The organism is Streptomyces spiramyceticus, assembly GCF_028807635.1.
Classification (GTDB): domain Bacteria; phylum Actinomycetota; class Actinomycetes; order Streptomycetales; family Streptomycetaceae; genus Streptomyces; species Streptomyces spiramyceticus.
Window position 1 is genome coordinate 1,746,241 of sequence record NZ_JARBAX010000001.1, and the last position, 57,256, is coordinate 1,803,496.

Here is a 57,256-nt window from a genome sequence, read left to right on the forward strand (position 1 = left end):
TGGCGAGGTCCATCTGCTCGCGCGGCTCCTGCGGGAAGTCCCGCCCGGCCTCGTCGGAGACGATCTTCTTGAACTTGCGGACCAGCTTCTTGAGGTCGGCCGCCTCCAGGTCGGTGTCGACCGTGACCTTCTTGGCGTGCTTGGCCTGCTCCAGCGCCTCTTCGAAGAGCTCACCGTCGACGCCCAGCACGGTCTTGCCGAACATCTGGATGAGGCGGCGGTACGAGTCCCACGCGAAGCGTTCGTCGCCGCCGGCCTGCTTGGCGAGGCCGGTGACCGACTTGTCGGAGAGCCCGATGTTCAGGACGGTGTCCATCATGCCGGGCATGGAGAACTTGGCGCCCGAGCGGACGGAGACGAGCAGCGGGTTGTCGGCCTGGCCGAGCTTCTTGCCCATCTTCTGCTCAAGAGCGTCGAGGTGCGCGCTGACCTCGGCGCGCAGCGCCTCCGGCGCCTCGCCGCTCTCGAGGTAGACCTTGCACGCCTCGGTGGTGATCGTGAAGCCCGGGGGGACGGGCAGCCCGAGGTTGGTCATCTCGGCGAGGTTGGCGCCCTTGCCGCCCAGCAGGTCCTTGAGGTCCCTGTTGCCCTCGGTGAAGTCATAAACGAACTTCTGACCCTGGGGCTCGGTGGCTACCTGGGGTTCTTTGTTTTCCGACACGGGTCTCGACTCCTCGAGGACGCGGTGGCTGCCCTGACGGCGAGGAACATACCCAGATCGAAGGTGCCTGGGTACGTCCACCTGACTGTCATGCGGCCTTAACCACTCGTCCGCCAGCAGATCTAAAGTGATCAACTTGCTGGGGCCGACATGGGCATTCGTTCGAGAGTTGTACACATAAACACACTCAGCATCCATCATCGCCCATATGGTCACCACACAGTGACGAAAGCTTTGATCGATCAAAACAAAAAAGGTGGCACCCAGTGCCACCTTTTGAGAGATGCAATCGGGCCCGCACCGCTCATCTGAGCAAACTTAGCATCAGGCGTGGCGAGGATCACGTCTCGAATGAGCGCGGAATCTCAGCCTCCGGACGTGTCCAGCTCCGCATCCGCACTCACGCCCGAGCAGTCGTACGGATCCTTCAGCCAGCCATCAGGCAGGACAACTCGCCCATTACTGGACGAACGCCCACGCGGCCCGTCCGCGCCGACCGGCCACGCCTGGTCCAGATCGAGCTCGCTCAAGTGAGCGTCCATTTCGTCCAAGGATGAGGAGATTGCAAGCTTCTTGCGCATCTCGGACCCGACCGAGAAGCCCTTGAGGTACCAGGCGACGTGCTTACGGAAGTCAATGACCCCGCGTGCTTCGTCCCCGATCCACTCCCCGAGGAGCTCCGCATGGCGCCGCATGACACCGGCGACCTCGCGCAGCGTCGGAGCGGCGTACGCGTCCGTCCCCTCGAACCCCGCGACCAGGTCCCCGAACAGCCACGGGCGCCCCAGGCACCCGCGCCCCACGACGACGCCGTCGCAGCCGGTCTCGCGCATCATCCGCAGCGCGTCGTCGGCCGACCAGATGTCGCCGTTGCCGAGCACCGGGATCTCGGGCACGTGCTCCTTGAGGCGCGCGATGGCGTCCCAGTCGGCCGTACCGCCGTAGTGCTGGGCCGCGGTACGCCCGTGCAGCGCGATCGCTGTGACGCCCTCCTCGACGGCTATCCGACCGGCGTCGAGGTACGTGAGGTGATCGTCGTTGATGCCCTTGCGCATCTTCATGGTCACGGGCAGGTCGTCCGCATTGGAGACGGCCTCGTTGAGGATCGCCCGCAGCAGCGGCCGCTTGTACGGGAGCGCGGAGCCGCCGCCCTTGCGGGTCACCTTGGGGACGGGGCAGCCGAAGTTCAGGTCGATGTGGTCGGCCAGGTCCTCGTCCACGATCATGCGGACGGCCTTGCCGACAGTGACCGGGTCCACGCCGTACAGCTGGATCGAGCGCGGCGTCTCCGTCGCGTCGAAGTGGACCAGCTGCATCGTCTTCTCATTGCGCTCGACCAGCGCCCGCGTCGTGATCATCTCGCTCACGAACAGGCCCTTGCCGCCCGAAAACTCGCGGCACAGGGTGCGGAACGGGGCGTTGGTGATGCCGGCCATGGGCGCGAGCACCACCGGCGGCTGCACGGAGTGCGGGCCGATGGAGAGCATGGGGAGCGCGGTGGTCATGCGCCCATTGTCCCGTACACAGGGGTGTGGGCCCGGACCGCTTCGTGCGGTACGGGCCCACGGTCGTTCCTGGGAGGTCAGCCCTGGGCGTCCTGCGTGCCCTGGGCGCCCTCTGCCGTCGCCTCGCTGCCGTCCTCCTGGGGAGTGGCACGCTCGCGCATCTTGCGCACCAGCTCCTCCTTCTGCTCAGCGGCCGTCTTGCGGTCGGCGTTGCGCGTGGGGCCGTTGTCCGCGATTTCCGCGCGGGACATCCTCTTGCGCTGCCCGCCTACGCCGAGAAGGTTGTTGCGGCTCTTTGCCACGGGGTTCTCCCGAAGTGATGAGAAGTGATCTGCGGATTCGTCTGGTGGGGGGCGGACGTGGGATCCGCCGCGCTCTCACTCGTAGATCTGGAAGAACATGCAAGCGACATTACCCGGCCGCGGGGTCGCCGGGCACCAGAATTTCCGCCATGAGCCGTCGGCTCAGCTCCGGGATGCCGCCGGATCCACCGTCGCCTGGTGCGCCTCGGCCAGGTGCTCCTCCGCCTTGAGCCACGGCAGGAACTGCACCCCCTTGCTCCAGCCGCACGTCTCGCAGGCCAACAGACGCTGCATGCCCGCCCGCTGGACCCTGACGACATGCCCCCGGCCGTGCTGGTCCCATCTGCTCACCTTGCTGGCCGCCATAGACGGCATTGCGCCTCCCCGGTACGAGTGAGCCCAGTGTGCACGAAGCCCCCGGTCCCGCGAGCGGGAACCGGGGGCTTCGTACGTCTCGTACGACAGGGTCAGCAGCCGAGCAGGCGGCCGCCCAGGTAGGACTGGATCTGGTCCAGCGAGACGCGCTCCTGCTTCATCGTGTCGCGCTCGCGCACCGTCACCGCGTTGTCGTCGAGGGTGTCGAAGTCGACGGTCACGCAGAACGGCGTACCGATCTCGTCCTGACGGCGGTAGCGGCGGCCGATGGCGCCCGCGTCGTCGAACTCGATGTTCCAGTTCTTGCGCAGATCGGTCGCCAGGCCCTTGGCCTTCGGCGACAGCTGCGGGTTGCGGGACAGCGGCAGCACCGCGACCTTGACCGGCGCCAGGCGCGGGTCGAGGCGCATCACGGTGCGCTTCTCCATGACGCCCTTGGCGTTCGGGGCCTCGTCCTCGATGTACGCGTCGAGCATGAAGGCGAGCATGGCGCGGTTCACGCCGGCCGCCGGCTCGATGACGTACGGAGTCCAGCGCTCGCCGGCCTCCTGGTCGAAGTACGTCAGGTCCTGGCCGGACGCCTTGGAGTGCGCCTTGAGGTCGAAGTCGGTGCGGTTGGCCACGCCTTCGAGCTCGGAGAACTCGCTGCCGCCGAAGTTGAAGCGGTACTCGATGTCGGCGGTGCGCTTCGAGTAGTGGGAGAGCTTGTCCTTCGGGTGGTCGTACCAGCGGATGTTCTCCTCACGGAGACCAAGCTCGCGGTACCAGTTCCACCGCTGCTCCATCCAGTACTCGTGCCACTGCTCGTCCTCGCCCGGCTTGACGAAGAACTCCATCTCCATCTGCTCGAACTCGCGGGTACGGAAGATGAAGTTGCCCGGAGTGATCTCGTTCCGGAAGGACTTGCCGACCTGCGCGATGCCGAACGGCGGCTTCTTGCGCGAAGTCTGCTGCACCTGGGCGAAGTTGGTGAAAATACCCTGCGCGGTCTCGGGACGCAGGTAGGCCGTCGAGCCCTTGTCCTGCGTCGGGCCGAGGTGCGTCTGCAGCATGCCGGAGAACTGCTTGGGCTCGGTGAACTGGCCCTTGGTACCGCAGTTGGGGCAGTTGATGTCGGCAAGACCGTTCTCGGGCGTACGGCCGTTGTGCTTGGCCTCGTACGCCTCGATCAGGTGGTCCGCCCGGTGCCGCTTGTGGCAGGCGGTGCACTCGGTGAGCGGGTCGGAGAACGTCGCGACGTGACCGGACGCCTCCCACACCTCGGGAGCCAGGATCACCGAGGAGTCGAGACCGACCACGTCATCGCGCGCGATGACCATGGAACGCCACCACTGGCGCTTGATGTTCTCCTTGAGTTCGACACCCAGCGGTCCGTAGTCCCAGGCGGCGCGAGAGCCACCGTAGATCTCACTGCACGGGTAGACGAAGCCACGGCGCTTGCTCAGGCTGACGATGGTGTCGATCTTGTCGGCGGCCACGGTGCTCTCTTCATTACGACGACGACGAACGCGAATGATTCAGATTACCGGCGCTCGTACCCCCCGGATCAAATCGGTAGGGCGGGTGCGGGATCACAGCCCCCATAACACCTCAGACCACTCGTTGCATTATTGACAATCGTTTCCAGTCTTGTTGAAAATGGGAGTCATGAACGTACGACGACGCCTCATACCCACCGCCGCGACCGCCGGAGCCGTCGCGCTCGGCCTGATGGCTGTAAGTGCCTGCTCCTCCTCCGGCGCCGCATCGAAGAACAACGGCGGCAAGCTCGACGTGGTGGCGTCGTTCTATCCGATGCAGTACCTGGCCGAGGAGATAGGCGGCGACCACGTCTCCGTATCGACCCTCACGAAGCCCGGTGTCGAGCCGCACGACCTGGAGCTCAGCCCGAAGCAGACCGCCGGGCTCGGCGAAGCCGGCTTCATCCTCTACCTCAAGGGCCTCCAGCCCGCCGTCGACGAGGCCGTCGCGCAGTCCGGCGTGAAGAACACCGTCGACGCCGCCACCCTCACCCACCTCGAAGAGCACGGCGAAGAGCACGGCGCCGAAGAACACGCCGAGGAAGAAGAGCACGGCCACGACGAAGCCGGGGGCGACCCCCACGTCTGGCTGGACCCCGTGAAGTACGCCGAGGTCGCCAAGGGCGTCGGCAAGGCCCTGGAGAAGGCCGACCCCGACAACGCGGCGGCATACAAGAAGAACACCGAGGATCTGGTCGGCAAGCTCGACGGCCTGCACAAGAAGTTCGAGAGCGGCCTGCAAAACACCGACACCAAGACCTTCATCACCGCCCACTCCGCCTTCGGCTACCTCGCCGAGCGCTACGGCCTGGAGCAGGAGGGCATCAGCGGTCTCGACCCCGACTCCGAGCCCAGCCTGTCCCGCATGAAGGACCTCCAGAAGATCGCCAAGAAGGACAAGGTCACCACCGTGTTCTTCGAGACGCTCGTCAGCGACAAGACCGCCAAGACCCTCGCGGGCGACACCGGACTGAAGACCGACGTCCTGGACCCGCTGGAGGGAATCACGGACAAGTCCAAGGGCGATGACTACATCGAGGTCATGGAGTCGAACCTCACCGCGCTGGAAAAGGCCCTCGGCGCGAAGTGAAGCAGATCACCCCGGCGGCATCGTCGGCAGCATCGGAGGCGCGAGCCATGAAGCCACAGCAGCACCCCACAGCGGACCCCGTCATATCCCTGCGCGGTGCCACGGCCACGCTCGGCTCGCGCCCCGTGCTGCGCGGTATCGACCTCACCGTGCACCCCGGTGAGGTCGTCTCGCTGCTCGGCGCCAACGGCTCCGGGAAGTCGACGGCCGTACGTTCCGTGATCGGCCAGGTGCCGCTCACGGGCGGCACCGTCGACCTCTTCGGTACGCCGCTGCGCCGCTTCCGCGACTGGTCGCGCGTCGGGTACGTACCGCAGCGCACCACGGCCGCGAGCGGCGTCCCCGCGACTGTGTACGAGGTCGTCTCGTCCGGCCGCCTCTCCCGTACGAAGCTGCGGTGGCCCTCGAAGGACGACCGCACCGCCGTGCACCGCGCCATCGAGCTCGTCGGGCTGGCGGACCGCACCAAGGACTCCGTGAACGCCCTGTCCGGCGGCCAGCACCAGCGCGTCCTCATCGCGCGGGCGCTCGCCTCCGAGCCGGAGCTACTGATCATGGATGAGCCGATGGCGGGCGTGGACCTGGCCAGCCAGGAGATCCTGGCCGCGACCCTGCGCGAGCAGGTCGCGGCCGGTACGACCGTGCTGCTCGTCCTGCACGAACTCGGCGCGCTGGAGCCGTTGATCGACCGCGCGGTGGTCCTGCGCGACGGCTGCGTCACCCACGACGGGCCGCCTCCGGAGTCGCTCGGCCAGCATGCGCTGCCCGGCCACGACCACGTACACCCTCACTCGGATTCCGAGCCTGTCCGGACGGGACTGCTGACGTGATGATCATCGAGATGCTCGAAACACCCCTCATGCAGCGGGCCCTGCTCGCCGCCGTCCTCGTCGGCATCACTGCACCCGCCGTCGGCATTTACCTGGTGCAGCGCCGCCAGGCCCTCATGGGCGACGGCATCGGCCACGTCGCGATGACCGGTGTCGGCCTCGGCTTCCTGCTCAGCACCAACCCGGTGTGGATGGCCGCGCTCGTCTCGATCGCCGGCGCCGTCGCGATGGAACTGATCCGCTCGTACGGCCGCCTGCGCGGCGACATGGCGCTGGCCATGCTCTTCTACGGCGGCATGGCGGGCGGCGTCATGCTGATGCACCTCGCACCGAACGGCTCCAACTCCAACCTCACCTCGTACCTCTTCGGCTCGCTGGCTACCGTCTCGGACGCGGACGTCACCGCGATCTGCCTGCTCGCCGGCTTTGTGATGCTGGTCACCATCGGTCTGCGGCGCCACCTCTTCGCGGTCAGCCAGGACGAGGAGTTCGCGCGGGTGACCGGTCTGCCCGTGCGCGCCCTGAATCTGCTGATCGCCGTCACCGCGGCCGTCACGGTCACCGTCGCGATGCGCGTCGTCGGGCTGCTGCTGGTCAGCGCACTGATGGTGGTGCCGGTGGCTGCGGCGCAGCAGATCACCCGGTCGTTCAAGGTCACGTTCGTACTGGCCGTGGCCATCGGCACGGTCGTGACACTCGCGGGCACGGCCGCCTCGTACCAGTACGAGGTACCGCCGGGCGCGACGATCGTGCTGCTGGCCATCGCCGCCTTCTTCGTACTGACAGCACTCGCCGCACCGCTCGCCAAGCGCCGGGCGCGGGCGCTGAGCGCGGCGGAGGACGGGGTTGCGGCCGGTTGTAGCGTGGAGGCGGGCAGCCTGCCGGACGCCCGTCACGCCACAAACGGCGTCAAGGTCTGACCGGCGGGGCGGCAACGACCTGACAGAATGGCCCGACATACGTACGGGCGACCAGAGGAGGCACCTGTGACGACTGCGGGAACCCCATCCCCGGTGCGTGGCCGGTCCACCCGGCAGCGGGCCGCCGTAGCGGCGGCGCTCGACGAGGTGGACGAGTTCCGCAGTGCGCAGGAGCTTCACGACATGCTCAAGCACCGGGGCGACTCGGTCGGGCTGACGACGGTCTACCGCACCTTGCAATCCCTCGCGGACGCGGGCGAAGTCGACGTACTGCGCACCAGCGAGGGCGAGGCGGTGTACCGGCGCTGCTCGTCCGGCGAGCACCATCATCACCTGGTGTGCCGGGTGTGCGGCAAGGCGGTCGAGGTCGAGGGCCCGGCCGTCGAGAAGTGGGCCGACGCGATCGCGGAGCAGCACGGTTACGTGAACGTGGCGCACACCGTGGAGGTCTTCGGCACGTGCGCGGAGTGCGCGGCGAACGTCTGACGACGGTACGCCAGTGCGCCCGCACCGGACATCGGTGCGGGCCCACTGGCGTGCGGCCGGAGCGTCCCGGTCAGTAGGGCTCGGCTCAGGCGCCCGGCTCCGTGCCGCGCATCGCTTCCAGTTCCTCGTTCGGGATCGCCCCGCCGAAGCGGCGGTCGCGCTGGGCGAACTCCAGGCAGGCCCGCCACAGGTCGCGGCGGTCGAAGTCGGGCCACAGGACGTCCTGGAAGACCATCTCGGCGTAAGCGCTCTGCCAGATCAGGTAGTTGGACGTGCGCTGCTCGCCACTGGGGCGCACGAAGAGGTCGACGTCCGGCATGTCCGGGTAGTACATGTACTTCGCAAAGGTCTTCTCGTTGACCTTGGCCGGGTCGAGCTTGCCCGCCGCGACGTCCCGCGCGATCGCCTGCGCGGCGTCCGCGATCTCGGCGCGGCCGCCGTAGTTGACGCAGAAGTACAGCGTCATCGCGTCGTTGTTCTTGGTCTGCTCCTGGGCGACCTGGAGCTCCTGGACGACGGACTTCCACATCTTCGGCATCCGGCCGGTCCAGCGGATACGGATGCCGAGCTCGTCCATCTCGTCGCGCCTGCGGCGGATGACGTCCCGGTTGAAGTTCATCAGGAAGCGCACCTCCTCGGGCGAGCGCTTCCAGTTCTCGGTGGAAAAGGCGTACAGGGAGAGATTCTTGACGCCCATCTCGATGCAGCCCTTGAGCACGTCCAGGACGACACCCTCGCCGACCTTGTGGCCCTCGGTGCGCGGCAGGCCGCGCTCCTTCGCCCAGCGGCCGTTGCCGTCCATGACGACCGCCACGTGCTCCGGCACCAGCTCACCGGGGATCTTCGGCGGGCGCGCACCGGACGGGTGCGGCTCCGGCGTCTTGTATTCGCGCCGGTTACGGCCCAGAATCCCGCGTCGTGCCATGAGCTTTCGTCTCCCTCAATTCACTTCTCTACGTACCGCAGCGAGCGCAGTCCGCGCTCCAAGTGCCAGTGCAGATACGCCGACACCAGCCCGCTGCCCTCCCTGACGTGCCTCGGCTCGCAGCGGTCCGCCGTCTCCCAGTCCCCCGTGAGCAGCGCGCTGAGCAGACCGACGGCCTCCGCCGAGGGTACGACGCTTCCGGGCACCCGGCAGTCGCCGCATATGACCCCGCCCGCTGCGACCGAAAAGAACCGGTTCGGTCCGTGCAGGCCGCACCTCGCGCAGTCCGTGAAGCTGGGCGCGTAGCCGTTGACGGCCAGCGAGCGCAGCAGGAAGGCGTCGAGAATGAGGTTCGGTGCGTGCTCGCCGCGGGCCAGGGTGCGCAGGGCGCCGACGAGCAGCAGGTACTGCTGTACGGCGGGCTCGCCCTCGTGGTCGGTGAACCGCTCGGCGGTCTCCAGCATGGCCGTGCCCGCCGTGTAGCGGGCATAGTCCGTGACGATTCCGCCGCCGTACGGGGCGATCGTCTCGCTCTGTGTGCACAGCGGCAGGCCGCGGCCGACGAGTTCGCTGCCGCGCGAGAAGAACTGCACGTCGACGTGCGAGAAGGGCTCCAGCCGCGCCCCGAACTTCGACTTGGTCCGCCGGACCCCGCGCGCGACGGCGCGTACGCGGCCGTGACCGCGAGTGAGCAGCGTGATGATGCGGTCCGCTTCACCCAGCTTCTGGGTGCGTAGGACGATGCCGTCATCACGGAACAGGCTCATACGTTCATTCTCCCGTACACCGCCTGCGGGCCCGGTCGGGCAGTGTTTTATAGGGCCTCTTTGGGAAGCCATAAGTCTGGCTTATGTGGTCATAGGTGGGGGCCAGGTACCTGAGCAGGCATTTCGTTTGACAGGGTGGCAGGCGAACAGCTGTCTCCGCTCGAAGGGAACCCCCATGCCCCGCGCCCTGCGGATCGCGATAGTCGGTGCCGGCCCCGCCGGTATTTACGCCGCCGACGCCTTGCTGAAGTCCGAGGCGGCCTCCGATCCCGGGGTGTCCATCGACCTCTTCGAGCGGATGCCGGCGCCCTTCGGGCTGATCCGGTACGGCGTCGCGCCCGACCACCCCCGCATCAAGGGCATCATCACCGCCCTGCACCAGGTCCTGGACAAGCCGCAGATCCGCCTGTTCGGCAACGTCGACTACCCCTCCGACATCGGCCTGGACGATCTCCGCGCGTTCTACGACGCGGTGATCTTCTCCACCGGCGCGAGCGCCGACCGGGCGATGGACATCCCCGGCATCGAACTCGACGGCTCCTACGGGGCGGCCGACTTCGTCTCCTGGTACGACGGCCACCCGGACGTGCCGCGCACCTGGCCGCTGGAGGCCGAGAAGGTGGCCGTGCTGGGTGTCGGCAACGTCGCTCTCGACGTGGCCCGCATTCTCGCGAAGACGGCCGACGAGCTGCTTCCGACCGAGATCCCGCCGAATGTGTACGACGGTCTCGCCGCCAACAAGGCGCTCGAAGTGCACGTCTTCGGGCGGCGCGGTCCCGCGCAGGCCAAGTTCAGCCCCATGGAGCTGCGGGAGCTCGACCACTCCCCCAACATCGAGGTCATCGTCAACCCCGAGGACATCGACTACGACGACGGCAGCATCGCCACCCGCCGTGCCAACAAGCAGGCGGACATGGTCGCCAAGACGCTGGAGAACTGGGCGATCCGGGACATCGGCGACCGGCCCCACAAGCTGTTCCTGCACTTCTTCGAGTCGCCCACCGAGGTCGTCGGCGAGGACGGCAAGGTCGTCGGTCTGCGTACCGAGCGGACCCAACTGGACGGCACCGGCAATGTCACCGGGACGGGCGAGACGCACACCTGGGACGTGCAGGCCGTCTACCGTGCGGTCGGCTACCTCTCCGACGAGCTCCCCAAGCTGCCCTTCGACTGCGTGTCCGGGACCGTCCCGCACGAGGGCGGACGGGTCATCGAGGAGGGTGGCGAGCACCTCCGGTCGACGTACGTCACGGGCTGGATCAAGCGCGGCCCGATCGGCCTCATCGGCCACACGAAGGGCGACGCGAACGAAACGGTGGCCAACCTTCTGGAGGACCACGGCGCGGGCAGGCTGCACACCCCCGCCGCACCCGCCGAGGAGGCCGTGACGGCCTTCCTGGAGGGCAAGGGCGTCGCGTACACGACATGGGAGGGCTGGCACCGCCTGGACAGCGCAGAGCGGGCGCTGGGCGCCGCCGAAGGCCGCGAGCGGGTCAAGATCGTCGACCGTGACGCGATGCTGCGGGCGTCCTCGGCCCAGGACTGAGCCGAGGGGGCGGCCGGAGGGCCGCCTCGCTCCCCCGGAGCAGGCGCCGGATCAGGACGGCGTACGGGCGGCCGCCAGCAGCCGGGAGGTGTCGTCCGGGCAGATCAGCAGCGCGCCGCCGACGATCGTCAGTACCTCGCGTTCGGCCGGGCTGTACGGGCCGTCCGCGAGGGCGATGGCGGCGCCCTGCAGCAGGATGGATTCCCGGCCTGCGGGGGCGAGGTGCGGCGCGAGTGGTTCGAGCGCTTCGTGCAGCTCGATGGCGAGCGCCGCACCGCAAGGCTCGGCGGTCCCTTCGTACTGCCCGGGAAGGCGCCCGGTGTCGGCTGCGAGGGCCTCGATGAGGGCGGTCAGCTGGCCCTCGGTGCAGTCTTCGAAGCCCGCGGCGCGCACGGCGGCCACCGCGGTGAGTCTGACCGTACGGGAGGACGTGCCGCCCGCGGCGAGGACGGCGAGGGCCACGGTGTGGACGGCGTCGCGGAGCATCGCGGAGAAGCGGACCGTGGTGGGGTGGTCGAGTGCCTCGGTGCCGAAGTGGGTCTGGCAGGCGGCGCATTCGATGACCGGGCCCGCGTAACCGCGCGGCAGCAGTGGGACACCGAGGACGGTGAAGCGCCTGCGTCCTGTCCGGCGGCGGTAATTGCGGTCTCCGCCGCAATCGGGACAGAAGAAGTCACCGTCGCCGACAGTGTTCCAAGCGGTGCGAATGCCCCAAACGCATCGTTTCGGGCCTTGGGCCGGCACCACGTCGCACCTCCGTAACTCCCCCGTACGCTCGCGGCAACGCTGCCGCGTTGACGTGATGTTAGCCACATCAGTGATGCCGCGTCAGCACCCTGTCACGACATGAAGCGGCCCCGCCCACCTCCGCGGGTGAACGGGGCCGGGAAAACCTCAGGTCAGGGCGGAATCCAGCTTTACTGGCGAGCAGCCCTGTTGACCGCGGAGACGACCGCCTTCAGCGACGCACGCGTGGTGTTGGCGTCGATGCCGATGCCCCACAGGACCTTTCCGTCGATCGCGCACTCGATGTACGAGGCGGCCTGCGCGGACGCGCCCTCGCTCATCGTGTGCTCCTGGTAGTCCAGCAGCCTCGCGTCCACGCCCACCGCGCCCAGCGCCTCGAAGAAGGCCGAGATCGGACCGTTGCCGGAGCCGGTCAGCACGGTGTCCGTGCCGTCCACGACCGCCTCGACGGTGAGGGTGTCGGTGCCGTCCTTGTCGGTGGTCGTCTGGCCGGAGCGCAGCTGGATGCGTCCCCATCGAGCCGCAGCGTTCTCCGGGTTGGGCAGGTACTCGTCCTGGAAGACCGACCAGATCGCCTTCGGCGTGACCTCGCCGCCCTCGGCATCCGTCTTGGCCTGGATGATCCGGGAGAACTCGATCTGCATGCGGCGCGGCAGGTCCAGCTTGTGGTCGTTCTTCAGGACGTACGCGATACCGCCCTTGCCGGACTGCGAGTTGACCCGGATGACCGCCTCGTAGGAGCGGCCCACGTCCTTCGGGTCGATCGGCAGGTACGGCACGGCCCACTCGATGTCGTCGACCGTCTTGCCTGCGGCGGCCGCCTGGGCCTCCATGGCGTCGAAGCCCTTCTTGATGGCGTCCTGGTGGGAGCCGGAGAAGGCGGTGTAGACCAGGTCGCCCGCGTAGGGGTGGCGCGGGTGGACCTCCATCTGGTTGCAGTACTCGCTGGTGCGGCGGATGTCGTCGATCTGCGAGAAGTCGATCTGCGGGTCGACGCCCTGGGAGAACAGGTTCATGCCCAGCGTCACCAGGTCGACGTTGCCGGTCCGCTCGCCCTGTCCGAACAGGCAGCCCTCGATGCGGTCGGCGCCCGCCATGATGGCCAGTTCGGCGGCGGCGACGGCGGTGCCGCGGTCGTTGTGCGGGTGCACGGACAGGCACACGTACTCACGGCGCGACAGGTTGCGGGACATCCACTCGAAACGGTCCGCGTGCGTGGACGGCGTCGAACGCTCCACGGTGGCGGGCAGGTTGAGGATGATCTCGCGGCCCTCTTCCGGCTGCCAGACGTCCATGACGCCCTCGCAGACCTCCAGGGCGAAGTCCAGCTCCGTGTCGGTGAAGATCTCCGGGCTGTACTGGTAGCCGAAGATCGTCTCCGGGTCCAGCAGCTTCTCGGCGTACTCCACGACCAGCCGCGTACCGTCCACGGCGATCTGCTTGACCTGCTCCTTCGATCCGCGGAAGACGACCCGGCGGAAGGTGGGGGCGGTGGCGTTGTACAGGTGGACGGTGGCCCGGCGGGCGCCGACCAGCGACTCGACGGTGCGCTCGATCAGCTCCTCGCGCGCCTGCGTCAGGACGGAGATCGTCACGTCCTCGGGGATCGCGCCCTCTTCGATGATGGAGCGTACGAAGTTGAAGTCGGTCTCGCCGGAGGACGGGAAGCCGACCTCGATCTCCTTGTAGCCCATGCGCACGAGCAGGTCGAACATCTCGCGCTTGCGGGCGGGCGACATGGGGTCGATCAGGGCCTGGTTGCCGTCGCGCAGATCGGTGGACAGCCAGCGGGGGGCCTTGGTGATCCGGTTGTCCGGCCAGGTGCGGTCGGCGATGTCGACGGCCTCGTACGGGCCGTACTTGTGGATCGGCATCCCGGACGGCTTCTGCATCTGGGTGGCATTGGTGATCGGCGTCTGACGGCCAACGGTGATGGACATCTGCGTAGGGCTCCTCGGGATCCAGCGGGGAGGGGGTACCCCCTGCGCTCTTCAAGAGCTTGGGGGAGGCCGACTGTGTCGCTGCAGCACCAAATCCCGCGGGGAGGGGGTCGGCCTACAACTACAGGCCCTCGCCGCGGCAGCTAAGGAGAAGCAGCCCGAAACGCATGATGTGCCGCAGCCTAGCCCAGGGACGTCCAGAAATCCGGCCCCGTATCAGTATGCGGGATCACCGGCCATAACGGGCAAAGAGTGACCCTTCACTCGATTGCATCAATCGCGGTCGCAGGTAGTGACAGCGGCATGACCCAGTGCCACATTGCCGCCATGAAGGCCACTCATCCCATCTTCTGCACGATCGTGCCGCCCCACGTCCTCGACAAGCTCGCCCAGGCCGAGGACCCCGCGCTCGCCGGGCCCGCCCGCCGCACCCTCGAAGCGGACGCCGCGCAGCGCACCCACCGCCGGCTGACCACCGTTCTCGGCGCCACCGCCCTCGCCCCGCCCGAAGGCGCTGCGGACGCCGAGAAGGCAGTTCACCGCACCATCTACGACGCCGAGCACCGCAAGGAGCTGCCCGGCACCAAAGTCCGCGGCGAGGGCGACGAGCCGGGCCAGGACTCGACCGTCAACCGCGCGTACGCGGGCCTGGGGGCGACCTTCGAGCTCCTGATGAAGGCCTTCGGGCGCAACTCGATCGACGGCAACGGCCTGCCCCTGATCGCGACCGTCCACTTCGACGAGAAGTACGGGAACGCCTTCTGGGACGGCGATCAGATGGTCTTCGGCGACGGTGACGGCGAGATCTTCCTCGACTTCACCCTCCCCGTGGACGTCCTCGCCCACGAGCTGGCCCACGGCCTGACGCAGTACACGGCCAACTTCACGTACTTCGGCCAGCCGGGCGCACTCAACGAGTCCGTGTCCGACGTCTTCGGTTCCCTCGTCAAGCAGTACGTGAACGACCAGACCGCCGACCGGGCCGACTGGCTGATCGGCGCGGGCCTGCTGGCCGAGCGCGTCACCGGAGTGGCCCTGCGCTCCATGAAGGCGCCCGGAACGGCGTACGACGACGATGTGCTCGGCAAGGACCCGCAGCCGGCGACGATGGACGACTACGTCCGTACGGGCCGGGACAACGGCGGCGTGCACATCAACTCCGGCATCCCCAACCACGCCTTCTACCTGCTCGCCACCGGTCTCGGCGGGAAGGCGTGGGAGCGGCCGGGGCAGATCTGGTACGACACGCTGACCTCGGGCGGGCTCCAGGTCGACGCGAGTTTCACGGACTTCGCCCGCGCCACGGTGGCCGCCGCGCAGGCCCGTTTCGGTGACGGGGAGGAGCAGGAGGCTCTGCTGAAGGCGTGGTCCCAGGTGGGGGTTCCTACCGGCTAGTACCTTTCGGCCCGGCCGTATCCGTATTAGAACGGGACCCATGCGTATTCAGGTAAGGCGCACGGGAGGATTCGCCGGTATCGAGCGCCATGCCGAGGTGGAAACCTCGGGACGGCCCGACGCCCGTGAGTGGCAGGCTCTGGCCGAAGCGGCGGTGGCCGACGGCCGGGGCACGCCGCCCGTCGGCGTGCCGGACGGATTCAGCTACCAGATCACGGTCGACGGGAAGACCGTCTACTGCGCGGACCCACGACTGACCGACGCACAGAGCCGGCTCATCTCGCGGGTCCTGAAAGAGGGCGCGTAGCGGCGACGGTCGGGGCGACAGGACCCGTGCACGCCCATTGACAGGGTTACCGGCGGTACCGAGCATCGCTGCATGACAACGCTGCCGCCTTCGCCGCTGCCCCGTTTCCCCGCCGACTTCCTCTGGGGAGTGTCCACTTCGGCGCAGCAGATCGAGGGCGCCGTCGACGAGGACGGGCGCGGGCGCACGACCTGGGACGCCTTCGCGGCCGAGCCGGGGCGCATCCGGGACGGGTCGGACGCCCTCGTCGCGACCGACCACTATCACCGGTACCCGGAGGACGTGGCGCTGCTCAAGGAGCTCGGAGCCGGGGCGTACCGCTTCTCAGTGGCCTGGGCGCGGGTGTTACCGGAGGGTGCCGGGGCGGTCAACAAGGCGGGCCTCGACTTCTACGACCGGCTCGTCGACGAGCTGTGCGCGGCGGGCGTACGGCCCGTGCCGACCCTCTTCCACTGGGACACCCCGCTGGCGCTGGAGGAACGCGGTGGCTGGCTCCGGCGGGACACGGCCCGGCGGTTCGCGGAGTACGCCGATGTGGTGGCCGCCCGGCTCGGCGACCGCGTGGACCGCTGGATCACACTGAACGAGCCCGCCGAGCTGACCCTGCTGGGGTACGGGCTGGGCGAGCACGCCCCCGGCAAGCGGCTGCTCTTCGACGCGCTGCCCGCCGCCCACCACCAGCTGCTCGGGCACGGTCTCGCCGTACAGGCGCTGCGTGCGAGGGGCGCGGACAGTATCGGGATCGCCAACTCGCACGGGCCGACGTGGGCGGCTTCCGGCTCCGGCCCGGACAAGAGCGCGGCGGACTTCTACGACCTGCTGCTCAACCGGCTCTTCGCCGACCCACTGCTGCTGGGGCGGTATCCGGACGGGATCGCCGAGATGCTGCCGGGCCCTGTGGCGGACGACCTGGACGTCATCTCGCAGCGGCTGGACTGGTACGGGGTCAACTACTACCAGCCGACCCTCGTCGGGGCTCCTGACGGGGACCTGCCGAGCGACTTCGCGGGCATCGAGGTACCGCCGGACATGCCCTTCTCGGTACGGGAGATCGAGGGCTACCCGCGGACCGCCTTCGGCTGGCCGGTGGTCCCCGACGCCCTGACCGAGCTGCTGACGTCCTTCCGCGAGCGGTACGGCGACCGGCTTCCCCCGGTGGTCATCACCGAGAACGGCTGCTCGTACGACGGCCTGGACGACCAGGAGCGGATCACGTACATCGACGGCCATCTGCGGGCGCTGCACCGGGCGATGGAGGCGGGCGTAGACGTACGCGGCTACTTCGTGTGGTCCCTGATGGACAACTTCGAGTGGGCCGAGGGGAACGCCCAGCGCTTCGGCCTCGTGCACATCGACTACGAGACGCTGGCCCGTACCCCGAAGGCGTCGTTCCACTGGCTGCGGGACGCGTTGCGCGGGCAACGGGCGTGACGACGACAGCTTCGGCGGACGAGGGCGCCGAAGCGTCTCCTTCGGCCCCCTCAGCCCTTTCGGCCTTTGCCGAGCCGACCGTCCCGGTCGGGCGCTGCTGGACGGCGTCGCTGTCCCTCGCGAACGGGGCGATCTGGGTCGGCTGGTACGGGCCCCTCCAGATCCTCCTCGCCCTCCAGGCGGCGGAGCTCGCCCCGGCCGGAACCTCGAAGGAGACGGTGCTGGCCTGGGTCACGGGCATGGGGGCGGCCGTTTCGCTGGTCGCCAATCCGGTGTTCGGCGCGCTGTCGGACCGTACGGCTTCACGATTCGGCCGCCGTACGCCGTGGATCGTGGCCGGGGTGCTGGGCGGGGCTGCGGCGCTGGTCCTGCTTTCGGCCGCCCGCAGCGTCGGCGTCATGGCGCTCGGCTGGTGCCTGGTCCAGCTCGCCCTCAACGCCGCCTTCGCCGCCGTCACGGCCGCCGTCCCCGACCGGGTGCCGCACGGGCAGCGCGGCGCGGTCGGAGGGTGGCTGGGGGCGGCGCAGGTCCTCGGCGTGGTGGCCGGGACGGGGCTTGCGACCGTGGCGGGCGGGATTGCGGCGGGGTATGTGGCGTGCGCGGGGTTCACGGTGCTGGGCGTCCTGCCGTACGTACTGCGCCACAGGGATGTGGTCCTCCCGGAACGGCAGCCGTTCGCATGGCGGCCCTTCCTGCGCGGCTTCTGGATCTCGCCGCGCCGCCATCCCGATCTGGGCTGGGCCTGGCTGACCCGCTTCCTGATCAACCTCGGCAACTCGATCGCGCTGCTCTACCTGCTCTACTACCTGCGCGACGAACTGAAGTACGACAACCCGGAGGACGGCGTCCTCGTCCTGACCGCCGTCAACGGGGCGCTGCTGCTGACGACGGTCGTCGTGGGCGGGGTGTGGTCGGACCGTACGGGCCGCCGCAAGCCGTTCGTACTGTGGGCGGGCGTCCTGATGGCGGCCGCCACGGCGATGCTGGCGGGCTGGCAGACGTGGACGGGGGCGCTGGTCGCGGCGGCGCTCCTGGGCGTCGGCTTCGGCGTTTTCACGTCGGTCGACTTCGCGCTGATGACGGACGTACTGCCGGCCGCCGCACACCGCGGCAAGGACCTGGGCGTCATCAACATCGCAAACGCCCTCCCCCAGGTCGCGGCCCCGGCGGTGGCCGCCCCGATCGTCACACACCTGGGCGGCTACACGACGCTGTACCTGGTGGCGGCGGGGGTTGGGCTGGTGGGCGCGGTGCTGGTCGTACGCATCCGGGGCGTGGACTAGGGCGCCCCGGCCTCAGGGACCGGCCTCAGAAGCCGAGCTTGCGCAGCTGCTTCGGGTCCCTCTGCCAGCCCTTCGCGACCTTCACGTGCAGGTCGAGGCTGCATCAATGCGCGGCTGCCGCCGCGTGGCCGGCGTGCCGAGCAGCGCCGCGGCGGCCACCCCCAGACTCAGAAGCCGAGCTTGCGCAGCTGCTTCGGGTCCCTCTGCCAGCCCTTCGCGACCTTCACGTGCAGGTCGAGGCTGCATCAATGCGCGGCTGCCGCCGCGTGGCCGGCGTGCCGAGCAGCGCCGCGGCGGCCACCCCCAGACTCAGAAGCCGAGCTTGCGCAGCTGCTTCGGATCCCTCTGCCAGCCCTTCGCGACCTCCACGTACAAGTCGAGGCCGCATCAATGCGCGGCTGCCGCCGCGTGGCCGGCGTACCGAGCAGCGCCGCGGCGGCCACTCCCAGACTCAGAAGCCGAGCTTGCGCAGCTGCTTCGGATCCCTCTGCCAGTCCTTCGCGACCTTCACGTGCAGGTCCAGGAAGACGGGCGTACCCAGCAGCGCCTCGATGTGCTTGCGCGACTTCATGCCGACTTCCTTCAGGCGGGCGCCCTTCGGGCCGATGATGATGCCCTTCTGGCTGGGGCGCTCGATGTAGACGTTCGCGTGAATGTCGAGCAGTGGCCTGTCGGCCGGGCGGTCCTCGCGGGGCAGCATTTCCTCGACGACGACCGCGATGGAGTGCGGCAGCTCGTCCCGTACGCCTTCGAGCGCGGCCTCGCGGATCAGCTCCGCGACCATCACCATCTCGGGCTCGTCGGTGAGGTCGCCCTCCGGGTAGAGCGGCGGGCTCTCCGGCAGCATCGGGGCGATGAGGTCTGCGAGCAGGGAGACCTGCTTGTCGCCGACGGCCGAGACCGGCACGATCTCGGCCCACTCCATGCCGAGCTCCTTGCCGAGCTGGTCGATGGCGATGAGCTGCTCCGCGAGCTGCTTGGAGTCGACGAGGTCCGTCTTCGTGACGATCGCGATCTTCGGCGTCTTCTTGATGCCGGCAAGTTCCTTGGCGATGAACTTGTCGCCGGGACCGAGCTTCTGGTCGGCGGGCAGGCAGAAGCCGATCACGTCGACCTCGGCCCAGGTGGTGCGCACGACGTCATTGAGCCGCTCGCCGAGCAGGGTGCGCGGCTTGTGGAGGCCCGGGGTGTCGACCAGGATCAGCTGGGCGTCGGGGCGGTGCACGATGCCGCGCACGGTGTGGCGCGTCGTCTGCGGACGGCTGGAGGTGATGGCCACCTTCTGGCCGACCAGAGCATTCGTCAGGGTGGACTTGCCCGCGTTGGGACGACCTACGAAGCAGGCGAAGCCGGCCCGGTGGGGGGCCTCGGAAGACTGGGTGCGAGCGCTCATGCGTGCCATTCTCCCCGATGTACGCCCCCTGCCCGACCAGAGCCGGCCGGGGCTCCGCCCCAGACCCCGCTCCTCAAACGCCGGAGGGGCTGAAATTACGGCAACTTTCAGCCCGTCCGGCGTCCGCCGCAGGCAACCCGCAGCGCACCCGCGCCCGTCAGCCGGCCGTCACCGTCGCCCTGAGCGCACCGTCCGGCCCCGCCACCAGCACCCGCGTCCCCGCCCCGCCCAGGTCCCGTACCGCCGCGCGGTCCTCCTCCGATGCCGTCTCCGCCGCCGTGACCACCGCCGCAGCCTCCAGCGACTGCGCGCCGCTCGCCACGGCCATCGCGACAGCGGTCCGCAGCGCGCTCAGCTTGAGGGTGTCGAGATCCACCGTCCCGGCGACGTACGTCCGGCCGGTCTCGTCCCGTACGGCCGCCCCCTCCGGCACACCGTTACGGGCCCGCGCGCTCCGCGCCAGGGTGATGATCTTGCGGTCCTCGGGATCGAGCTCAGGCGTCGTCATGTGCCCGAGCATAAAGAGCGGCCGCCGGTCAGCCCGCGACCGGGTTACATCGAGCCGCGGCGCCCCTCCGGCGAGGCCAGGCACTCCAGCTCGGCCGCCGTGTCCGCCTCGGCGAGCGGGTGCGCAGCACGATCGCCAGGTCCGGGCGGGCCGGGACGCGCAGCTGTGTCGACTCCACCACCAGGGTGCCGACCACGGGGTGCTCCATCTCCTTGCGGACCTGGCCGCCGGGCGCGACGTCCCGCCGCTCCCAGAGCTCCGTGAACTCCGGCGACAGCTCCTTCGCCTCCTCGACGACCGCCCTGAATCAGTCGTCGTCGAGGCGCTCGGAACAGGCCGCCCTGTACTGGGCGACGACATCCAGGTATCGATCAGCCGCCGCAGCCCGTGGCACATACGGTCCTCGCCGTGGACGCGGCGATCGTGCTGATCGCGGTGGGGCTCCGTAACCGGGGGGCCTGATCGGGTGGTTCAGGGCCGGTCGAGCCGCAGGCGCTCCGCCTTCGGGAGGCCGGCCACCACCAGGTCGTACGAGTCCTCGATCAACTCCCGGACCATGCGGTCCGGGAGCGAGCCGTCGGCGGTGACCGTGTTCCAGTGGCGCTTGTTCATGTGATAGCCGGGGACGATCTCCGGGTGCTCCTCGCGGAGTTGCACCGCGATCTCCGGCTCGCACTTGAGGTTCACGGTCAGAGGCTCGGCGTCCAGCGAGCTCAGCGCGAAGAGCTTCCCGAGGACCTTGAAGACGGACGTCTCGGGGCCGAAGGGGAACTCCTCCGTCGCCGCGTTGAATTCCAGACAGAACGCCCTGAGCTCCTGCGGTGTCATGCTGCTGCCTTCTCCTCCGGCTCCACAAGCACGGTCACGATCTTGTTCCGGCGACCGGCCGGGGACTCCGCGGTGAGGCGCAGAGAGCGCCCGTCGGGGAGGGCCACCGTCGCGGAGGCGCCCGCGATCGGCACGCGGCCGAGCGCCTTGGCGAGCAGGCCGCCGACCGTTTCCACGTCCTCGTCGTCGAACTCGTCGAAGCCGAAGAGCTCGCCGAGGTCCCCGATGTCGAGCCTGGCGGTCACCCGGTAGCAGCCGTCGTCCAGCTCCTCCACGGGCGGCAGTTCACGGTCGTACTCGTCGGTGATCTCGCCGACGATCTCTTCGAGGATGTCCTCGATGGTGACGATGCCCGCCGTGCCGCCGTACTCGTCGATGACGACGGCGACATGGTTGCGCTCCTGCTGCATCTCGCGCAGCAGGTCGCCCGCGTTCTTCGTGTCGGGGACGAAGACGGCGGGGCGCATCGCGGTGGAGACCAGGTCGGACTCCGACTCACGGTTGATGTGGGTCTTCCTGACCAGGTCCTTGAGGTAGACGATGCCGACGATGTCGTCCTCGTTCTCGCCGGTCACCGGGATGCGGGAGAAGCCGGAGCGCAGCGCGAGGGTGAGGGTCTGGCGGATCGTCTTGAAGCGCTCGATGGAGATCAGGTCGGTCCTGGGGACCATGACTTCGCGTACGAGCGTGTCGCCGAGCTCGAAGACGGAGTGCACCATGCGGCGCTCGTCGTCCTCGATCAGGGACTCCTGCTCGGCCAGGTCGACCATCGCCCGCAGCTCGGCCTCACTGGCGAAGGGGCCCTTGCGGAAGCCCTTGCCGGGGGTCATCGCGTTGCCGATGAGGATCAGCAGCTGCGGGATCGGGCCCATCACCCGGGCGAGCGGGAGCAGTACGTACGCGGACGCCGTCGCCGTGTTGATCGGGTGCTGGCGGCCGATGGTGCGCGGCGAGACGCCCACGGCGACGTACGACACGAGGACCATCACCCCAATGGCGACGGTCAGCGCCTCCCACGTCTCGTCGAACTCCTGCAGACAGACGTACGTGACGAGGACGCCGGCGGCCATTTCGCAGGCGACCCGCATCAGCAGGGCGACGTTGAGATAGCGGGTCGGGTCGGAGGCGACCTGGGCCAGCTTGGCGCTGCCGCGCCGGCCGGACCGTACGGCCTCGGCGGCCCGGAAGCTGGAGATTCGGGCGAGGCCCGCCTCCGCGCAGGCGGCCAGCCAGGCGACGACAACCAGCAGGACCGCACCGATGATCAGTTGCGCGGTCATGAAACTGTCGGTGCGGGCGACGGACCTGTGATGCCTTTCTCCGACCTCCAGCCGTCGACGATCGCCGCCTGGAGTCCGAACATCTCGGCCTTCTCGTCCGGCTCCTCGTGGTCGTAACCGAGAAGATGCAGCACGCCATGGACGGTCAGGAGCTGGAGCTCCTCGTCCATGGAGTGCTGCGTCTCGGCGTCCTCACCCTGCTTCTTGGCGACCTCCGGGCAGAGAACGATGTCGCCGAGGAGCCCCTGCGGGGGCTCCGCGGCGTCATCGTCCCGTGACGGCGGACGGAGCTCGTCCATCGGGAAGGACATGACATCGGTCGGACCGGGGAGGTCCATCCACTGCATGTGGAGCTGCTCCATGGCGGCCGTGTCCACGACGATCACCGAGAGTTCGGAGAGCGGGTGGATCCGCATCCGGGTGAGTGCGTAGCGGGCGATGTCGAGGATCGCCTGCTCGTCGACCTCGGTTCCGGATTCGTTGTTGACGTCGATCGACATGGTGCTGGGTTACTCCCGCTTTAAAATGTCACGACCCGTTGCGGTCGTCGTACTGCTGGTACGCGTCGACGATACGGCCGACGAGCTTGTGCCTGACGACATCCTGCGACGTGAGCAAGGAGAAGTGCACGTCCTCGACCTCGTCCAGGATCTCCCGGACCTGGCGCAGACCGCTCTTCGTCCCACCCGGCAGGTCGACTTGGGTCACGTCACCCGTGACGACGATCTTCGAGTCGAAGCCGAGCCTCGTCAGGAACATCTTCATCTGCTCGGCGCTCGTGTTCTGCGCCTCGTCCAGGATGATGAACGCGTCGTTGAGCGTGCGGCCTCGCATGTACGCCAGCGGGGCGACCTCGATCGTGCCCGCGGCCATCAGGCGCGGAATCGAGTCGGGGTCGAGCATGTCGTGCAGTGCGTCGTAGAGCGGGCGCAGATACGGGTCGATCTTCTCGAAGAGCGTGCCGGGCAGGAAGCCGAGCCGCTCACCCGCCTCGACAGCGGGCCTGGTCAGGATGATCCGGTTGACCTGCTTGGACTGCAGGGCCTGGACCGCCTTGGCCATGGCGAGATAGGTCTTGCCCGTACCGGCGGGGCCGATGGCGAAGACGATGGTGTGCTTGTCGATGGCGTCGACGTACCGCTTCTGGTTGAGCGTCTTGGGGCGGATGGTCCGGCCGCGGCTGGACAGGATGTTCTGGGTGAGCACCTCGGCCGGGGTCTCGGTGTCCAGTTCCCCTGCGGTGCCGTTGGCGGTCGCCCTGAGCATGGCGATCGAGCGTTCCACTGCGTCCTCCGTCATCGGCAGTCCGGTGCGGAGCACCAGCATCATCTCGTCGAACAGGCGCTGGATCAGGGCGACATCGGCCGCGTCCCCGATCGCACTGACCTCATTCCCCCGGACATGAATGTCAACGGCCGGGAATGCCTTCTCGATCACGCGCAACAGGGAGTCGCTGGAACCCAGAACCGTCACCATCGGGTGCACAGCAGGAACGGTGAACTGGGCGCGGGCCTGCGGGTGTGTGGGTGTCTCAGTCATGGGCCGGCACTGTGGCCTGCACATACCTCCCGTTGCAGGGTTCTCGCTGATCGACAACCTCTCGAATACCAGCGTACGACGGTGCACTGACAACGCCGAGGGCTTTTCGGGCGCGCTCCCGCACTCGGTACCGAGCGGTTACGCGGGCTGCCGTGCAGGCGGTTTTGCAGCCGGACACCCCCTTAAGCGGGCCTGCGGAAGCCGATCGTCGGCACCGCCCTGCGCAGCGGCCACACCCGGGTGGCCGTCGGCAGCAGCCCGTCCAGGAACGCGTACCTGCGCAGCGCCTCCGGGTTCTGCCCGTCGCACGCCTGCACCTGCTGCCACCAGGCGGCGACCTCGGTCCAGCCGGGCGCCGACAGGGAGCCGCCGAATTCCTGCACCGACAGGGCGGCGGTCAGCCCGGCGAAGGCCAGCCGGTCTGCGAGCGGCCAGCCCGCGAGCGTACCGGTGACGAATCCGGCGACGAAGACGTCGCCGGCGCCGGTCGGGTCCAGTGCCTTGACGGCGATGGCGGGAACCTCCGCCGTCTCCCCGGTCGCCCCGTCCACGGCGTACGCCCCCTCCGCGCCCAGCGTCACGACGGCGACCGGCACCTTCTCAGCCAGGGCGCGGGCGGCGGCGCGCGGGCAGTCGGTGCGGGTGTAGCGCATCGCTTCCTCGGCGTTGGGCAGGAACGCCTCGCAGTGCTCCAGGTCGGCGAGGCCCGACAGCTCCCAGCGGCCCGTTTCGTCCCAGCCCACGTCGGCGAAGATCTTGGCGCCCCGGCGGGCGGCGGAGGCGATCCACTCCTCCGTCCGGCCGGGGGTGAGGGCGGCGATCGCGGCACGTGCGCGGGGCGGGCAGTCGGGGAAGGGCCCGGGCTCGGCGGGCGGCGGGGCCTCGTGGCCGTGGGAGACCATGGTCCGCTCGCCCTCGTACGCCATGGAGACGGTGACCGGCGAGTGCCAGCCGGGGACCGTGCGTGACATCTTCAGGTCGATGCCTTCGCCCTGGGCGAGGGCGTCCCAGCAGTACTCGCCGTAGTGGTCGTCACCGAAGGCCGCCGCCAGGGACGTACGGAGGCCGAGACGGGCCAGTGCGGTGGCCATGTTGGCCACGCCGCCGGGGCTGGATCCCATGCCGCGCGCCCAGGACTCGGTGCCGCGCACCGGGGCGCTGTCCAGGCCGGTGAAGATGATGTCGAGGAAGACCGTGCCGGTCAGGAAGACGTCGCAGCAGGGGTCGTCGGGGGCGCGCAGACCGTCCAGAGGATCGAGGTGCGCGGCCTCGTCGCGCTGTCTGCCATGGTCGGTGCTCGCTGCGTACGTACTCACCGTGCGCTCCCGTGGTGTGGTGCGGATTCAGCCAGTGTGCCCGATACCCATCCACGGGAGCTCGCGGTAATCAGACAGTCGCTTTTCGTGTGTCACCAGCGGGGCAGCGCGGGCGCCGTCCAGTCCCCGTACCCCTCGGCCCGGCGCATCGCGGCGGCGTCGTCGCGGTCGCGCATCGCGCCGTACGCCGCTTCGTCGAGCCGGCGGCGGTGCAGCCGGTCCAGGGCCTCGCGGTCCAGATCGACGCCGAGGCCGGGGGCGTCGGAGACCTCCAGGCTGCCGTCCTCGAAGGTGTGGCGCCGGGTGATGACGTCCTCCGTCTGCCAGGGGTAGTGGCTGTCGCAGGAGTGGTCCAGGTTGGGGACGGTGGCGGCGACCTGGGTCATCGCGGCGAGGCTGATGCCCATGTGGGTGTTGCGTTCAGAGGTGGCGCTTGGGCAGGGGGACCCGCAACAGGTCGGCTGCTACGGTCAGTTCGCCGTCGAAACCGGCCCTGCGGGCCTGCCGTTCGAAGACTTCCGGGTCGTTGTAGCGCTGCGAGAAGTGGGTCAGCACGAGATGCCGTACGCCCGCCTCGCGCGCCACTCGGGCCGCCTGACCCGCCGTCAGGTGGCCGTGGTCGAGTGCCAGCAGCTCGTCCTCGTCGAGGAAGGTCGACTCGATGACGAGCATGTCGCACCCCTCGGCGAGAGCAAACGCCCCGTCACACAGCCGGGTGTCCATCACGAAGGCGAACCGCTGCCCCCGGCGCACCTCGCTGACCTGGTCGAGCGTGACCCCGCCCAGCTCCCCCTCGCGCTGGATGCGGCCGACGTCCGGGCCCTTGATGCCGTGCTCGGCGAGCAGCTGGGGCAGCATCCGGCGCCCGTCCGGCTCGACAAGGCGGTAGCCGTACGACTCGACGGGGTGCGAGAGCCTGCGCGCCTCCAGGACGTACGAAGGCCCGATGGCCACCGGACCGTCGGTGGAGACCGGCACCTGCTCCAGCGGCACCGTCTCGCGGTAGGCCGTGGCGTACCGCAGGCGGTCGAAGAAGCGCTGCCCGCTCGCCGGGTAGTGCGCGGCGACGGGGTGCGGTACCCGGTCGAGGTTGATGCGCTGGATCACGCCGGCGAGGCCGAGCGAGTGGTCGCCGTGGAAGTGCGTGACGCAGATCCGGTTCAGATCGTGCGCGGCGACACCCGCACGCAGCATCTGGCGTTGGGTGCCCTCGCCGGGATCGAAGAGGATGCCCTCGCCGTCCCAGCGCAGGAGGTAGCCGTTGTGATTGCGGTGCCGGGTGGGGACCTGACTGGCGGTGCCGAGGACCACCAGTTCTCGTACAGACACAGAATTACCTTATCCGGGGGGCCAGTTGAGGCCGCGGCCACCGAGGACGTGGGCGTGCGCGTGGAAGACCGTCTGGCCGGCGCCCGTACCCGTGTTGAAGACGACGCGGTAGCCGGTGGCGTCGACCTTGTCGTCGGCGGCGACCTTGCCCGCCTCGACCAGCAGGTCGGCGACGATCTGCGGATCGGCGGCGGCGAGCGCGGCGGCGTCCCTGTGGTGCACCTTGGGGATGACCAGGACGTGCGTAGGAGCCTGGGGGTTGATGTCGCGGAACGCGACGGTCGTCTCCGTCTCACGGACGACGGTCGCCGGCACCTCCCCCGAGACGATCTTGCAGAACAGGCAGTCCGCCTGCGGTTGTCCCGTTGTGGTCATGGTCCTGGCCTCCTGGGATGCGGCTGAATCAGGATGTACCGATCAAGTATGGCCGCATGCTATCCGTCCTACGGCATGCGCCTCTTGAGCATCGACCTGCTGATCCAGTACGCAAGGAACATCAGCCAGATCGTGGGAGTGACCAGCGCCCCCATCGACCACTCCGGCAGCCCCGGCACCGCGGCGAGCACCAGCCCCACCGTGCCCAGCCACCCCACGGCGCCCGCCATCGTCATCACGGGCGGGCAGCGGCGGGCGAGTTGCAGCATCGGGGCGCGCAGCCGCTGGGGGACGCGGCGGCGTATCCACAGGCCCCAGGCGGCCCAGACCGCCACGAACAACGGCAGGCCCACGACCATCCCGTCGGGGCCGCCGGCCTGGGTGACCAGGGCGATGCCGAGGGCCAGTGACCCGATCCAGCGGGCGCTCGCCGCTGTCCGCCAGGCCATGACCTCCAGGTTGTACCGCGCGTCGCGGTCCTCCAGGTCCAGGGTCGCCGCCTCGGCGAAGCCCTCGACCGCCCTGGACCAGGCGCCGCGCCGCCGGAAGCGGTGCTTCAGCTCCAGCAGGGCCAGGTTGTGGCGGGCGGTGGCGTCCTCCGGGTCGAGGCGCAGCGCCGTACGGTACGCCTCCTCCGCGATCTTGTACTGGCGCAGCTCGTGGGCCGTGATGCCGACCAGGCAGTGCGCGAACCCCGTTTCGGGCGCCAGCGACACGGCGTGCCTGGCACAGTCGTACGCCTCCCTGCCGCGCCGCTTGTCGCCCCGGGTGCCGCGCCCGCTGTTGGCCCGGCTCAGCACGGAAGCCAGCGTGGCGTGGCCGCCCCAGTGGCCCGGGTCGAGCCTGATGGCCTCGCGTGCGGAGCGTTCCGCGTCGGCCATCGCGCCGAAGTCGGCGAGCGTGTCGGCCCGTACGATCCAGGAACTCCGGCTCATCGGGTCGCAGCGCAGCGCGTCGTCCACGGCCTGCAGCGCACCGGCCTTGTCGCCGAGGCGGCGCAGGCAGCGGGCGAGGAGGTTCAGCGCCTCGGCGTTGTCGGGGTGGCTCGCGATGTGCGGGCCGAGGAGGGCGGCGCACGGGGCGTACCGGCCCAGGTCGAAGAGCGTTTCGGCCCGCTCAAGGGTGGCTTCGGCATTCATGAGCGTCGCATCGCCGCTCTCTCGAACCAGATGCTCACAGCTTTCGCTTCTTCTTCAAGTAGGCGAGGAGGTCGTCGTACGTACCTCCGTCGTTGGCGAACATGGCGACATTGCGGGCCGACGCGAACCAGGGGTCGGTGGAGGGGCGGATCTGCTTGGCCGCGCTCAGCAGGTCCTTCATGCCGATCATGCGGACCGTGCCGGTGCGGGCCGAGTCGAGCAGCGCGGTCTCGGACGCGGACTCGCAGACGTGCGCGAGGTCGGCGCCGGAGAAGCCGTCGGTCGCCTTGACGAGCTTGCCCAAGTCGACCGACTCGATGGGCCGTTCGCGCAGGTGGTAGCGGAGGATGGCCTCACGGGCGGGCTCGTCGGGCGGCAGGACGAGGAGGGTGCGGTCCAGGCGTCCGGGGCGGCGCAGCGCGATGTCCACGTCCCAGGGGACGTTGGTGGCGGCGAGGACGAAGACGCCCTCGTTCTGGCCGTCCACGCCGTCGAGTTCGACGAGCAACTGGTTGACGGCGTTGCGCAGTCCGCTGTGGTGGGAACGGCTGCGCTTGGCGCCGAGCGCGTCCAGTTCGTCGAGGAAGACGACGCAGGGGGCCTTGCGGCGGGCGGTCTGGAAGACGTCGTGGACGTTCTGCTCGGACTGCCCGATGTACATGTCGAGTACGTCGCTGAGCGAGACGGACATGAACGATGCGCCCAGTTCACCGGCGACGGCGCGGGCGATGAAGGTCTTGCCGCAGCCGGGCGGGCCGTACAGGAGCAGGCCGCCGCGCAGGCTCTTGCCGAAGAGTTTGCGGAGCTCGGGGTTGCGCATGGGGGCGAGGAAGGCGGCTTCGAGCCGGTCCTTGACGTCCTGCATTCCGCCGACGTCGGCGAGCCGGACGGCGCCCGGCGCTTCGATGTCCCAGGCGGAGGCGTCACCGGGGTCGCCCCGCCCGTCGGCGGCGAGCGGCGCTTCGAGCCCGGCGCCGTCGCCACCTTCTGCTGCGACGAAGCGCGGGGGCACGATCCCGCCGACCTCCTGCTCGGCTGCTTGCCAGTCGAAGTCGGGGGTGGGAGGGGGACTTGTCGGGCATGGCGACATGCCTACCTCTGATCTTGGCCAGTGCCCCTGCCTTCAGGCGGGGGGTGTAGGCCATCCTCGAACCCGAGCCGCGAAGCGGCGAGTTTGCACTATGATCTGCCCTGGCATCAGCGATAACCAAGCTGACACCAACCGCAGTACGGCCGCCGGATCGGCGGTTGCAGGACGTGGAGCCTTAGCCGTTGGGCAGGCTGTGAAGCGTCAACCACCCAGCGGGCCGCACTTTGGCCCGACTGGGATTCTGCCCCGTTCACGGGGCAGAGGAGATCAAGAAGCGCCCAACGCCCGCTGCCCACCGGCCCGTCGGTCACTTGCCGGGCGGACCGGCGGTGACGGTGGTTGTCACGGTGACGGTCACGGTCGGGCGGTCCGGGGAGCTGGTGGTCGGCGACGCGGCGTTGCAGTTGCCGAGGACGTCGGCCTGGAAGACGGTCCTGCCCGCCACCTTGGCGGTCAGGTCACCGCGCACGCACCGCCCGTCCCGCTCGTCGGTCACCTTCCCGTCGATGCGGATGTCCTTGCCGTCCTTTGTCTCGCCCTCGCAGGTGACGGTCGCGAAGTCGGTAGCGGAGGGCGTCGACTTGGCTGTGCCCTTGCCGCGCTCCTCACCGACCGTCGACGTGCAGCTCATCCACTGCACGTCGACGCCGGCGCGCTCCAGGGCACGCGTGCCGGTCTGGTCGGTGGTCATGGCCACGGCCACCGAACTCAGCCCGTCGGCTCCTGGTTCGCAGGCCGAGACGCCGACGGCTGACGCAGCGGCGATGCCGAGTGCTGCGAGGGTGCGCCGGTTCCGGAGTCGCGTCAGTGCCTGCATGGGCGGCAGCCTGCCACCGGGCCCCGGGCCGGAACAGACGACTTGCGGCCACGTTGGGGTGCAGGAACCCCACGGGCCGAAGCTGCCGTAAAGAGGTCAGGACCAGCGGCCCGTGCGCCCCAGCAGCAGCGCCGCCGCCGCCGTCCCCGCAGTCGACGTACGCAGCACCGTGCTCCCCAGCCGGTACGGCCTCGCCCCCGCCTCCGCGAACACCGCCAACTCCTCCGGAGACACGCCTCCTTCGGGCCCGACGACCAGCACGATCGACCCCTCTGCGGGCAGCGGCACAGTGGCCAGCGCCCCGCTGTCGCAGTCCCGGTCCTCATGAAGCACGGCCGCGAAATCCGCAGTGGCGAGAAGTGCGCCAACCTGCTTCGTGCTCATCGCGTCCGCGACCTCCGGAAACCGCACCCGGCGCGACTGCTTGCCCGCCTCGCGCGCCGTCGCACGCCACTTGGCGAGCGACTTGAGGCCCCGGTCGCCCCGCCACTGCGTGATGCAGCGCGACGCCTGCCACGGCACGATCGCGTCGACGCCGGTCTCCGTCATGGTCTCGACGGCGACTTCGCCCCTGTCGCCCTTCGGGAGGGCCTGGACGACGGTGATACGGGGGGTGGGTTCGGGCTCCTCGGAGATTGCGTCCATCTGGACCACCAGGCGGTCCTTGCCCTCCGTCTCCCGTACGACACAGTCCGCCCAGCGCCCGAGACCGTCCGTCAGCACGACGGCCTCGCCCGCGTGCAGCCGCTTCACGGATACGGCGTGCCGCCCCTCCGGGCCGTCCAGCACGAACCGTCCCCCCGGCCCGGCCGCCAGCTTGTCGACCATGAAAACCGGCGCCGTCATGATCCTGCTCCCAGTGCCAGCGTGGCCCGCGCGGCGTCGATTTCGGCGGCCAGGACCTCGACCAGCTGCCCGGCGGGCATCTCGCGCGCCAGCCGGTGCCCCTGGCCCGCCCACAGCGCCATGCCCTGCGCGTCGCCCGACTTGGCGGCGGCCTTGCGCAGGCCGGCGGTGATGTGGTGCACCTGGGGGTAGGCGGCGGGGGCATACGGGCCGTGCTCGCGCATGAAGCGGTTGACGAGGCCTCGGGCGGGGCGGCCGGAGAAGGCCCGGGTGAGCTCCGTACGTACGAACAGCGGGTTCGTCATGGCCTGCTTGTGCAGTGCGTTCGCGCCCGACTCGGGACAGACCAGGAACGACGTACCGAGCTGCGCCGCCTCGGCGCCCAGCGCCAGTACCGCCGCGATCTGCGCGCCGCGCATCAGGCCGCCCGCCGCGACGATCGGCAGCTGTACGGTCTCGCGGACCTGCGTGACGAGGGCCAGCAGGCCGATGCCGCTGCCGTCGCTCTTGGGGTCGTCGCGGTGCGTGCCCTGGTGGCCGCCCGCCTCGATGCCCTGTACGCACACGGCGTCGGCGCCGCTCCACTGCGCGGCCTGGGCCTCCTCGGGCGAGGTGACCGTCACGATCGTGACAGTGCCGGCTTTCGCGAAGGCGTCCAGGACGGAGCGAGTGGGGCAGCCGAAGGTGAAGGAGACGACGGGGACGGGGTCGTCGATGAGGATGGCCAGCTTGGCCTCGTAGCCGTCGTCGGCGCCGTTGTCCGGCTCACCGAGGGGAGTCTGGTACCAGTCGGCCTCGCCGGCGAGCTGGTGCCGGTAGACCTCGATGGAGGCGGGGTCGGCGTTGCCGGGCTGCGGCATGAAGAGATTGACGCCGAAGGGACGGCTCGTCAGCCCCCGCAGCTGCTTGATCTCCTCGTACATGCCGTCCGCGGTTTTGTACCCGGCGGCAAGAAAGCCGAGACCACCGGCCTCGGAGACGGCGGCAACGAGCTGCGGACAGGAGGCACCGCCCGCCATGGGGGCCTGCACGATCGGATAACGGCAGAGATCGGTCAGTGCGGAGGACATGAACGCATAGTTTCATGCCCTCCGCACTGCGCCGAATCCAGCCTTCCGCACGGGAGGGCGGCGGGCTCAGCGCCCGTTGAAGGCGTCCTTCAGGCGCGAGAACAGACCCTGCTGTCCCGGCTGGAACTGACCCGTGGGCCGTTCCTCCCCGCGCAGCTTCGCGAGCTGGCGCAGCAGGTCCTCCTGCTGCGGGTCCATCTTCGACGGGGTCAGCACCTCGACGTGCACGATCAGGTCGCCGCGGCCGCCGCCCCGCAGGTGCGTGATGCCGCGCCCGTGCAGCGGGATCGACTGGCCGGACTGCGTGCCCGGTCGTACGTCGATCTCCTCCACCCCGTCGAGCGTCTCCAGCGGGCATTTCGTGCCCAGCGCCGCCGCCGTCATGGGGATCGTCACTGTGCAGTGCAGATCGTCGCCGCGCCGCTGGAACACCGCGTGCGGCAGCTCGTGGATCTCGACGTACAGGTCACCGGCGGGGCCGCCGCCCGGGCCGACCTCGCCCTCGCCCGCGAGCTGGATCCGTGTGCCGTTGTCGACACCGGCGGGGATCTTGACCGTGAGCGTGCGACGCGACCGTACGCGGCCGTCGCCGGCGCACTCCGGGCACGGGGTCGGCACGACCGTGCCGAAGCCCTGGCACTGGGGGCAGGGCCGCGAGGTCATGACCTGGCCCAGGAAGGACCGGGTGACCTGCGAGACCTCGCCGCGACCGCGGCACATGTCGCAGGTCTGGGCCGAGGTACCCGGCGCCGCGCCCTCACCGGAACAGGTCGTACACACCACAGCGGTGTCGACCTGGATGTCCTTCGTCGTGCCGAAGGCCGCCTCGTTGAGGTCGATCTCCAGCCGGATCATCGCGTCCTGGCCGCGCCGCGTACGCGACCTCGGCCCACGCTGGGACGCCGTACCGAAGAAGGCGTCCATGATGTCCGAGAAGTTCCCGAAGCCGCCCTGGCCGAAGCCGCCGGCTCCGGCGCCCGCCTGCGAGAGGGGGTCGCCGCCGAGGTCGTAGACCTGCTTCTTCTGCGGGTCCGACAACACCTCGTACGCGGCGTTGATCTCCTTGAAGCGCTCTTGCGTCTTGGGATCGGGATTCACGTCCGGGTGGAGCTCACGCGCCAACCGCCGGAATGCCTTCTTGATCTCGTCCTGAGAAGCGTCGCGGCGCACGCCGAGTACGGCGTAGTAGTCCGTGGCCACTTACGACTCCGCCAGGATCTGTCCGACGTAACGTGCCACTGCGCGTACCGCTCCCATCGTTCCGGGGTAGTCCATGCGGGTCGGTCCGACCACGCCGAGTTTCGCGACTGCTTCGTCGCCCGAACCGTAGCCGACTGCGACGACGGACGTGGAGCTCAGCCCTTCATGGGCGTTCTCGTGCCCGATTCGTACGGTCATGCCCGAGTCCTTGGCCTCACCGAGCAGCTTGAGGAGCACGACCTGCTCCTCCAGCGCCTCCAGCACCGGCCGGATGGTGAGGGGAAAATCATGCCCGAAGCGAGTGAGATTGGCGGTGCCGCCGATCATCAGCCGCTCCTCGGTCTCCTCGACCAGGGTCTCCATGAGGGAGGCGAGCACCGTCGTGACGGTTGCCCTGTCCTCCGTCTCGAAGGATTCGGGGAGGTCCTGCACCAGTTGCGGTACGTCCGCGAAGCGGCGGCCCACGACCCGGCTGTTGAGCCGCGCCCGAAGGTCCGCGAGGGACGTCTCGCCGAACGGCGCCGGGCAGTCGATCATGCGCTGCTCGACCCGGCCGGTGTCCGTGATGAGTACGAGCATCACCCGGGCAGGAGCGAGCGAAAGCAGCTCCACGTGCCGCACCGTCGACCGCGTGAGCGACGGGTACTGCACGACGGCGACCTGCCGGGTCAGCTGCGCGAGCAGCCGGACCGTACGGGCCACGACGTCGTCGAGGTCGACCGCTCCGTCCATGAAGTTCTGGATGGGGCGGCGCTCGGGCGACGACAGGGGCTTGACGCCCGCGAGCCTGTCGACGAACAGGCGGTAGCCCTTGTCCGTCGGGATGCGCCCGGCGCTCGTATGCGGCTGGGCGATGAAGCCTTCGTCCTCCAGGGCCGCCATGTCGTTGCGGACGGTGGCCGGGGAGACGCCGAGCTTGTGCCGCTCTGTGAGCGCCTTGGAGCCGACGGGCTCCTCGGTGCCCACGTAGTCCTGGACGATGGCGCGAAGCACCTCGAGTCTGCGTTCGCTGAGCATCGCGCACACCTCCAGCTGTTGTTCGTCGGTGCCGGCTTTGGCACTCGCCTCGTGGGAGTGCCAGCAAACCCCCGGCCCAGTGTACGGCGGGGAGGTGGGCCCCTAGCAAGGGCGGCCGGTCACGTTATGGCGCGACGGCGCTGTTCAGCGGGCGAGGGGCCCTGGGTTGGGTCTAGCGTCGCGGTATGGACGTCAGTTGGGAAGAGGCAGGCTGGGAGCGGCTCGCCCCGGGGGTCGGCCGGCGGCGTTTGCCCGTGTGGGACGCGACGACCGGCCTCGTCGCCGGGTCCGGCGGAGCCCTTCTGATCGACACGGGTTCGACGCTTCGCGAGGGCGCGGAACTGCGCGGTGAGGCAGAGCGGCTGCTGGGCCGGAGAGTGACGCATATCGCCCTCACCCACCCCCACTTCGATCATGTGCTGGGGACGGCGGCGTTCGCGGGGACCGAGGTGTACGGGGCGGTCGGTGTCGACGAGGTGCTGAGGCGGAGCCGGGACGAGCTGCGGCACGACGCGATGCGGCACGGCGTCGACCGGGTGGCGGCCGCGGAGGCCGTGGACGTACTGGTCGTGCCGCACCACAAGGTCTCCGGCGAGTGGACGCTGGACCTCGGCGGCGGCCGCCAGGTGCTGTTGGCGAACGTCGGCCCCGGCCACAGCGGCCACGACCTGGTGGTCCTGGTGCCGGGCACCCCCGAGGTCGTCTTCTGCGGCGACCTGGTGGAGGAGTCGGGCACCCCGCAGGCGGGCCCGGACGCGCACCCGTCGAGCTGGCCGGGGGCACTGGACCGCCTGCTGTCGCTGGGCGGCGAGGACGCGGTGTACGTACCGGGGCACGGGGCGGTGGTGGACGCGGCGTATGTCCGCGCGCAGCGGGACGAGTTGGCGGCGCGCTTCGGCGTCTCGTGAGACGGACGGTGAGACGGACGGTACGGGACTGTCGTCGGCACTATCGTCGGCCGAATGCGCAGCAGACAGTACGGGCCCGATCTGACGCCCCCCTGGAAGAAGACCGCCGCCGCTCCTGAGGTCCCCGCCGAACCGGATCTGGTCGTGGAGGAGGTCACGACAGGCTTCTGCGGTGCGGTGATCCGCTGCGAGGCGGGGACGGTGACCCTGGAGGACCGCTTCGGCAAGCACCGGGTGTTCCTGCTGACCCCGCGCGGCTTCCTGCTGGAGGGCAGGGTCGTCACGCTGGTACGCCCCACTGCGCCCCCCGCGCGGACCGCGACGCGCACGGCGTCGGGCTCGCTCGCCGTACCGGGGGCGAGGGCGAGGGTCGCGCGCGCCGGCCGCATCTACGTCGAAGGGCGCCACGACGCGGAGCTGGTGGAGCGCGTCTGGGGCGACGACCTCCGCATCGAGGGCGTGGTCGTCGAGTACCTGGAGGGCATCGACGACCTCCCCGCGATCGTCGCGGACTTCGCCCCGGCCGCGGAGGCCCGCCTGGGCATCCTGGTCGACCACCTGGTCCCGGGCTCGAAGGAGTCCCGCATCGCGGCACAGGTGACGGGCGCGGACGTCCTGGTGGTCGGCCACCCCTATATCGACGTCTGGGAGGCGGTGAAACCGTCGTCGGTGGGAATCCCCGGGTGGCCGAAGGTCCCGCACGGCGAGGACTGGAAGACGGGGGTGTGCCGGGCGCTGGGCTGGCCGGAGAACACGGGGGCGGCGTGGCAGCGGATCCTGTCGCGGGTCCGCTCGTACAAGGACGTGGAGCCGGCGCTGCTGGGCCGAGTGGAAGAGCTGATCGACTTCGTAACGGCCCCCGGCACCTGACCCTGGGGCCAGGGCAGTCTCTTCCCCCACCCCGCCCCTTGCCGCTGTGACACTTTGCGGCTGCCGCCGCGTGGTGGCTCCGCCCCAGGACATGCCCGAAGGGCGTCCGGGGGTCTGGGGGCTTGCCCCCAGTTTCGGGAAGAATGGGGTCTCCCCTGCTCGAACGAAGTTGAGAGCTTGGGGAAGGGTAGGGGAACTGCGCCGCAGGCAACCCGCACGGCACAGCGCCCCGCACCCCTCAGCCACTCGGCCTCAATCCACCAGGTCCCGAACCACCGCATCCGCCAACAGCCGCCCCCGCAGCGTCAGCACCGCCCGCCCCGCCGCGTAAGGAGCACTCGCCATGAGCCCGTCCCTTACCGCGCGCTCCGCCGCGCCCCGCCCCGCAGGGGCCAGCAAGGACAGCGGGCAGCCGTCGCGGAGCCGCAGCTCCAGCAGGATGCGCTCCACGCGCCGATCCTCCGCAGCGAGCACCTCCCGCCCCGCGCCCGGCGACCGCCCCTCCCCCAGCGCCTGCGCGTACGCACCGGGGTGCTTGACGTTCCACCACCGCACCCCGCCCACATGGCTGTGGGCGCCAGGGCCCGCGCCCCACCAGTCCGCCCCGCGCCAGTACAGCTCGTTGTGCAGGCACCGCGCAGCGTCCGAGGTGGCCCAGTTCGACACCTCGTACCACTCAAAACCAGCCCCGGACAGCGCGGACTCCGTCATCAGGTACCGATCGGCGTGTACGTCGTCGTCCGTCATCGGCACCTCGCCCCGCCGGATCCGCCGCGCCAGCTGCGTCCCCTCCTCCACGATCAGCGCGTACGCACTGACGTGGTCGGGACCGGCCCCGATCGCCGCGTCCAGCGACGCCTGCCAGTCCGCGTCGCTCTCGCCCGGCGTGCCGTAGATCAGGTCAAGATTCACGTACTCGAAGCCAGCCGCCCGCGCCTCCGCGACGCACGCCTCCGGCCGGCCCGGCGTATGCGTACGGTCCAGAATCTTCAGGACGTGCTGCTTCGCGCTCTGCATCCCGAACGAGACCCGGTTGAAGCCACCGGCCCTCAGCTCCGCCAGATACGCCGGATTGACCGACTCCGGATTCGCCTCCGTGGTGATCTCCGCGTCCTCGGCCAGCCCGAACTCGTCCCGGATCGCCCCCAGCATCCGTACGAGATCGCCCGCAGCGAGCAGCGTCGGCGTACCGCCGCCCACGAACACGGTCCGTACCGGACGGGGGTCGTCGCCCAGTACCTTGCGGGCCAGCCGCACCTCCTCCACCAGCGTGTCGGCGTAGTTGTCGCGCGAGGCCAGCGCACCGCCCGAGCCACGCAGTTCGGTCGCTGTGTAGGTGTTGAAGTCGCAGTAACCGCAGCGCGTCGCGCAGTACGGAACGTGCAGGTAGAAGCCGAGCGGTCGCTCCCCCGCACCGGTCAGGGCGTGCGGCGGAAGCGCCCCGTCTTCGGGCATGGGCTCACCATCGGGCAGTACGGAAGGCATACCCCTATTGTCACAGCCGCCGTCAAAGCGCCTGGAGGACCAGCAGCGCCACGTCGTCGTCGGGCGGCACCGGCGAGAAATCGTGCACCTCGCGCATGATCCGCTCGGCGACCCCCTGTGCGCTGAGCCCGACGCACCGCCCGAGCGCCGAGGCAAGCCCGTCCGCGTCGTCGAACATGCGCCGTCCGGAGCGCCGCTCGGTCACGCCGTCGGTGACGCACAGCAGGGTGTCGCCCGTCCGCAGGACGAAGCTCTGACTCTCGTACGTGACGTCCTCGACGACGCCGAGCAGCATCTGCGAGGCGGCGGCGGGCTGCACGCTCCCGTCGGGCCGCAGGACGAGCGGCAGCGGATGCCCGGCGCAGGCCAGCGTGCAGCGCACACCGCCGCCTTCCTCCTCGGCCAGCGGCACCAACTCGCCGTACAGGATCGACAGGAACCGCGGCTGAGTGGCCTCCAGCACCGCACCTGTCCCCGTGCCGGTCCCCACTCCTGCCCCGGACCCCGCTCCGGCCACCCCCGCAGCCCCGCCCCCGGCGCCCGCCGCCGCCATCCTCGCCGTGGCTTCCGCCGCCTCGACCGCGTCGTCGAGGAGCAGCCGGTTGAGCCGGTCGAGGACTACGCCGACCCCACGGCCCTCGCGGGCGAGCAGCCGCAGCCAGGGCCTGACGAGGCCGGTGACGACCGCGGCCTCCGGCCCGTTGCCCTGTACGTCGCCGAGCGTGAAGGACCAGCTGCCGCTCGCGCCGGGGAACACGTCGTAGAAGTCGCCGCCCGCGACGCCCTGCCCCCGCGGCTCGTACACCAGGGCCTTCGCGACGCCCGGGATGTCCGCCATCTGTCCCGGCAGGAGCGCCCGCTGGAGGACGCGGCTGATGGTGGCCTGACGGGTGTACTGGCGGGCGGCGGCGACGGCGAGAGCCACGCGGCGTACGAAGTCCTCGATCAGGCCGGTCACTTCGTCGGGCATCCGCATCAGCCCGGAGCGCCCCAGCATCAGCGTCCCGAGTCCCCGCCCGCCCGCGATCAGCCGGTAGGCGACCGCCGCACCGTCGCCGCCGCCCGGCTCGTCCCCGCCGGGCCACGGCACCGGGACAGGGCCGCCGCGCGCGGTCTCCAGCAGGCGGGGCGGCTCCTTCTCGACGCGCCTGCGCAGTTCCTCCATGCAGCTCTCCCGCTGGTGCCAGACGCGGGCGAGCCGGGGCGCGGCCCCCTCTTCCTCCAGCCACACCGCGCACCAGTCCGCGAGCCTGGGCACCAGCAGCTGTCCGGCGAGGGCGGCGACCATGTCCTCGTCGAACTGCCCGGTGAGCAGGTCGGACGCCTCGGCGAGGAAGGACAGCGCCCCGCGGTTGATCCAGTCGCTGTCGTACTCCCGCGCCGTCCGCCCCGGTACGGGCGCCAGGATCTCGGCGGCGCGCAGCCCGCGCTGGAGCGCCTGGTCGGCTCCTTCGGCGGGCACCGGCAGCGCTCCCGGCGGCCTGCCCTCGATGGAGAGCCGGGCCCAGACGGTCTTGAGGCCGGGGCGGTAGGTGACGCCCCAGCAGTCGGCGAGGGCGGCGACGAGGTGCAGGCCGCGGCCGAATTCGTGGCCGCCGGGGGTGAGCGAGCCCGCCGGTTCGTTCCGTACGACGCGGGCCGGGTGGTGGTCGGAGACTTCGAGCACCAGGGCCGCCGGGTCGTCGTCCCGCGCCTCCTCCAGGTGGCACACCAGCTCGACATTGGTGCCCGCGTGGACGACGGCGTTGGTGACCAGTTCGTTGACGAGGACCACCGCGTCGTCCGCGAGGCGGTCGGTGAAGCCGTCGGCGGGCGGCAGTCCGAGCCCGGTCCAGTCGGCGAGGGCGGCCCGGACGAACCGCCGGGCGGCTGCGGCCGCGAGCGGGTTGCCGGGCAGGCTGGTGCAGGCCGCGGCCCGTGGGTCGGGCAGGCTGTCGGGCAGGTGCGTCGAGCGGTGAGTACTCTCCCGCTGCCTCGGAATGGACCTCACAGTGCGGCTCCCGGCCGGTCTCTCATTTACGCCGCTGATGACACGGACAGAGTGACAGACTGGTCTCGCCCATAAGCACCGAGTCACCAAAATGGGCCGTAAATGAGCGATGCGGGCGGGGTCACAGTGACCCCGCCCGCATCGACTCCCGCGTGTCCGGCCGGATGCGGCCGGTTCTCGCCGGTGCCCGCTGCTTCCGGCTCGTTCCCGCTCAGTTCTCGCGCGAACCCGCGTACATCTCCTCGATCAGGTTCTTGTACTCGCGCTCGACGACCGGCCTCTTGAGCTTGAGGCTGGGCGTCAGCTCGCCGTGCTCGATGTCCAGGTCACGCGGCAGCAGCCGGAACTTCTTGATGGTCTGCCAGCGCTGCAGCCCCTCGTTGAGCCGCTTCACATAGCCCTCGATGAGCTGCTCGGTCTGCTTGGCGGACACCACTTCGGCGTACGACTTGCCCTCCAGGCCGTTGTCCTTGGCCCAGCCGAGGATCGTCGGCTCGTCGAGTGCGATCAGGGCGGTGCAGAAGTTCCGGTCGGCGCCGTGCACCAGGATGTTGGAGACGAACGGGCACACCGCCTTGAACTGGCCCTCGACCTCGGCCGGTGCGATGTACTTGCCGCCCGACGTCTTGATCAGGTCCTTCTTGCGGTCGGTGATCCTCAGGTAGCCGTCCGCGGACAGCTCGCCGATGTCCCCGGTGTGCAGCCAGCCGTCCGACTCCAGCACTTCGGCGGTCTTCTCGGGCAGCCCGTGGTAGCCCTCCATGATGCCGGGGCCGCGCAGCAGGATCTCGCCGTCGTCGGCGATGCGCACCTCGGTGCCGGGCAGCGGCTTGCCGACCGTGCCGGTGCGGTAGGCCTCGCCGGGGTTCACGAAGGAGGCGGCGCTGGACTCGGTGAGCCCGTAACCCTCCAGGATGTGGATCCCGGCGCCGGAGAAGAAGAAGCCGATGTCGGGCGCGAGGGCCGCCGAGCCCGACACGCAGGCCCGCAGGCGGCCGCCGAAGGCCTCGCGGATCTTGGCGTAGACGAGGGTGTCGGCGACCTTGTGCTTGGCGGAGAGGGCGAAGGGCGCGGAGGCCCTGCCCGTACGCCGGAAGTTGTCCTGCGTGACCTTGGCGTACTCGCGGGCGACCTCCGCCGCCCACTGGAAGATCTTGTACTTGGCGCCGCCGCCGGCCCGTGCCTTGGCCGCGACCCCGTTGTATACCTTTTCGAAGATCCGCGGCACGGCGGCCATGTACGTCGGCTGGACCACCGGCAGGTTCTCGATGATCTTGTCGACCCGGCCGTCCACGGCGGTGACGTGCCCGGCCTCGATCTGCCCGGAGGTCAGCACCTTGCCGAAGACGTGCGCAAGCGGCAGCCAGAGGTACTGCACGTCCGTCGAGGTGATCAGGCCGGTCCCCACCGTGGCCCTCGCCATGTACGACCAGCAGTCGTGCGGCAGCCGTACGCCCTTGGGGCGCCCGGTGGTGCCCGAGGTGTAGATCAGCGTCGCGAGCTGGTCGGCTCTGATCGCGTCCACCCGCTCGTTGACGGCCTGCGGGTGCTTCTCCAGGTGCGCCGCCCCGCGCTCCTCCAGTTCGGCGAGCGAGAGGACCCAGCCTTCGGGGTCGTCCTCGGCAGGCTCGACGCCCGCGGGATCGATGACCACGACATGGGTGAGGTTCGGCAGGTCGGCCCGCCGCTCGCGGGCCTTGGCGAGCTGCTCCGCGTCCTCCGCGATCAGGACCCGGCTCTCGGAGTCGGCGAGAATGTACGCCGACTCCTCGGCGTTGGTGGACGGGTAGACCGTCGTCGTGGCCGCGCCGGCGCACATCACGCCGAGGTCGGCGAGGATCCACTCGACGCGGGTGCTGGAGGCGAGGGCGATCCGCTCCTGGGGCTGGACGCCGAGGTCGATGAGCCCGGCGGCGATGGCGTAGACCCGCTCGGCGGCCTGGCCCCAGCTCAGTGACTTCCAGGTGTCGGGGCCCTGCCCCGAAGCGGCCGGTACGGGGTACCGATAGGCCTCGCCATCGGGCGTGGCAGCCACGCGCTCAATGAAAAGATTCGCCACCGAGGGTGGCCGGTTCTCGATCAAGGTCTGTGTGTCGCTCACGACGTCCTCCGGGCCTGCGGCTGCTGCACGACTGGCTGGTATTTAACTGGCGAGTAACCTCCGAGTCAGAGTAAAGCGCTGGGGGCCGGGGCGTAAGAGGCTGCGGCACGCGGCTTGATAACGGAACGGAACCGCCGCGTCCGTATACGCGAAAAGCGCCCGTCCGGGGTATGGAGGGCGCTTTTGCGTAAATCTTGGCGCAAACCTGGGGGCTACTTCTTGCCCTTGCCGCCGCCGGACTCGTCGCTGGACAGCACCGCGATGAAGGCCTCCTGCGGGACCTCCACGCTGCCGACCATCTTCATCCGCTTCTTGCCTTCCTTCTGCTTCTCCAGCAGCTTCCGCTTACGGGAGATGTCACCGCCGTAACACTTGGCGAGGACGTCCTTGCGGATGGCGCGGATCGTCTCGCGGGCGATGACCCGGGAGCCGATGGCCGCCTGGATGGGGATCTCGAAGGCCTGTCGCGGGATGAGCTCGCGCAGCTTGGCGACGAGCCGTACGCCGTACGCGTACGCCGCGTCCTTGTGCGTGACGGCGGAGAAGGCGTCGACCCGGTCGCCGTGCAGCAGGATGTCGACCTTGACGAGGGATGCTGCCTGCTCACCGGTGGGCTCGTAGTCCAGGGAGGCGTAACCGCGCGTCTTGGACTTCAACTGGTCGAAGAAGTCGAAGACGATCTCCGCGAGGGGGAGGGTGTAGCGGATCTCGACGCGGTCCTCGGAGAGGTAGTCCATGCCAAGGAGCGTGCCGCGGCGGGTCTGACAGAGCTCCATGATGGCGCCGATGAACTCGCTGGGGGCGAGGATCGTGGCCCGTACGACCGGCTCGTACACGTCCGAGATCTTGCCCTCGGGGAACTCGCTCGGGTTGGTGACCGTGTGCTCGCTGCGGTCCTCCATGACGACGCGGTACACCACGTTGGGCGCGGTGGCGATCAGGTCGAGCCCGAACTCGCGCTCCAGGCGCTCGCGGATCACGTCGAGGTGCAGAAGGCCGAGGAAGCCGACGCGGAAGCCGAAGCCCAGCGCGGCGGAGGTCTCCGGCTCGTACACGAGGGCGGCGTCGTTGAGCTGGAGCTTGTCGAGGGCCTCGCGCAGGTCGGGGTACTCGGAGCCGTCCAGCGGATACAGACCGGAGAAGACCATCGGCTTCGGGTCCTTGTAACCGCCGAGGGCTTCGGTGGCGCCCTTGTGCAGGGAGGTGATCGTGTCACCGACCTTGGACTGCCGGACGTCCTTCACGCCGGTGATGATGTAGCCGACCTCACCGACGCCGATGCCGTCGGAGGGCGTCATCTCGGGAGAGGAGACGCCGATCTCGAGGAGCTCGTGGGTCGCGTTGGTGGACATCATCCGGATGCGCTCGCGCTTGTTGAGCCCTCCGTCGATGACACGTACGTAGGTGACGACACCGCGGTACGAGTCGTAGACCGAGTCGAAGATCATCGCGCGGGCGGGGGCGTCGGCGTTCCCGACCGGAGCCGGTACGTCCTTGACGACCCGGTCGAGGAGCGCGTCCACGCCGAGGCCGGTCTTCGCCGAGACCTTGAGTACGTCCTCGGGCTGGCAGCCGATGAGGTTCGCCAGCTCCTCGGAGAACTTCTCCGGCTGGGCGGCCGGCAGGTCGATCTTGTTGAGGACGGGAACGATCGTGAGGTTGTTCTCCATCGCCAGGTACAGGTTGGCCAGGGTCTGCGCCTCGATGCCCTGCGCGGCGTCGACCAGGAGGACCGTGCCTTCGCAGGCGGCGAGCGAACGCGAGACCTCGTACGTGAAGTCCACGTGGCCAGGGGTGTCGATCATGTTCAGGATGTGGGTCTTCGCCACGTCCGGGCCCTCGGTGGGCGCCCAGGGCAGACGTACCGCCTGGGACTTGATCGTGATGCCGCGCTCGCGCTCGATGTCCATACGGTCGAGGTACTGGGCGCGCATCTGCCGCTGGTCGACCACACCGGTCAGCTGGAGCATCCGGTCGGCAAGCGTGGACTTGCCGTGGTCGATGTGCGCGATGATGCAGAAATTGCGGATCAGCGCCGGGTCGGTACGGCTCGGCTCGGGCACGTTGGTAGGAGTCGCGGGCACGCAGGGTCTCGTCTCGGGGCGATGATGGATCGATACGTAGGTTCCATGGTCCCACGGACGGGGGGCGGTGCTCGGTTTGGGCCGCCTGGTGGGCCGCTGGTACTCTGAGCAGCTGTGTCTCGTAGCCCTCTAAGCAGCGATGCACTCATCGAAGATCCAACGAACCTGTAAAGGCTCTTTCGTGGCGAACATCAAGTCCCAGATCAAGCGCAACAAGACGAACGAGAAGGCGCGCCTGCGCAACAAGGCCGTCAAGTCTGCGCTCAAGACCTCGATCCGCAAGGCCCGCGAGGCTGTCACTGCGGGTGACCTCGAGAAGGCCACTGTGGCCGTCCGCGAGGCTTCGCAGAAGCTCGACAAGGCAGTCTCCAAGGGTGTCATCCACAAGAACGCTGCCGCCAACAAGAAGTCGGCGCTGGCTCACAAGGTTGCCTCCCTGCAGGGCTGAGCATTCTCTTGACTGATCGCCGGTAAGGACCAAGCGGGCCCTCTCATCCGCTCCCGACCGGCACCTCGCGCCGCACGCGGCCTGCGTTCGCCACGCGGGTGCGGCGCACAGAGCAGCTTTCACAGGCTTCACGCAAAGGCCCCGGTCTTCCGCCCTTCCCCAGGACGGTGACCGGGGCCTTTGTGCTGCCCGCTTACCGGTTACGAGCGGCTTACCGGTTACGGGCGGCGCGGGCGACCGCGACCACGGCCTTCTCCAGTGCGTACTCCGGGTCGTCGCCGCCGCCCTTGACGCCGGCGTCGGCCTCGGCGACGGCCCGCAGGGCCACGGCCACCCCGTCCGGTGTCCAGCCGCGCATCTGCTGTCGTACGCGGTCGATCTTCCACGGCGGCATGCCGAGCTCACGCGCGAGGTCGGCGGGGCGGCCGCCACGGGCCGAGGACAGCTTGCCGATGGCCCGTACGCCCTGGGCGAGGGCGCTCGTGATCAGGACGGGTGCCACGCCGGTGGACAGCGACCAGCGCAGGGCTTCGAGCGCCTCGGCCGCCCGGCCCTCCACCGCGCGGTCGGCGACCGTAAAGCTGGAGGCTTCGGCGCGGCCCGTGTAGTACCGCCGGACGACGGCCTCGTCGATCGTCCCTTCGACGTCGGCGACGAGCTGCGCGACGGCGCTGGCCAGCTCGCGCAGGTCACTGCCGATGGAGTCGACCAGGGCCTGGCCCGCCTCGGGGGTCGCGGAGCGGCCGAGGGCGCGGAATTCCGACCGTACGAACGACAGGCGCTCGGCGGGCTTGGTGGTCTTTGGGCAGGCGACCTCGCGGGCCCCGGCCTTGCGGGCGGCGTCCAGCAGGCCCTTGCCCTTGGCGCCCCCGGCGTGCAGCAGGACGAGCGTGATCTCCTCGGCGGGGGCGTCGAGGTAGGACTTGACGTCCTTGATCGTGTCGGCGGAGAGGTCCTGTGCGTTCCGCACGACGACGACCTTGCGCTCGGCGAAGAGCGAGGGGCTGGTCAGCTCGGCGAGAGTGCCGGGCTGGAGCTGGTCGGACGTCAGGTCGCGCACATCGGTGTCGGCGTCGGAGGCGCGGGCAGCCGCCACCACCTGCTGCACGGCGCGGTCGAGCAGCAGGTCCTCCTGCCCCACGGCGAGGGTGACGGGGGCGAGCGGGTCGTCGGTTGAATTCTTCCTGGTGGCCATCGCGTTCCAGCATCCCATGGGCCACCGACAGTCCCGAACCTGTTGGAGAATGGGCAGGTGAGCGATGTGAGACACGTGTTGGTACTGCCCGACCGGGACGCCGCCGAGGCGGTGGCCCTGGAGCTCGGCGAGCGCTTCGGGATCGTTGAGGAGCCCCAGCTGATACGGGACGCGCTGGCCGGCGAGGACGATGCCGAGGACGCGCAGTGGCTGGTCGTGGTGGAGGACCCGGACGGGCGTCTCGACACGGCGGCGCTGCACGCGTTCGCAGCGGAGTACGAGGGCTGGCTGGAGGGCCCGGCCACCTGAACGGCCGAACCCCCGCACTCAGAAACTTCAGCTTCCTCGATTTCCGGTTCCTCGACTTCCGGTTCCTCGCAGCACAGGTACGCGGTCGAGGGTGATCCCGAAGTAATCGCGGTAGGCGGCGAGGACCTCGTGGTCGGTGGCCAGAGGCTGTTCACTGCGCTCGCCGTCCACCGTGGTCACGAGCTTGCGGCCACTGAGGGTGATCCGGCCGCGGCCGTCTTCGGTGAGACGGGAGCAGACGAGGGACCGCGTGAAGTGCGAGGCGGGCGAGGTCCGGTGCCACCAGGCGGCGGCCTCGAAGTCGGAGAGGGCGCGCGGGCGCGGGTCGAGGCGGTACTGCGGCTTGCCGTCCCGCAGTACGTCGAGGTCGCCGTCGGGCCCGTCGACGATCCGGAACGTCCCGCCGGGGTCCTGCTGGTCGCCGCGCTCGTCGAGGGCGAGGGGGAAGTGGCTGTGATCGCCGAACCCGACGTCGGCGAGCCAAGCCCCTGCGTCACCGGTCTCGCCGCTCTCCACCCGGAGCGCGAGATGGTCGTACGGAATGCCGAGGCTGCCGTCGGCACCGAAGACGCGGGCCTGGAGCAAGGTCACACGGAAGCCGAGGTCACTGAGCAACGCGGCGAAGGCGCCGTTCAGTTCGTAGCAGAACCCGCCGCGACGGCCCGTCACCACCTTGTCGAACAGCGGCTTGTCGGCAAGCACGATGTCCTCGCCGAGGTGGATCGAGAGGTTCTCGAAGGGGACGGTACGCAAGTGCCGGAGATGCAGGTTTCGCAGAGCCTCGGCACCGGGACGGGCGGGGCGGGCGGCTCCGATGCGGCGGAGGTGGGCGGCGGTCGGCCAGGGCTCTTCCATGACCGAATTCTCGCCCGGGGCTTGCCCGTACCGCCATGACCATTGGTCCTAGGACCGTTGGCCGAGGCACGCGTCGCGGGACGTCGCTAGCGTGCGGGCATGACGACATGGGAACCGGCGCGCAGCCGTGAACAGCGGAAACAGGACGTACTCGGCCGGCTGGAGAACGACGAGGACGTCTGGGTCGCCACGGCTTCGCCGGACGGCGAGCCCTGCCTCGTACCCCTGTCGTTCGTCTGGGACAGGAACACACTGCTGATGTGCACCCGGCGGACCAACCCGACGGCCCGAAACCTGACACCCGCCGGAGAGATACGGCTGACGCTCGGCCACACCAGGGATGTGGTGCACATCGAGGGCGCCGCCGAGCCGGTGGAAGGACGGGACCTCGCGACGGAGTCGGCCGACGCGTTCGCGGCAAAGCTCGGCGGCTGGGATCCCCGGAACCGGAAGTCCTGGGTCTACGTGCGTGTCACACCGAGGGTGGTAAAGGCATGGCGGGAGGAGAACGAGCTGCCCGATCGGGAGTTGATGCGGGCCGGCGAATGGCTCGTCTGAGGACGGCACGTGCGGATTTCCCCGCACGAGCGATCCGACCACCTGACCGTAACGACGAACTGCGGCGGCGGCCGTCGCGGCCCTCCACCACGTCACTCACGACCTCAAGGGCACGGCGCGCAAGCCCGGGCCGGACCCGGTCACCGCGATTGAGCCGTCCGTGTCCGTACGCAGCACTGTGGCGCCCCCTGCGCGTAACGCCGTGAGTGTCCGGGGCGAGGGGTGGCCGTACGGGTTGTCGTGGCCGCAGGAGATCAGTGCCAGGCGGGCGCGGGTGCGGGCGAGGAGCGCGGGGTCCTGGTAGGCCGAGCCGTGGTGGGCGACCTTGAGTACGTCCACCGGCGGGAGTGCCGGGTGGGCTCTCAACAGTGCTTGCTGTGCCGGTGGTTCCAGGTCGCCGGGGAGCAGCAGGGTGAGGTCGCCCGAATGGACGAGGAGCGTGACGCTGGCGTCGTTCGGCTCTTCGGGCGTCGGGAGGGGGAGGGGAGGCGGCCACAGTGCCCGCCACGAGAGCGGTCCGATGCGGCGCCGCTCGCCCGGGGCCGTCCTGAGAACGGGCACCCGGGCTTCGGCGGCTGTGCGCCGTACGAACGCGCTCTGGTCCCCGGGTTCTTGGAGCGTCGTCGTCCGGATCTCCCCCACCGCCCGGCCTCGCAGCACGCCTGGAAGCCCCGCCACGTGGTCGGCATGGAAGTGCGTCAGGAGGACGAGCGGGACGCGGGTGACGCCGAGTGTGCGCAGGCAGCGGTCGACGGGTTTCGGGTCCGGGCCCGCGTCCACGACCACTGCCGTTCCTTCGCCTGCCGCGAGTACGGAGGCGTCGCCCTGCCCGATGTCGCACATCACGTACTTCCAGCCCGGTGGCGGCCAGCCGGTGAGCACTCTGGTGAGGGGCGCCGGCCGCAGGACCGCGAGCAGAAGGATCAGCACGCAGGCAGCGCTCAGCCAGGGGTGGCGCAGGAGCCGACGGGCGGTGAACAAGACCAAGGCGGTGACACCGGCGAGCAGCAGCCCGCCGCGCCAGCCGTCCGGCCAGTCCGCCTCCGCGCCGGGAAGCGCCGCGCCGGTACGGGCGACGGAGGCGATCCACCCGGCCGGCCACCCCGCGCACCGGGCCAGCAGCTCGGCGACGGGCATCGCCACCGGGGCGGCGGCCAGCGCCGCGAAGCCGAGCACCGTCGCGGGGGCCACCGCGAACTCGGCGAGCAGATTGCACGGGATCGCCACCAGGCTCACCCGGGCCGCCATCATCGCCACGACGGGCGCGCACACGGCCTGGGCGGCAGCAGCAGCGGCCAGCACTTCGGCGAGCCTCGGCGGCACACCGCGCCGTTGCAGCGCATCGCTCCAGCGGGGGGCGATGGTGAGCAGGGCGCCTGTGGCCAGCACGGAGAGCAGGAATCCATAACTCCGGGCCAGCCACGGGTCGTACAGGACGAGCAGCAGTACGGCGGCGGCGAGGGCGGGGATCAGTTGCCTGCGGCGGCCCGTGCCGATGGCGAGCAACGTGATGAGGCCACAGGCCGCGGCCCGCAGCACGCTGGGCTCCGGCCTGCACACGACGACGAAGGCGAGCGTGAGCGCGCCGCCGAGCAGCGCGGTCGTCCGCAGCGAGATGCCCAGGCGCGGGGCGATTCCTCCGCGTTCGGCGCGCAGGGCGGTACCGGGCGGCCCGATCAGCAGGATCAGGACGATGGTGAGGTTGCTGCCGGACACGGCCAGGAGGTGTGTGAGGTCGGTGGCCTCGAACGCATCGTGCAGTTCCGGCGGCACCCTGGACGTGTCGCCTACGACCAGCCCCGGCAAGAGCGCCCGTGCGTCGGGGGCGAGTCCTTCGGTCGCCTCGCACAGACCCGCCCTGAGGTCTCCGGCAGTTCGCTGTACGGCTGTTGGCGGCCCTGTGACCTCAGGCAGATTACCGTCCGATACCCGCAGGACAGCGGCGATACGGTCGCCACCACCGGGCATCGCAGGCGCGAGCCGCCCGGTCAGCCGCAGTTCGGTGGACGGGAGCAGCCGCTGCCATTGGGCCGACGCCGGCCCATGCGCCGGCGCGATCACCAGGATCGGCGTACGGACGGTGGCGGCCGACCGGTCCGGCCCGGTTACGCGCGTGACGTCCGCGTCGAACACGACCGACCTCGGCACGGTGTTGGCGCCCCGCACCCGTGGCCGGGTCAGGCGCGCGTCCGAGGCGACCGTCAGCTCCGCCGTGACCCGGCTGTACTGGTCGGCCAGGCCGGGGACGGGGCCCCGGTGGAGGTCGGCCGAGTGCAGCCCGGCCGATGCCGCTCCCGCCGCCGCGCACAGCAGCGCCGCGGCAACGGCAGTGGCGCCGACGCCGGCGCTGGGACCGCGCCGCGTGCCGGACGCGCGTACCGCACGGATCGAACGGATCGCCAACAGCCCTCCCGCCACAGCCACACACGCCGCCGCAAAGCCCGCCACCCAGCGCCCCGACGCTCCCACCGCCAGAGCCGCCGCGCCCCATACCGCCAGCGCAGGGGGAACCAGACGCAGGTCCACGGGCCCCTCTTGCCGGGGCTCGGAGGCACCGAGACGGTTGCCGGACATGGCGTGGACTGCCGGGCGAGTCATGGCCGTACGAGGGACTGGAGATCCGCGAACCGGCGGTCGCCGATCCCGTTCACTTCGCGCAACTCGTCGATGGAGCGGAAGCCGCCGTGCTCGGCCCGGTAGTCCAGGATGTGCTGGGCCAGTACGGGACCGACCCCCGGAAGGGTTTCGAGCTGCTCCGCGGTGGCGGAGTTGAGGCTGACCGGACCGGCCGCGGGGGCGCTGCCACCCCCAGCCGGTCCGGTGGCTGCCGGTGGTGGTGCGGGGATCCCGACCACCACCTGCTCGCCGTCCGTCAGCAGGCGGGCCCGGTTGAGCCCTGTGGTGTCCGTACCGTTCTTGATGCCGCCCGCAGCCCGCAGCGCGTCGGCCACCCGCGATCCGGTCGGCAGCCGGTGGATGCCAGGCTGGCGGACCTTGCCGCTCACATCGACGACGATGCGCCCGTCGGTCTCACCGCCGGGCCCACCACCGGACGGCGTCGGCGGCCGACCCGGCGACGGGTCCGGCTCCGCGACCGCCGGGCTCCCGGCCACCACTTCCGGCGGGCGTACGGTCTGAGGCCGTCCCGCCCAGAAGTGCTGAGCGGCAAAGCCCGCCGCCACGACGAGAACAACCGCCAACGCGGCCAGCGTCCTCAGCTCGAACCCGCATCGGGCCTGCACCCAAACCGGTAACCGCTCCCGCACAGCCCCAAATCCGCGCTGCCGAACTGCGCCCGTCCCAGGGGCTGCCTCAGCCTCCCCAGCGTCCGCCCTCTCCTGCGCAGTTGGGCCGACCGGAGCGGGCGGGCGGCGCGGCTCTTCCCGTAGGCGCTCCGGAGCCGGTGGGCCGTGCAGCATGCCAGGAAACCTCGGCGCCGCACGTGGCGCCGGGGCAAGGAGTGCCTCCGCGCGGCGGCGCAGTGCCGTCGGCGCGGCGGTGTCGTGACCGTGGCGGCGCAGGCGCCCACGGCGGCCGCGCCCATCCCGGGCGCGGACGTCGGAGGCCGGGGCGCGGCCCGGTCCACTGGTCGCGGAGCGTGCTCGTGAGCGTGATCGAAGAGCCATGCCACGAGACGGTAGGCACATCCGCCCGGACGCGATGATCAAGGTCAAATCCTGTGGGGAACCCGGTGGTTGTGGATAAACCGGCCACCCTCACGAGCGCTCAGCGGGGTGAGACAACAACCCCCAGCAGACCCGGCCCCGTGTGCGCGCCGATCACCGCCCCCACCTCGCTGACGTGCAATTCCGCCAGCCCCGGAACTCGTTCGCGCAGCCGCTCGGCCAGCTTTTCCGCCCGCTCCGGCGCCGCCAGGTGATGCACCGCGATGTCCACGCTGCGCGTCGCCGCCCGGTCGGCCACAATCTCCTCCAGCCGGGCGATCGCCTTGGAGGCCGTACGTACCTTCTCCAGCATCTCGATGCGGCCACCGTTCAGTTCCAGCAGTGGCTTCACCGCGAGCGCCGAGCCGAGCAGCGCCTGGGCCGCACCGATCCGGCCGCCCCGGCGCAAGTAATCCAGCGTGTCGACGTAGAAGAACGCCGATGTGCCTGCCGCGCGCTTCTCCGCCTCCGCCACCGCCTCGTCGACCGTGCCACCCGCATCGACGACCTCCGCCGCCGACAGCGCGCAGAAACCGAGGGCCATGGCGACCATTCCGGTGTCCACCACCCGTACCGGCACGGGGGCGTCCTGTGCGGCGAGCACGGCGGCGTCGTACGTGCCGGAGAACTCGGACGACAGATGCAGCGACACGATCGCCGTCGCACCGGCCTCCGCCGCCGCACGGTAAGCCGCGGCGAAGACTTCGGGGCTCGGCCTGGACGTCGTCACCGACTTGCGCTTCTGCAGGGCCTGGGCGAGCGTGCGGGCCGAGATTTCGGTGCCCTCTTCGAGGGCCTGATCGCCGATGACGACGGTCAGCGGCACAGCGGTGATGCCGTGCCGCTCCATCGTCTGGTGCGGCAGGTAGGCCGTTGAATCGGTGACGATAGCGACATGGCGGGACATGAGCGGGAGGTTACCCGGCGAGGGCGCCCGACGGCAGTCCGGCCCCTCCCAATGATCGGCCGGAGATCGACCTGGATGATCCACCTGACTGATCAATTCCCGAGTGAAACATCCATCTCAACGGGTGCCCTCCGGACCTCAACAGGTGCCTGCCGAACTTCAACGGGTGCTCTCCGGACGCGCCGCCTTCTGCCACGGGTAGGTCGGCTGCCGCTGAGGGTCGCGCGCGGTGATGGCCTGCGGCCCGGCACCCCGGCCCGCCTGCTCGGCTGCGCCGGCTTCCCTCCCGGCTTCCTTTCCCGCTTCCTTTCCGGCTTCTCTTCCGGACTCCTCCGCCTTCGCATCCGCCTCCGGCCACGTCTGCGCAGACGCCGCCCCGGGCTCCGTCGTCGCCCAGTGCCGCAGAGCGCCCGACTCCACCTCGATCTGCGCGCTCAGCGAGGCCAGGTCGTCGTTCGCGAACTGCTGCGCCCGGTCCCGCGCCGCCCATCGCAGTGAGTCAGCGGCGTGCGTCACCCGCTCCGTGCGCTCACGCAGATCCGGCAGCCGCTCCGCGACCCGCGTCTTGTCCGGCTCGCGCTCCAGCCGCTTCAGCTCGTCGTCCAGCTCGTGTCCGTGACCGCTCAGCCGCTGGAACAGGCTGATCGACTCCGACAGGGACGCATCTTCGGCCACACCCGCCTGCAACGCCTGCTGCGTGGCCCTCATCGACGTGCGCAGAGAAAGCCTCAGCTGTGCCAGCTCACCCGCCACGCCCGGCTGCCCGTAACTCTTGGCCCGCAGGGTGGTGTCCTCGACGGTGCGGCGTGCCTGCGTGATCGTGCGGTCCACGCCGCGCTTGGCCGCGCCGACCGCCTTCACGCCCACGTACACACCCAGTCCCACGAACGCCACAAAGAGCAGCGTCAGGATCAGGATGACGGCTTCCATGAGGGCCCCTCCGTTGTCGGACCACTCGGCTTCGGTGGTCCCTCAACGGTAAACGGAACAGGCAGGCCGAGGGTTCCATCGGAACCCCCAACCTGCCCGTAGGGGAAAGCACCTACTAACGCCTGCCAGTACCTGTCGGCAGCTACGCCGGCACGATGTTGACCAGCTTCGGCGCCCGCACGATCACCTTGCGGATCCCGGCGCCGCCCAGCGCGGCAACGACCGCCGGGTCGGCCAGCGCCAGCTTCTCCAGCTCCTCGTCACCGATCGACGGCGAGATCTCCAGCCGGGCCCTGACCTTGCCCTTGATCTGCACGACGCACGTCACGGTCTCGTCCACGACGTACGCCGGATCGGCCACCGGGAAGTCCTGGTGCACCACGGAATCGGTGTGCCCCAGCTTGCGCCACAGCTCCTCCGCGATGTGCGGAGCCAGCGGCGCGACCAGCAGCACCAGCCGCTCGGCGACCGAACGCGACAGGGGGCCACCCGACTTGGTCAGGTGATTGTTCAGCTCGGTGATCTTGGCGATGGCGGTGTTGAAGCGCAGCCCCGCCATGTCCTGTCCCGCGCCGTCGATCGCCTTGTGCAGCGCACGCAGCGTTGCCTCGTCCGGCTCGGCCTCGGTGACGGTGACCTCACCCGTCGTCTCGTCGACGACATTGCGCCACACCCGCTGCAGCAGCCGGTACTGGCCCACCACCGCGCGTGTGTCCCACGGCCGGGACACATCCAGCGGGCCCATCGCCATCTCGTACAGGCGCAGGGTGTCCGCGCCGTACTCGGCGGAGATCTCGTCCGGAGTGACGGCGTTCTTCAGGGACTTGCCCATCTTGCCGGACTCACGCTTGACCGGCTCGCCCTGGTAGAAGTACTTGCCGTCGATCTCCTCGACCTCGGCCGCCGGCACGTACACGCCGCGCGCGTCGGTGTAGGCGAAGGCCTGGATCATGCCCTGGTTGTACAGCTTGTGGAACGGCTCGGACGACGAGATGTGCCCCAGGTCGAACAGCACCTTGGACCAGAACCGCGCGTACAGCAGGTGCAGTACGGCGTGCTCGGCCCCGCCGACATACAGGTCGACGCCGCCGTGCGGCATGCCCTCGCGCGGACCCATCCAGTACCGCTCGATGTCCGGGTCGACCAGCTTCTCGCTGTTGTGCGGGTCCAGGTAGCGCAGCTCGTACCAGCAGGAACCGGCCCAGTTGGGCATGGTGTTGGTCTCACGCCGGTACCTCTTCGGGCCGGCACCGTCGCCCAGGTCCAGGGTGACGTTCACCCAGTCCTCGTTGCGCGACAGCGGCGTCTCGGGCTGCGTGTCGGCGTCCTGCGGGTCGAAGGTGCGCGGCGAGTAGTCCTCGACCTCCGGCAGCTCCAGCGGCAGCATCGACTCGGGCAGCGCGTGCGCGATGCCGTCCTCGTCGTAGACGATCGGGAAGGGCTCGCCCCAGTAGCGCTGGCGGCTGAACAGCCAGTCGCGCAGCCGGTAATTGACGGTGCCCTCGCCGATGCCGCGTGCGGCCAGCCACTCGGTGATCTTCGCCTTGGCGTCGACGACACCCAGCCCGTCCAGCGAAATGTCGGCGCCGGAGGAGTTCACGATCTTCGCGTCGTACGAGGAGAAGGCGTCGTCCCACTCCGCCGGGTCCGTCCCGCGACCGTCCGACGGCTCGACGACACAGCGCATCGGCAGCTCGAAGGCGCGCGCGAAGGCGAAGTCGCGCGAGTCGTGCGCCGGTACGGCCATGATCGCGCCGGTGCCGTAGCCCATCAGCACGTAGTCGGCGATGAAGACGGGGACCTTTTCGCCGCTGACCGGGTTGGTCGCGTACGCACCGGTGAAGACGCCGGTCTTGTCCTTGGCCTCCGCCTGCCGCTCGACGTCGGACTTCGACGCGGCCTGGTTGCGGTACGTCTCGACGGCCTCGGCGGGGGTGGCGTGACCGCCGGTCCACACCTCGTGGGTACCCTCCGGCCACGCGGCCGGGACGATCTTCTCGACCAGCTCGTGCTCGGGTGCCAGCACCATGTAGGTGGCGCCGAACAGGGTGTCCTGGCGGGTGGTGAAGACGGTGATCGCGTCGGAGTCGCCGACCGGGAAGTCGACCCGCGCGCCTTCGCTGCGCCCGATCCAGTTGCGCTGCTGCAGCTTGATCGCCTCGGGCCAGTCCACGCCGTCCAGGTCGTCCAGCAGGCGGTCCGAGTAGGCGGTGATGCGCATGTTCCACTGGCGCAGCTTGGCCTTGAAGACGGGGAAGTTCCCGCGCTCGGAGCGGCCGTCGGCGGTGACTTCCTCGTTGGCCAGTACGGTGCCCAGACCCGGCGCCCAGTTCACGGGCGCCTCGGAGGCGTACGCCAGGCGGTACCCGCCCAGGATGTCGGCGCGCTCGTTGGCGCTCAGCTCACTCCAGGGGCGCGTGTCCGGCGTCGTGCGCTCCCCGCTCTCGAACTGGGCCACCAGCTCGTCGATCGGCCGGGCCCGGCCCGCCTCCTTGTCGTACCAGGAGTTGAAGATCTGCAGGAAGATCCACTGGGTCCACTTGTAGTAGTCCGGGTCGATCGTCGCGAAGGAGCGGCGCTTGTCGTGGCCCAGGCCCAGCCGGCGCAGCTGGTCCTTCATGTTCTCGATGTTCGCCTCGGTGGAGACCCGGGGGTGCGTGCCGGTCTGCACGGCGTACTGCTCGGCGGGCAGGCCGAAGGCGTCGAAGCCCAGCGTGTGCAGGACGTTGTGCCCGGTCATGCGCTGGTAGCGGGCGAAGACGTCGGTCGCGATGTAGCCCAGCGGGTGCCCGACGTGCAGGCCCGCACCCGAGGGGTACGGGAACATGTCCATGATGAACTTCTTGGGCTTGGCGGCCATGGCCGCGTCGCCCGACAGGTCCCCAGTGGGATTCGGCGCCTCGTACGTACCCTCGGCGTCCCAGAAGTCCTGCCAGCGCGCCTCGATGTCGGCGGCCATCGCCGCCGTATAGCGGTGCGGAGCTGCCACCTCGGCACCAGAATTCGTCTCGCTCATGATCCTCAAAGCTCCATCGATCGTCTCTGCCCGCGGCTGCGACATTCAGGCTGCTGACACTCAGCAAACGAAAAATCCCCTCGCACAGGAGGGGACGCCGCGCCGATTCCGACCGGATCTTTCATCCGTCGGGAGTGATCAGCGCGGCTCGCTAAGCAGAAGGCGTACGGCACGCATGGCGTCAGGGTACCGCAGGGCCCGCGAGGGGTGCGCCGAGTATCCACAGGGCGGACGAAGCGGGAGTGAGCCGGGCCGGACGGTGCGGGAGCCCGGCCGGAGCCGGCCAGACCTCGGCCTCGCCCGGGGGTTACTCCGCGTATCGGCCCTATCCGGGGCAACGTTCGAGCAAGTTTTCCCACAACCCCCGCACTAAACCTCCAAAGCGCGTACTGCCTGGTATGGGGCGACCTAGCATGCGGCAACGGGACCACTTTGCCGAACCATTCGGAGTCGCCCCCATGAACCCCCACCGCAAGATCCGCTCGTCTGTCTCACTCCCCGTGTTGAGCCGCCCGGCCCAAGGAGGCCTCACCGCCGCCGCGTTGGTGCTCATACCCCTGATCGCCACACTCGGCAGCGACAGTCTGCGCGCTGCACTCGACTTCACCACGGGCGTCCTCTCGCTGGTCTCGCTCACCGCCGCCGTCGGCTGGGGCCTGCTGGCCACCGACCGGCTGCTGCTCCAGCCACGCCACCGCCTCCTCGCCCAGGGCATCCACCGGGCCACGGCCGTCGCCTCGCTCGGTTTCCTCCTGCTACATGTGACGGTCAAGGTCTCGCTCGGGCACGTGGCCCTCCTCGGAGCCCTCGTCCCCTTCGGTCTCGGCATCAGCGGTACGTCCGGACTCATCGGATTCGGCTCGCTCGCCGGAATCCTCATGGTCGTCGCCGCCTCGACCGGCGCGCTGCGCAGCGCCTTCGCCACCCCCGGCCGCATCGCGGGCCGCTGGCGGGCGCTGCACATGGTCGCCTACCCCGCCTGGGGATCGGCCCTGGTGCACGGCCTGTTCGCCGGCCGGCCGGCCGCGGGCTGGGTCGTCACGATGTACGGCCTGTCCCTCACGGCGGTGGTCGCCGCCCTCTCGCTGCGTATGCTCCCGCCGCCTCTCAAGCGGACCGTCGCCGACCGCATCGTTGCCCTGGTCACCTCGGGCTCGCTGGCGCAGGCGCCCGACCCGGAGCCACGGGATGCCGCACTGTCCCCGCTGCCGGGCGCCGGGGCCGTACCGCCGCAGAAGCCGGAGCGGGCGCCGCGCCAGTCCGAGCAGCTGTTCCGGGACCCGCCGGAGCCCCAGCGGCTCGCGGCCCCGGCACCGCCCCTGTACGAAGCCGGGCTCCCCGGCTCCCCCGGCCTCAACTCGGCGCCGGACACCGGCATATCGGCCGCCTACCGCGCAGTGTCGGCGGCGTCGGCTGGGTCTGCCCCCACCGAGCGGATTCCCCTGGCGGAACAGATCCCCATGACCGAGGAGATCCCGGTCCAGCCGGCGCCCCCCTCGGCGGGCCCGGCACCGTCCCGTTGGCCCACCCCCTCGCCCCCGCCCCCCGCGCAGGCCGTACGTCCCCCGTACGACCCCGACCGTGCGGCGTACGGCCCGGGGGCAGTGCCCGCTCCGGACTACCCGGCGTATAGCCCGGGCGACTACCCCGCCCCTGACACCCCTCCGTACGACCCGGTCGCCGCCCCCGTTCCCGGCGCCCCCTCGTACGGCGCCGAGGCCCCCACCGGACCGCTCACCGGCCCCCTCGACGACACAGAACCAGCGCCCGGTCCGCTCTACCGGCCGGCCGCCGGGGAGCCCTGGCACGCACCCGCAGGAGAACGACGTTGAATGTCCCCCTTCCCGACGTACCCGAAGTCCGCGTCGTCGGCCTTCCCCAGCTGACGACCGGCTTCGACCTCGTCGAGCGCCTCGACCTCGGCATGCACCTCAAGGTGCACGGCCCGCTGGAGCCGATGGGCGGGGAGCGCCTGGCCGAGCTGGCCGATGCCATATCCCTGCGCGGCCGCGGCGGCGCGGGCTTCCCCTTCGGGAAGAAGTTGCGGGCGGTCGCCCAGGCGTCCATCCGGCGCGGTGTACGGCCGGTCGTCGTCATCAACGGCAGTGAGGGCGAGCCCGCCTGCCGCAAGGACACCGTCCTGCTCAACCGCGCCCCC

At 69.9% G+C, this 57,256-nt stretch carries 51 protein-coding genes and 3 pseudogenes (2 of these 54 running past the window's edge); 16 read left to right on the plus strand and 38 right to left on the minus strand.

Annotated features, from left to right (window positions below; translation table 11 throughout):
• The 5 genes from ppdK to PXH83_RS07975 all read right to left on the minus strand — a co-directional run.
• On the minus strand, nt 1-661 hold the beginning of the coding sequence (gene ppdK / locus PXH83_RS07955) for a pyruvate, phosphate dikinase (protein ID WP_214917413.1). The gene continues 2,081 nt to the left of window position 1, outside the view; 661 of the gene's 2,742 nt are visible here — the first part of the coding sequence; its start codon is at nt 659-661; its stop codon lies beyond the left edge, outside the window.
• Between the two features lie 365 nt (nt 662-1,026).
• Complete coding sequence (gene dusB / locus PXH83_RS07960; RefSeq protein ID WP_274558223.1) at nt 1,027-2,166, minus strand: tRNA dihydrouridine synthase DusB; 1,140 nt, start codon at nt 2,164-2,166, stop codon at nt 1,027-1,029.
• 77 nt (nt 2,167-2,243) lie between these two features.
• Nucleotides 2,244-2,468 carry a DUF6243 family protein gene (locus PXH83_RS07965; RefSeq protein WP_274558225.1) on the minus strand — a complete coding sequence of 75 codons (225 nt, stop codon included), beginning with the start codon at nt 2,466-2,468 and terminating at the stop codon, nt 2,244-2,246.
• Between the two features lie 162 nt (nt 2,469-2,630).
• Entirely contained in the window at nt 2,631-2,843 is a 213-nt protein-coding gene (locus PXH83_RS07970; RefSeq protein ID WP_274558227.1) for a hypothetical protein, read from the minus strand.
• Nucleotides 2,844-2,935: 92 nt separating this feature from the next.
• Nucleotides 2,936-4,321, minus strand: a complete 1,386-nt coding sequence (locus PXH83_RS07975) for a glycine--tRNA ligase (protein ID WP_214917454.1) — start codon at nt 4,319-4,321, stop codon at nt 2,936-2,938.
• 169 nt (nt 4,322-4,490) lie between these two features.
• On the opposite strand from PXH83_RS07975, the gene PXH83_RS07980 reads away from it, so the two are divergent.
• The 4 genes from PXH83_RS07980 (at nt 4,491) to PXH83_RS07995 (ending at nt 7,689) form a co-directional block, all read left to right on the plus strand.
• Entirely contained in the window at nt 4,491-5,453 is a 963-nt protein-coding gene (locus tag PXH83_RS07980) for a metal ABC transporter substrate-binding protein (protein ID WP_274558231.1), read from the plus strand.
• A gap of 47 nt (nt 5,454-5,500) precedes the next feature.
• Complete coding sequence (locus tag PXH83_RS07985) at nt 5,501-6,283, plus strand: metal ABC transporter ATP-binding protein (RefSeq protein WP_274558233.1); 783 nt, start codon at nt 5,501-5,503, stop codon at nt 6,281-6,283.
• Nucleotides 6,283-7,203, plus strand: coding sequence for a metal ABC transporter permease (locus tag PXH83_RS07990; RefSeq protein ID WP_274562718.1), 921 nt, complete (start codon nt 6,283-6,285; stop codon nt 7,201-7,203). The genes PXH83_RS07985 and PXH83_RS07990 overlap by 1 nt, the downstream gene beginning before the upstream one ends.
• 66 nt (nt 7,204-7,269) lie before the next feature.
• On the plus strand, nt 7,270-7,689 hold the full coding sequence (locus PXH83_RS07995) for a Fur family transcriptional regulator (protein ID WP_274558235.1): 420 nt from the start codon (nt 7,270-7,272) through the stop codon (nt 7,687-7,689).
• Nucleotides 7,690-7,774: 85 nt separating this feature from the next.
• Here the strand turns inward: PXH83_RS07995 and PXH83_RS08000 are convergent, their stop codons facing one another.
• Entirely contained in the window at nt 7,775-8,614 is an 840-nt protein-coding gene (locus tag PXH83_RS08000; protein WP_274558238.1) for an isoprenyl transferase, read from the minus strand.
• 20 nt (nt 8,615-8,634) lie between these two features.
• Nucleotides 8,635-9,381 carry a DNA repair protein RecO gene (gene recO / locus PXH83_RS08005; protein ID WP_214917534.1) on the minus strand — a complete coding sequence of 249 codons (747 nt, stop codon included), beginning with the start codon at nt 9,379-9,381 and terminating at the stop codon, nt 8,635-8,637.
• 175 nt (nt 9,382-9,556) lie between these two features.
• Here recO and PXH83_RS08010 point away from each other — a divergent pair, with 175 nt between their 5' ends.
• Nucleotides 9,557-10,927: an FAD-dependent oxidoreductase gene (locus PXH83_RS08010; protein ID WP_274558245.1), complete on the plus strand. Its 1,371-nt coding sequence runs from the start codon at nt 9,557-9,559 to the stop codon at nt 10,925-10,927.
• A 51-nt stretch (nt 10,928-10,978) separates the two neighbouring features.
• Here the strand turns inward: PXH83_RS08010 and PXH83_RS08015 are convergent, their stop codons facing one another.
• Together PXH83_RS08015 and leuA are read right to left on the minus strand one after the other, a co-directional pair.
• The gene (locus tag PXH83_RS08015) at nt 10,979-11,674 is read right to left on the minus strand and encodes a TerB family tellurite resistance protein (RefSeq protein WP_274558248.1); all 696 of its coding nucleotides are present in this window, start codon (nt 11,672-11,674) and stop codon (nt 10,979-10,981) included.
• A 170-nt stretch (nt 11,675-11,844) separates the two neighbouring features.
• Nucleotides 11,845-13,614 (minus strand): 2-isopropylmalate synthase, encoded by a 1,770-nt coding sequence (gene leuA, locus PXH83_RS08020; RefSeq protein ID WP_274558250.1) that lies wholly within the window; start codon nt 13,612-13,614, stop codon nt 11,845-11,847.
• Nucleotides 13,615-13,941: 327 nt separating this feature from the next.
• Between leuA and PXH83_RS08025 the strand changes: the two genes are divergently transcribed.
• From PXH83_RS08025 to PXH83_RS08040, 4 genes are all read left to right on the plus strand, one after another.
• Entirely contained in the window at nt 13,942-15,009 is a 1,068-nt protein-coding gene (locus tag PXH83_RS08025) for a M4 family metallopeptidase (protein ID WP_274558253.1), read from the plus strand.
• Between the two features lie 40 nt (nt 15,010-15,049).
• Nucleotides 15,050-15,316, plus strand: coding sequence for a protealysin inhibitor emfourin (locus PXH83_RS08030; RefSeq protein ID WP_274558255.1), 267 nt, complete (start codon nt 15,050-15,052; stop codon nt 15,314-15,316).
• Nucleotides 15,317-15,388: 72 nt separating this feature from the next.
• The gene (locus PXH83_RS08035) at nt 15,389-16,747 is read left to right on the plus strand and encodes a GH1 family beta-glucosidase (RefSeq protein ID WP_274558258.1); all 1,359 of its coding nucleotides are present in this window, start codon (nt 15,389-15,391) and stop codon (nt 16,745-16,747) included.
• Entirely contained in the window at nt 16,744-18,030 is a 1,287-nt protein-coding gene (locus PXH83_RS08040; RefSeq protein WP_274558260.1) for an MFS transporter, read from the plus strand. Before PXH83_RS08035 ends, PXH83_RS08040 begins: the two co-directional genes overlap by 4 nt.
• 451 nt (nt 18,031-18,481) lie before the next feature.
• Here the strand turns inward: PXH83_RS08040 and era are convergent, their stop codons facing one another.
• From era to hrcA, 18 genes and pseudogenes are all read right to left on the minus strand, one after another.
• Nucleotides 18,482-19,432 carry a GTPase Era gene (gene era, locus PXH83_RS08045; RefSeq protein ID WP_420803128.1) on the minus strand — a complete coding sequence of 317 codons (951 nt, stop codon included), beginning with the start codon at nt 19,430-19,432 and terminating at the stop codon, nt 18,482-18,484.
• Nucleotides 19,433-19,580: 148 nt separating this feature from the next.
• Nucleotides 19,581-19,931 carry a cytidine deaminase gene (locus PXH83_RS08050; RefSeq protein ID WP_214917598.1) on the minus strand — a complete coding sequence of 117 codons (351 nt, stop codon included), beginning with the start codon at nt 19,929-19,931 and terminating at the stop codon, nt 19,581-19,583.
• Between the two features lie 44 nt (nt 19,932-19,975).
• Nucleotides 19,976-20,289 (minus strand): annotated as a pseudogene (locus tag PXH83_RS08055) (MmyB family transcriptional regulator); the annotation flags it as partial.
• Nucleotides 20,290-20,402: 113 nt separating this feature from the next.
• Entirely contained in the window at nt 20,403-20,759 is a 357-nt protein-coding gene (locus PXH83_RS08060) for an MmcQ/YjbR family DNA-binding protein (RefSeq protein ID WP_274558265.1), read from the minus strand.
• Complete coding sequence (locus PXH83_RS08065; protein WP_274558267.1) at nt 20,756-22,039, minus strand: hemolysin family protein; 1,284 nt, start codon at nt 22,037-22,039, stop codon at nt 20,756-20,758. Before PXH83_RS08065 ends, PXH83_RS08060 begins: the two co-directional genes overlap by 4 nt.
• A complete protein-coding gene (gene ybeY / locus PXH83_RS08070; protein ID WP_274558270.1) occupies nt 22,036-22,539 on the minus strand; it encodes an rRNA maturation RNase YbeY in 504 nt (167 codons plus the stop codon). The genes PXH83_RS08065 and ybeY overlap by 4 nt, the downstream gene beginning before the upstream one ends.
• Before the next feature lie 28 nt (nt 22,540-22,567).
• Nucleotides 22,568-23,578 (minus strand): PhoH family protein, encoded by a 1,011-nt coding sequence (locus PXH83_RS08075; RefSeq protein ID WP_274558272.1) that lies wholly within the window; start codon nt 23,576-23,578, stop codon nt 22,568-22,570.
• 182 nt (nt 23,579-23,760) lie between these two features.
• Nucleotides 23,761-24,894, minus strand: a complete 1,134-nt coding sequence (locus PXH83_RS08080; RefSeq protein ID WP_274558275.1) for a carbohydrate kinase family protein — start codon at nt 24,892-24,894, stop codon at nt 23,761-23,763.
• Nucleotides 24,895-24,986: 92 nt separating this feature from the next.
• Nucleotides 24,987-25,310, minus strand: a pseudogene (locus PXH83_RS08085) (enolase C-terminal domain-like protein); the annotation flags it as partial.
• A 4-nt stretch (nt 25,311-25,314) separates the two neighbouring features.
• Nucleotides 25,315-26,223, minus strand: coding sequence for a ribonuclease Z (locus PXH83_RS08090; RefSeq protein ID WP_274558277.1), 909 nt, complete (start codon nt 26,221-26,223; stop codon nt 25,315-25,317).
• A 9-nt stretch (nt 26,224-26,232) separates the two neighbouring features.
• Nucleotides 26,233-26,598 (minus strand): histidine triad nucleotide-binding protein, encoded by a 366-nt coding sequence (locus PXH83_RS08095; protein ID WP_274558279.1) that lies wholly within the window; start codon nt 26,596-26,598, stop codon nt 26,233-26,235.
• A gap of 68 nt (nt 26,599-26,666) precedes the next feature.
• A complete protein-coding gene (locus tag PXH83_RS08100; protein WP_274558282.1) occupies nt 26,667-27,737 on the minus strand; it encodes a tetratricopeptide repeat protein in 1,071 nt (356 codons plus the stop codon).
• 34 nt (nt 27,738-27,771) lie between these two features.
• A pseudogene (locus PXH83_RS08105) lies at nt 27,772-28,809 on the minus strand (ATP-binding protein); the annotation flags it as partial.
• Nucleotides 28,810-29,134: 325 nt separating this feature from the next.
• Nucleotides 29,135-29,644 carry a hypothetical protein gene (locus PXH83_RS08110; RefSeq protein WP_274558284.1) on the minus strand — a complete coding sequence of 170 codons (510 nt, stop codon included), beginning with the start codon at nt 29,642-29,644 and terminating at the stop codon, nt 29,135-29,137.
• Nucleotides 29,645-29,740: 96 nt separating this feature from the next.
• Nucleotides 29,741-30,490, minus strand: a complete 750-nt coding sequence (locus PXH83_RS08115) for a 16S rRNA (uracil(1498)-N(3))-methyltransferase (RefSeq protein WP_274558286.1) — start codon at nt 30,488-30,490, stop codon at nt 29,741-29,743.
• On the minus strand, nt 30,487-31,560 hold the full coding sequence (locus PXH83_RS08120) for a nitronate monooxygenase (RefSeq protein WP_274558289.1): 1,074 nt from the start codon (nt 31,558-31,560) through the stop codon (nt 30,487-30,489). The genes PXH83_RS08115 and PXH83_RS08120 overlap by 4 nt, the downstream gene beginning before the upstream one ends.
• A 66-nt stretch (nt 31,561-31,626) precedes the next feature.
• On the minus strand, nt 31,627-32,760 hold the full coding sequence (dnaJ, locus tag PXH83_RS08125; RefSeq protein WP_274558291.1) for a molecular chaperone DnaJ: 1,134 nt from the start codon (nt 32,758-32,760) through the stop codon (nt 31,627-31,629).
• Nucleotides 32,761-33,777 carry a heat-inducible transcriptional repressor HrcA gene (gene hrcA / locus PXH83_RS08130; protein WP_274558293.1) on the minus strand — a complete coding sequence of 339 codons (1,017 nt, stop codon included), beginning with the start codon at nt 33,775-33,777 and terminating at the stop codon, nt 32,761-32,763.
• A gap of 185 nt (nt 33,778-33,962) precedes the next feature.
• Here hrcA and PXH83_RS08135 point away from each other — a divergent pair, with 185 nt between their 5' ends.
• Nucleotides 33,963-34,685, plus strand: coding sequence for an MBL fold metallo-hydrolase (locus PXH83_RS08135; protein ID WP_274558295.1), 723 nt, complete (start codon nt 33,963-33,965; stop codon nt 34,683-34,685).
• Nucleotides 34,686-34,739: 54 nt separating this feature from the next.
• The gene (locus PXH83_RS08140; RefSeq protein ID WP_274558298.1) at nt 34,740-35,555 is read left to right on the plus strand and encodes a DUF3097 domain-containing protein; all 816 of its coding nucleotides are present in this window, start codon (nt 34,740-34,742) and stop codon (nt 35,553-35,555) included.
• 252 nt (nt 35,556-35,807) lie between these two features.
• Here the strand turns inward: PXH83_RS08140 and hemW are convergent, their stop codons facing one another.
• The 4 genes from hemW to lepA all read right to left on the minus strand — a co-directional run bounded on the left by hemW (nt 35,808) and on the right by lepA (nt 43,215).
• Nucleotides 35,808-37,040, minus strand: a complete 1,233-nt coding sequence (gene hemW / locus PXH83_RS08145; RefSeq protein ID WP_274558299.1) for a radical SAM family heme chaperone HemW — start codon at nt 37,038-37,040, stop codon at nt 35,808-35,810.
• Between the two features lie 22 nt (nt 37,041-37,062).
• Nucleotides 37,063-39,030: a SpoIIE family protein phosphatase gene (locus PXH83_RS08150; RefSeq protein WP_420803129.1), complete on the minus strand. Its 1,968-nt coding sequence runs from the start codon at nt 39,028-39,030 to the stop codon at nt 37,063-37,065.
• 211 nt (nt 39,031-39,241) lie between these two features.
• Nucleotides 39,242-41,131: an AMP-dependent synthetase/ligase gene (locus PXH83_RS08155; RefSeq protein WP_274558301.1), complete on the minus strand. Its 1,890-nt coding sequence runs from the start codon at nt 41,129-41,131 to the stop codon at nt 39,242-39,244.
• 212 nt (nt 41,132-41,343) lie between these two features.
• Nucleotides 41,344-43,215 carry a translation elongation factor 4 gene (gene lepA / locus PXH83_RS08160; protein ID WP_214917769.1) on the minus strand — a complete coding sequence of 624 codons (1,872 nt, stop codon included), beginning with the start codon at nt 43,213-43,215 and terminating at the stop codon, nt 41,344-41,346.
• Between the two features lie 181 nt (nt 43,216-43,396).
• Between lepA and rpsT the strand changes: the two genes are divergently transcribed.
• Nucleotides 43,397-43,663: a 30S ribosomal protein S20 gene (rpsT, locus tag PXH83_RS08165; protein WP_214917772.1), complete on the plus strand. Its 267-nt coding sequence runs from the start codon at nt 43,397-43,399 to the stop codon at nt 43,661-43,663.
• A gap of 211 nt (nt 43,664-43,874) precedes the next feature.
• Here the strand turns inward: rpsT and holA are convergent, their stop codons facing one another.
• Nucleotides 43,875-44,858, minus strand: a complete 984-nt coding sequence (holA, locus tag PXH83_RS08170; RefSeq protein WP_274558307.1) for a DNA polymerase III subunit delta — start codon at nt 44,856-44,858, stop codon at nt 43,875-43,877.
• Between the two features lie 57 nt (nt 44,859-44,915).
• On the opposite strand from holA, the gene PXH83_RS08175 reads away from it, so the two are divergent.
• Nucleotides 44,916-45,167, plus strand: a complete 252-nt coding sequence (locus PXH83_RS08175) for a hypothetical protein (RefSeq protein ID WP_274558309.1) — start codon at nt 44,916-44,918, stop codon at nt 45,165-45,167.
• 27 nt (nt 45,168-45,194) lie between these two features.
• Here PXH83_RS08175 and PXH83_RS08180 read toward each other — a convergent pair whose 3' ends face one another.
• A complete protein-coding gene (locus PXH83_RS08180; RefSeq protein ID WP_274558311.1) occupies nt 45,195-46,022 on the minus strand; it encodes an arylamine N-acetyltransferase family protein in 828 nt (275 codons plus the stop codon).
• Nucleotides 46,023-46,121: 99 nt separating this feature from the next.
• Between PXH83_RS08180 and PXH83_RS08185 the strand changes: the two genes are divergently transcribed.
• A complete protein-coding gene (locus PXH83_RS08185) occupies nt 46,122-46,580 on the plus strand; it encodes a pyridoxamine 5'-phosphate oxidase family protein (protein WP_274558314.1) in 459 nt (152 codons plus the stop codon).
• Between the two features lie 96 nt (nt 46,581-46,676).
• On the opposite strand, the gene PXH83_RS08190 is transcribed toward PXH83_RS08185, so the two are convergent.
• The 5 genes from PXH83_RS08190 to leuS form a co-directional block, all read right to left on the minus strand.
• The gene (locus tag PXH83_RS08190) at nt 46,677-49,178 is read right to left on the minus strand and encodes a ComEC/Rec2 family competence protein (protein WP_274558316.1); all 2,502 of its coding nucleotides are present in this window, start codon (nt 49,176-49,178) and stop codon (nt 46,677-46,679) included.
• Nucleotides 49,175-49,780, minus strand: a complete 606-nt coding sequence (locus PXH83_RS32430; protein WP_420803130.1) for a ComEA family DNA-binding protein — start codon at nt 49,778-49,780, stop codon at nt 49,175-49,177. The genes PXH83_RS08190 and PXH83_RS32430 overlap by 4 nt, the downstream gene beginning before the upstream one ends.
• Nucleotides 49,781-50,306: 526 nt before the next feature.
• Nucleotides 50,307-51,152, minus strand: coding sequence for a DegV family protein (locus PXH83_RS08200; RefSeq protein ID WP_274558320.1), 846 nt, complete (start codon nt 51,150-51,152; stop codon nt 50,307-50,309).
• A gap of 159 nt (nt 51,153-51,311) precedes the next feature.
• Nucleotides 51,312-52,082 carry a hypothetical protein gene (locus PXH83_RS08205; protein WP_274558322.1) on the minus strand — a complete coding sequence of 257 codons (771 nt, stop codon included), beginning with the start codon at nt 52,080-52,082 and terminating at the stop codon, nt 51,312-51,314.
• Between the two features lie 142 nt (nt 52,083-52,224).
• Nucleotides 52,225-55,098 (minus strand): leucine--tRNA ligase, encoded by a 2,874-nt coding sequence (gene leuS / locus PXH83_RS08210; RefSeq protein WP_274558324.1) that lies wholly within the window; start codon nt 55,096-55,098, stop codon nt 52,225-52,227.
• A gap of 458 nt (nt 55,099-55,556) precedes the next feature.
• Here leuS and PXH83_RS08215 point away from each other — a divergent pair, with 458 nt between their 5' ends.
• Together PXH83_RS08215 and PXH83_RS08220 are read left to right on the plus strand one after the other, a co-directional pair.
• Complete coding sequence (locus tag PXH83_RS08215) at nt 55,557-56,930, plus strand: ferric reductase-like transmembrane domain-containing protein (protein ID WP_274558327.1); 1,374 nt, start codon at nt 55,557-55,559, stop codon at nt 56,928-56,930.
• A protein-coding gene (locus PXH83_RS08220; protein WP_274558329.1) for an NADH-quinone oxidoreductase subunit NuoF family protein crosses the window boundary here: on the plus strand, nt 56,927-57,256 show its 5' portion. Its footprint extends 1,248 nt past the window's final position; only the first 330 of its 1,578 coding nucleotides appear in the window; the start codon lies at nt 56,927-56,929; its stop codon lies off the right edge, out of view. Before PXH83_RS08215 ends, PXH83_RS08220 begins: the two co-directional genes overlap by 4 nt.

Coding starts and splice junctions, on each gene's coding strand:
- era (WP_420803128.1), bottom strand. CDS start 19,432: ATGGCACGCATGAGCGCTCGCACCCAGTCTTCCGAGGCCCCCCACCGG.
- PXH83_RS08205 (WP_274558322.1), bottom strand. CDS start 52,082: ATGGAAGCCGTCATCCTGATCCTGACGCTGCTCTTTGTGGCGTTCGTG.
- PXH83_RS08120 (WP_274558289.1), bottom strand. CDS start 31,560: ATGTCCTCCGCACTGACCGATCTCTGCCGTTATCCGATCGTGCAGGCC.
- PXH83_RS08200 (WP_274558320.1), bottom strand. CDS start 51,152: ATGTCCCGCCATGTCGCTATCGTCACCGATTCAACGGCCTACCTGCCG.
- PXH83_RS08065 (WP_274558267.1), bottom strand. CDS start 22,039: ATGACCGCGCAACTGATCATCGGTGCGGTCCTGCTGGTTGTCGTCGCC.
- leuS (WP_274558324.1), bottom strand. CDS start 55,098: ATGAGCGAGACGAATTCTGGTGCCGAGGTGGCAGCTCCGCACCGCTAT.
- holA (WP_274558307.1), bottom strand. CDS start 44,858: ATGGCCACCAGGAAGAATTCAACCGACGACCCGCTCGCCCCCGTCACC.
- PXH83_RS07985 (WP_274558233.1), top strand. CDS start 5,501: ATGAAGCCACAGCAGCACCCCACAGCGGACCCCGTCATATCCCTGCGC.
- PXH83_RS08140 (WP_274558298.1), top strand. CDS start 34,740: ATGCGCAGCAGACAGTACGGGCCCGATCTGACGCCCCCCTGGAAGAAG.
- PXH83_RS08025 (WP_274558253.1), top strand. CDS start 13,942: ATGAAGGCCACTCATCCCATCTTCTGCACGATCGTGCCGCCCCACGTC.
- PXH83_RS08035 (WP_274558258.1), top strand. CDS start 15,389: ATGACAACGCTGCCGCCTTCGCCGCTGCCCCGTTTCCCCGCCGACTTC.
- PXH83_RS08010 (WP_274558245.1), top strand. CDS start 9,557: ATGCCCCGCGCCCTGCGGATCGCGATAGTCGGTGCCGGCCCCGCCGGT.
- PXH83_RS08115 (WP_274558286.1), bottom strand. CDS start 30,490: ATGACGGCGCCGGTTTTCATGGTCGACAAGCTGGCGGCCGGGCCGGGG.
- PXH83_RS08000 (WP_274558238.1), bottom strand. CDS start 8,614: ATGGCACGACGCGGGATTCTGGGCCGTAACCGGCGCGAATACAAGACG.
- PXH83_RS08060 (WP_274558265.1), bottom strand. CDS start 20,759: ATGACACCGCAGGAGCTCAGGGCGTTCTGTCTGGAATTCAACGCGGCG.
- PXH83_RS08095 (WP_274558279.1), bottom strand. CDS start 26,598: ATGACCACAACGGGACAACCGCAGGCGGACTGCCTGTTCTGCAAGATC.
- dusB (WP_274558223.1), bottom strand. CDS start 2,166: ATGACCACCGCGCTCCCCATGCTCTCCATCGGCCCGCACTCCGTGCAG.
- PXH83_RS08110 (WP_274558284.1), bottom strand. CDS start 29,644: ATGCAGGCACTGACGCGACTCCGGAACCGGCGCACCCTCGCAGCACTC.
- PXH83_RS08180 (WP_274558311.1), bottom strand. CDS start 46,022: ATGGAAGAGCCCTGGCCGACCGCCGCCCACCTCCGCCGCATCGGAGCC.
- PXH83_RS07970 (WP_274558227.1), bottom strand. CDS start 2,843: ATGCCGTCTATGGCGGCCAGCAAGGTGAGCAGATGGGACCAGCACGGC.
- PXH83_RS08215 (WP_274558327.1), top strand. CDS start 55,557: ATGAACCCCCACCGCAAGATCCGCTCGTCTGTCTCACTCCCCGTGTTG.
- PXH83_RS08050 (WP_214917598.1), bottom strand. CDS start 19,931: ATGACGACGCCTGAGCTCGATCCCGAGGACCGCAAGATCATCACCCTG.
- PXH83_RS08135 (WP_274558295.1), top strand. CDS start 33,963: ATGGACGTCAGTTGGGAAGAGGCAGGCTGGGAGCGGCTCGCCCCGGGG.
- PXH83_RS08100 (WP_274558282.1), bottom strand. CDS start 27,737: ATGAATGCCGAAGCCACCCTTGAGCGGGCCGAAACGCTCTTCGACCTG.
- PXH83_RS07980 (WP_274558231.1), top strand. CDS start 4,491: ATGAACGTACGACGACGCCTCATACCCACCGCCGCGACCGCCGGAGCC.
- leuA (WP_274558250.1), bottom strand. CDS start 13,614: ATGTCCATCACCGTTGGCCGTCAGACGCCGATCACCAATGCCACCCAG.
- ybeY (WP_274558270.1), bottom strand. CDS start 22,539: ATGTCGATCGACGTCAACAACGAATCCGGAACCGAGGTCGACGAGCAG.
- PXH83_RS08030 (WP_274558255.1), top strand. CDS start 15,050: ATGCGTATTCAGGTAAGGCGCACGGGAGGATTCGCCGGTATCGAGCGC.
- PXH83_RS08185 (WP_274558314.1), top strand. CDS start 46,122: ATGACGACATGGGAACCGGCGCGCAGCCGTGAACAGCGGAAACAGGAC.
- PXH83_RS07990 (WP_274562718.1), top strand. CDS start 6,283: ATGATCATCGAGATGCTCGAAACACCCCTCATGCAGCGGGCCCTGCTC.
- hemW (WP_274558299.1), bottom strand. CDS start 37,040: ATGCCTTCCGTACTGCCCGATGGTGAGCCCATGCCCGAAGACGGGGCG.
- PXH83_RS08075 (WP_274558272.1), bottom strand. CDS start 23,578: ATGACTGAGACACCCACACACCCGCAGGCCCGCGCCCAGTTCACCGTT.
- recO (WP_214917534.1), bottom strand. CDS start 9,381: ATGAGCCTGTTCCGTGATGACGGCATCGTCCTACGCACCCAGAAGCTG.
- PXH83_RS08190 (WP_274558316.1), bottom strand. CDS start 49,178: ATGACTCGCCCGGCAGTCCACGCCATGTCCGGCAACCGTCTCGGTGCC.
- hrcA (WP_274558293.1), bottom strand. CDS start 33,777: ATGCTCAGCGAACGCAGACTCGAGGTGCTTCGCGCCATCGTCCAGGAC.